This window comes from Paracoccus haeundaensis (assembly GCF_006239215.1).
Lineage (GTDB): Bacteria > Pseudomonadota > Alphaproteobacteria > Rhodobacterales > Rhodobacteraceae > Paracoccus > Paracoccus marcusii.
Genome location: NZ_VDDC01000012.1, coordinates 1 through 56295, shown reverse-complemented (window position 1 = coordinate 56295; position 56295 = coordinate 1). Strand labels below are relative to the sequence as shown.

54 protein-coding genes and 1 tRNA gene (1 of these 55 only partly in view) are annotated in these 56295 nt (G+C 68.8%); 43 read left to right on the top strand and 12 right to left on the bottom strand.

Annotated features, from left to right (window positions below; all coding sequences use genetic code 11):
• The 8 genes from gorA to FHD67_RS07540 form a co-directional block, all read left to right on the top strand.
• Positions 1 to 534, top strand: partial view of a glutathione-disulfide reductase gene (gene gorA, locus FHD67_RS07575; RefSeq protein WP_139598348.1) — the final stretch only. It extends 846 nt beyond the left edge of the window; the window shows 534 of its 1380 coding nt (coding positions 847–1380); its start codon lies beyond the left edge, outside the window; its stop codon occupies positions 532 to 534.
• A 115-nt stretch (positions 535 to 649) separates the two neighbouring features.
• A complete protein-coding gene (hflK, locus tag FHD67_RS07570; RefSeq protein WP_084693625.1) occupies positions 650 to 1948 on the top strand; it encodes an FtsH protease activity modulator HflK in 1299 nt (432 codons plus the stop codon).
• Positions 1948 to 3159 (top strand): protease modulator HflC, encoded by a 1212-nt coding sequence (gene hflC, locus FHD67_RS07565; RefSeq protein ID WP_084693626.1) that lies wholly within the window; start codon positions 1948 to 1950, stop codon positions 3157 to 3159. The genes hflK and hflC overlap by 1 nt, the downstream gene beginning before the upstream one ends.
• A gap of 374 nt (positions 3160 to 3533) precedes the next feature.
• The gene (locus tag FHD67_RS07560) at positions 3534 to 4931 is read left to right on the top strand and encodes a DegQ family serine endoprotease (protein WP_232303267.1); all 1398 of its coding nucleotides are present in this window, start codon (positions 3534 to 3536) and stop codon (positions 4929 to 4931) included.
• Positions 4932 to 5031: 100 nt separating this feature from the next.
• A complete protein-coding gene (locus FHD67_RS07555) occupies positions 5032 to 5355 on the top strand; it encodes a 2Fe-2S iron-sulfur cluster-binding protein (protein WP_045998869.1) in 324 nt (107 codons plus the stop codon).
• 138 nt (positions 5356 to 5493) lie between these two features.
• Positions 5494 to 5925, top strand: a complete 432-nt coding sequence (locus tag FHD67_RS07550; protein ID WP_045998870.1) for a DUF2141 domain-containing protein — start codon at positions 5494 to 5496, stop codon at positions 5923 to 5925.
• A gap of 33 nt (positions 5926 to 5958) precedes the next feature.
• Positions 5959 to 7071 (top strand): metallophosphoesterase family protein, encoded by a 1113-nt coding sequence (locus FHD67_RS07545; RefSeq protein WP_045998871.1) that lies wholly within the window; start codon positions 5959 to 5961, stop codon positions 7069 to 7071.
• Positions 7068 to 9698, top strand: a complete 2631-nt coding sequence (locus FHD67_RS07540) for an AAA family ATPase (RefSeq protein ID WP_139598347.1) — start codon at positions 7068 to 7070, stop codon at positions 9696 to 9698. Before FHD67_RS07545 ends, FHD67_RS07540 begins: the two co-directional genes overlap by 4 nt.
• 2 nt (positions 9699 to 9700) lie before the next feature.
• On the opposite strand, the gene FHD67_RS07535 is transcribed toward FHD67_RS07540, so the two are convergent.
• Complete coding sequence (locus tag FHD67_RS07535) at positions 9701 to 10315, bottom strand: aspartate/glutamate racemase family protein (RefSeq protein WP_139598346.1); 615 nt, start codon at positions 10313 to 10315, stop codon at positions 9701 to 9703.
• A gap of 235 nt (positions 10316 to 10550) precedes the next feature.
• Here FHD67_RS07535 and FHD67_RS07530 point away from each other — a divergent pair, with 235 nt between their 5' ends.
• The 7 genes from FHD67_RS07530 to FHD67_RS07500 are packed head-to-tail and all read left to right on the top strand — an operon-like array spanning position 10551 to position 17661.
• Positions 10551 to 12155: an ABC transporter substrate-binding protein gene (locus FHD67_RS07530; RefSeq protein WP_342775275.1), complete on the top strand. Its 1605-nt coding sequence runs from the start codon at positions 10551 to 10553 to the stop codon at positions 12153 to 12155.
• Between the two features lie 52 nt (positions 12156 to 12207).
• Positions 12208 to 13161 (top strand): ABC transporter permease, encoded by a 954-nt coding sequence (locus FHD67_RS07525; RefSeq protein ID WP_139598345.1) that lies wholly within the window; start codon positions 12208 to 12210, stop codon positions 13159 to 13161.
• Between the two features lie 4 nt (positions 13162 to 13165).
• Positions 13166 to 14047: an ABC transporter permease gene (locus FHD67_RS07520; protein WP_127898824.1), complete on the top strand. Its 882-nt coding sequence runs from the start codon at positions 13166 to 13168 to the stop codon at positions 14045 to 14047.
• Complete coding sequence (locus FHD67_RS07515) at positions 14034 to 15047, top strand: ABC transporter ATP-binding protein (RefSeq protein ID WP_045998877.1); 1014 nt, start codon at positions 14034 to 14036, stop codon at positions 15045 to 15047. Before FHD67_RS07520 ends, FHD67_RS07515 begins: the two co-directional genes overlap by 14 nt.
• Positions 15044 to 16021, top strand: a complete 978-nt coding sequence (locus tag FHD67_RS07510) for an ABC transporter ATP-binding protein (protein WP_139598344.1) — start codon at positions 15044 to 15046, stop codon at positions 16019 to 16021. Before FHD67_RS07515 ends, FHD67_RS07510 begins: the two co-directional genes overlap by 4 nt.
• 3 nt (positions 16022 to 16024) lie before the next feature.
• Positions 16025 to 17194 carry an amidase gene (locus FHD67_RS07505; protein WP_139598343.1) on the top strand — a complete coding sequence of 390 codons (1170 nt, stop codon included), beginning with the start codon at positions 16025 to 16027 and terminating at the stop codon, positions 17192 to 17194.
• On the top strand, positions 17191 to 17661 hold the full coding sequence (locus FHD67_RS07500) for a RidA family protein (protein ID WP_139598342.1): 471 nt from the start codon (positions 17191 to 17193) through the stop codon (positions 17659 to 17661). The genes FHD67_RS07505 and FHD67_RS07500 overlap by 4 nt, the downstream gene beginning before the upstream one ends.
• On the opposite strand, the gene FHD67_RS07495 is transcribed toward FHD67_RS07500, so the two are convergent.
• Complete coding sequence (locus FHD67_RS07495; RefSeq protein WP_139598389.1) at positions 17648 to 18538, bottom strand: LysR substrate-binding domain-containing protein; 891 nt, start codon at positions 18536 to 18538, stop codon at positions 17648 to 17650. The two genes, FHD67_RS07500 and FHD67_RS07495, sit on opposite strands and share 14 nt — an antisense overlap.
• A gap of 106 nt (positions 18539 to 18644) precedes the next feature.
• Between FHD67_RS07495 and FHD67_RS07490 the strand changes: the two genes are divergently transcribed.
• On the top strand, positions 18645 to 19853 hold the full coding sequence (locus FHD67_RS07490; protein WP_139598341.1) for an acyl-CoA dehydrogenase: 1209 nt from the start codon (positions 18645 to 18647) through the stop codon (positions 19851 to 19853).
• On the top strand, positions 19846 to 20991 hold the full coding sequence (locus FHD67_RS07485; RefSeq protein ID WP_045998883.1) for a CaiB/BaiF CoA transferase family protein: 1146 nt from the start codon (positions 19846 to 19848) through the stop codon (positions 20989 to 20991). The genes FHD67_RS07490 and FHD67_RS07485 overlap by 8 nt, the downstream gene beginning before the upstream one ends.
• Here the strand turns inward: FHD67_RS07485 and FHD67_RS07480 are convergent.
• The 5 genes from FHD67_RS07480 to ribA are packed head-to-tail and all read right to left on the bottom strand — an operon-like array spanning position 20975 to position 25088.
• Positions 20975 to 21805: a RibD family protein gene (locus FHD67_RS07480; RefSeq protein WP_139598340.1), complete on the bottom strand. Its 831-nt coding sequence runs from the start codon at positions 21803 to 21805 to the stop codon at positions 20975 to 20977. The genes FHD67_RS07485 and FHD67_RS07480 overlap by 17 nt on opposite strands.
• Before the next feature lie 20 nt (positions 21806 to 21825).
• Positions 21826 to 22599, bottom strand: coding sequence for a class I SAM-dependent methyltransferase (locus FHD67_RS07475; protein WP_139598339.1), 774 nt, complete (start codon positions 22597 to 22599; stop codon positions 21826 to 21828).
• 2 nt (positions 22600 to 22601) lie between these two features.
• Positions 22602 to 22997: a 6-pyruvoyl trahydropterin synthase family protein gene (locus FHD67_RS07470; protein WP_045998886.1), complete on the bottom strand. Its 396-nt coding sequence runs from the start codon at positions 22995 to 22997 to the stop codon at positions 22602 to 22604.
• Positions 22998 to 23010: 13 nt separating this feature from the next.
• Positions 23011 to 23955, bottom strand: coding sequence for a zinc-dependent alcohol dehydrogenase (locus FHD67_RS07465; protein WP_139598338.1), 945 nt, complete (start codon positions 23953 to 23955; stop codon positions 23011 to 23013).
• Entirely contained in the window at positions 23952 to 25088 is a 1137-nt protein-coding gene (gene ribA / locus FHD67_RS07460; RefSeq protein ID WP_139598337.1) for a GTP cyclohydrolase II, read from the bottom strand. The genes FHD67_RS07465 and ribA overlap by 4 nt, the downstream gene beginning before the upstream one ends.
• A gap of 195 nt (positions 25089 to 25283) precedes the next feature.
• Here ribA and FHD67_RS07455 point away from each other — a divergent pair, with 195 nt between their 5' ends.
• Positions 25284 to 26015 (top strand): FkbM family methyltransferase, encoded by a 732-nt coding sequence (locus FHD67_RS07455; protein WP_176695077.1) that lies wholly within the window; start codon positions 25284 to 25286, stop codon positions 26013 to 26015.
• Here the strand turns inward: FHD67_RS07455 and FHD67_RS07450 are convergent.
• Positions 26012 to 26794, bottom strand: coding sequence for an inositol monophosphatase family protein (locus FHD67_RS07450; protein ID WP_139598336.1), 783 nt, complete (start codon positions 26792 to 26794; stop codon positions 26012 to 26014). The genes FHD67_RS07455 and FHD67_RS07450 overlap by 4 nt on opposite strands.
• Before the next feature lie 185 nt (positions 26795 to 26979).
• On the opposite strand from FHD67_RS07450, the gene FHD67_RS07445 reads away from it, so the two are divergent.
• Together FHD67_RS07445 and FHD67_RS07440 are read left to right on the top strand one after the other, a co-directional pair.
• Positions 26980 to 28089: an efflux RND transporter periplasmic adaptor subunit gene (locus tag FHD67_RS07445; protein WP_139598335.1), complete on the top strand. Its 1110-nt coding sequence runs from the start codon at positions 26980 to 26982 to the stop codon at positions 28087 to 28089.
• Positions 28086 to 31154, top strand: coding sequence for an efflux RND transporter permease subunit (locus FHD67_RS07440; protein ID WP_139598334.1), 3069 nt, complete (start codon positions 28086 to 28088; stop codon positions 31152 to 31154). The genes FHD67_RS07445 and FHD67_RS07440 overlap by 4 nt, the downstream gene beginning before the upstream one ends.
• A gap of 3 nt (positions 31155 to 31157) precedes the next feature.
• On the opposite strand, the gene FHD67_RS07435 is transcribed toward FHD67_RS07440, so the two are convergent.
• Positions 31158 to 31793: a GntR family transcriptional regulator gene (locus FHD67_RS07435; protein WP_045999571.1), complete on the bottom strand. Its 636-nt coding sequence runs from the start codon at positions 31791 to 31793 to the stop codon at positions 31158 to 31160.
• 92 nt (positions 31794 to 31885) lie between these two features.
• Between FHD67_RS07435 and FHD67_RS07430 the strand changes: the two genes are divergently transcribed.
• The 6 genes from FHD67_RS07430 (at position 31886) to FHD67_RS07405 (ending at position 40554) form a co-directional block, all read left to right on the top strand.
• On the top strand, positions 31886 to 33463 hold the full coding sequence (locus tag FHD67_RS07430; protein WP_045998891.1) for a gamma-glutamyltransferase family protein: 1578 nt from the start codon (positions 31886 to 31888) through the stop codon (positions 33461 to 33463).
• Positions 33464 to 33473: 10 nt separating this feature from the next.
• The gene (locus FHD67_RS07425; protein ID WP_139598333.1) at positions 33474 to 34454 is read left to right on the top strand and encodes a bile acid:sodium symporter family protein; all 981 of its coding nucleotides are present in this window, start codon (positions 33474 to 33476) and stop codon (positions 34452 to 34454) included.
• Positions 34455 to 34530: 76 nt separating this feature from the next.
• Positions 34531 to 35058, top strand: a complete 528-nt coding sequence (locus tag FHD67_RS07420) for a 2Fe-2S iron-sulfur cluster-binding protein (RefSeq protein WP_127898806.1) — start codon at positions 34531 to 34533, stop codon at positions 35056 to 35058.
• A complete protein-coding gene (locus FHD67_RS07415; RefSeq protein ID WP_139598332.1) occupies positions 35055 to 36017 on the top strand; it encodes an FAD binding domain-containing protein in 963 nt (320 codons plus the stop codon). Before FHD67_RS07420 ends, FHD67_RS07415 begins: the two co-directional genes overlap by 4 nt.
• A complete protein-coding gene (locus tag FHD67_RS07410) occupies positions 36014 to 38230 on the top strand; it encodes a xanthine dehydrogenase family protein molybdopterin-binding subunit (RefSeq protein ID WP_139598331.1) in 2217 nt (738 codons plus the stop codon). Before FHD67_RS07415 ends, FHD67_RS07410 begins: the two co-directional genes overlap by 4 nt.
• Positions 38231 to 38280: 50 nt before the next feature.
• Complete coding sequence (locus FHD67_RS07405) at positions 38281 to 40554, top strand: FdhF/YdeP family oxidoreductase (protein WP_139598330.1); 2274 nt, start codon at positions 38281 to 38283, stop codon at positions 40552 to 40554.
• On the opposite strand, the gene FHD67_RS07400 is transcribed toward FHD67_RS07405, so the two are convergent.
• A complete protein-coding gene (locus tag FHD67_RS07400; RefSeq protein WP_139598329.1) occupies positions 40458 to 41039 on the bottom strand; it encodes a MarR family winged helix-turn-helix transcriptional regulator in 582 nt (193 codons plus the stop codon). The genes FHD67_RS07405 and FHD67_RS07400 overlap by 97 nt on opposite strands.
• Positions 41040 to 41197: 158 nt before the next feature.
• Here FHD67_RS07400 and FHD67_RS07395 point away from each other — a divergent pair, with 158 nt between their 5' ends.
• Entirely contained in the window at positions 41198 to 42385 is a 1188-nt protein-coding gene (locus FHD67_RS07395; protein WP_139598328.1) for a hypothetical protein, read from the top strand.
• A complete protein-coding gene (locus tag FHD67_RS07390) occupies positions 42382 to 43629 on the top strand; it encodes a Zn-dependent hydrolase (protein WP_139598327.1) in 1248 nt (415 codons plus the stop codon). Before FHD67_RS07395 ends, FHD67_RS07390 begins: the two co-directional genes overlap by 4 nt.
• Here FHD67_RS07390 and FHD67_RS07385 read toward each other — a convergent pair.
• Positions 43626 to 44198 carry a retropepsin-like aspartic protease family protein gene (locus FHD67_RS07385; protein WP_240542430.1) on the bottom strand — a complete coding sequence of 191 codons (573 nt, stop codon included), beginning with the start codon at positions 44196 to 44198 and terminating at the stop codon, positions 43626 to 43628. The two genes, FHD67_RS07390 and FHD67_RS07385, sit on opposite strands and share 4 nt — an antisense overlap.
• Positions 44195 to 44815, bottom strand: a complete 621-nt coding sequence (locus FHD67_RS07380; protein WP_045998899.1) for a MarC family protein — start codon at positions 44813 to 44815, stop codon at positions 44195 to 44197. The genes FHD67_RS07385 and FHD67_RS07380 overlap by 4 nt, the downstream gene beginning before the upstream one ends.
• A gap of 195 nt (positions 44816 to 45010) precedes the next feature.
• Between FHD67_RS07380 and FHD67_RS20890 the strand changes: the two genes are divergently transcribed.
• The 15 genes from FHD67_RS20890 to FHD67_RS07305 all read left to right on the top strand — a co-directional run bounded on the left by FHD67_RS20890 (position 45011) and on the right by FHD67_RS07305 (position 56224).
• A complete protein-coding gene (locus FHD67_RS20890; protein ID WP_045998900.1) occupies positions 45011 to 45277 on the top strand; it encodes a twin-arginine translocase TatA/TatE family subunit in 267 nt (88 codons plus the stop codon).
• 28 nt (positions 45278 to 45305) lie between these two features.
• Complete coding sequence (tatB, locus tag FHD67_RS07370; RefSeq protein ID WP_045998901.1) at positions 45306 to 45797, top strand: Sec-independent protein translocase protein TatB; 492 nt, start codon at positions 45306 to 45308, stop codon at positions 45795 to 45797.
• Positions 45798 to 46658 (top strand): twin-arginine translocase subunit TatC, encoded by an 861-nt coding sequence (tatC, locus tag FHD67_RS07365; protein WP_045998902.1) that lies wholly within the window; start codon positions 45798 to 45800, stop codon positions 46656 to 46658.
• Positions 46655 to 47494, top strand: coding sequence for an ATP-binding protein (locus FHD67_RS07360; RefSeq protein ID WP_045998903.1), 840 nt, complete (start codon positions 46655 to 46657; stop codon positions 47492 to 47494). Before tatC ends, FHD67_RS07360 begins: the two co-directional genes overlap by 4 nt.
• Before the next feature lie 3 nt (positions 47495 to 47497).
• Positions 47498 to 48787 carry a short-chain fatty acyl-CoA regulator family protein gene (locus FHD67_RS07355; protein ID WP_342775274.1) on the top strand — a complete coding sequence of 430 codons (1290 nt, stop codon included), beginning with the start codon at positions 47498 to 47500 and terminating at the stop codon, positions 48785 to 48787.
• 63 nt (positions 48788 to 48850) lie between these two features.
• On the top strand, positions 48851 to 49210 hold the full coding sequence (locus FHD67_RS07350) for a response regulator transcription factor (RefSeq protein ID WP_045998904.1): 360 nt from the start codon (positions 48851 to 48853) through the stop codon (positions 49208 to 49210).
• Positions 49210 to 49485 (top strand): hypothetical protein, encoded by a 276-nt coding sequence (locus FHD67_RS07345; RefSeq protein WP_045998905.1) that lies wholly within the window; start codon positions 49210 to 49212, stop codon positions 49483 to 49485. Before FHD67_RS07350 ends, FHD67_RS07345 begins: the two co-directional genes overlap by 1 nt.
• The gene (locus FHD67_RS07340; RefSeq protein ID WP_045998906.1) at positions 49475 to 52120 is read left to right on the top strand and encodes a sensor histidine kinase; all 2646 of its coding nucleotides are present in this window, start codon (positions 49475 to 49477) and stop codon (positions 52118 to 52120) included. The genes FHD67_RS07345 and FHD67_RS07340 overlap by 11 nt, the downstream gene beginning before the upstream one ends.
• Before the next feature lie 61 nt (positions 52121 to 52181).
• Entirely contained in the window at positions 52182 to 53291 is a 1110-nt protein-coding gene (locus tag FHD67_RS07335; RefSeq protein ID WP_139598326.1) for a FliM/FliN family flagellar motor switch protein, read from the top strand.
• Between the two features lie 87 nt (positions 53292 to 53378).
• Entirely contained in the window at positions 53379 to 53597 is a 219-nt protein-coding gene (gene infA / locus FHD67_RS07330; protein ID WP_010397442.1) for a translation initiation factor IF-1, read from the top strand.
• 37 nt (positions 53598 to 53634) lie between these two features.
• A complete protein-coding gene (locus tag FHD67_RS07325) occupies positions 53635 to 54237 on the top strand; it encodes a Maf family protein (RefSeq protein WP_139598325.1) in 603 nt (200 codons plus the stop codon).
• Entirely contained in the window at positions 54234 to 55289 is a 1056-nt protein-coding gene (locus FHD67_RS07320) for a ribonuclease E/G (RefSeq protein ID WP_139598324.1), read from the top strand. The genes FHD67_RS07325 and FHD67_RS07320 overlap by 4 nt, the downstream gene beginning before the upstream one ends.
• Positions 55289 to 55450, top strand: coding sequence for a DNA gyrase inhibitor YacG (locus FHD67_RS07315; protein ID WP_139598323.1), 162 nt, complete (start codon positions 55289 to 55291; stop codon positions 55448 to 55450). Before FHD67_RS07320 ends, FHD67_RS07315 begins: the two co-directional genes overlap by 1 nt.
• 112 nt (positions 55451 to 55562) lie before the next feature.
• A tRNA-Phe gene (locus FHD67_RS07310) sits at positions 55563 to 55638 on the top strand.
• Positions 55639 to 55699: 61 nt separating this feature from the next.
• The gene (locus FHD67_RS07305) at positions 55700 to 56224 is read left to right on the top strand and encodes a DUF6538 domain-containing protein (protein ID WP_139598322.1); all 525 of its coding nucleotides are present in this window, start codon (positions 55700 to 55702) and stop codon (positions 56222 to 56224) included.
• Positions 56225 to 56295 lie beyond the last annotated feature (71 nt).

Below are 56295 nucleotides of genomic sequence, written 5' to 3'. Positions count from 1 at the left end.
AACGGCGCGATCGAGGTCGACGAATGGTCGCAGACCTGCGTGCCGTCGATCTTTGCGGTGGGCGACGTGACCGACCGCGTCAACCTGACCCCGGTCGCGATCCGCGAAGGGCATGCGTTTGCCGACACGGTGTTCGGCGCGCGGCCCCGGACGGTCGATCACGGGTTGGTCGCCAGCGCCGTCTATCTGCGCCCGCACGAGCTGGCCAGCATCGGCCTGACCGAGGAGGAGGCCAAGGCCCGCGGTCCGGTCGACGTCTTCGCGACGACCTTCCGACCGATGCGGTCGATGTTCGCGGGCAGCGACGCCAAGGTGATGATGAAGCTGCTGGTCGATCCGGCGGACGACCGCGTGCTGGGCTGTCACATCTTCGGCCCCGAGGCTGGGGAGATGATCCAGCTGGCCGCCATCGCCATCACCATGGGCGCGACCAAGGCGCAGTTCGACGCGACCGTGGCCGTCCACCCCACCGCGGCCGAGGAGTTGGTGACGATGCGCCAGCCCGCGCGCCGGCATCAGGGCGTGGCGGGCTGACAATCCCGTGGGCGCGGCCTTGGGTCGCGGCCAGGGGCGGGTGTCAGGGTTGACATTTCGGCCCCGCGCCCCAGTTTTCAACTAACGGAAATTTCTACGAAAGAAGGTCTATCGGATGGCAAATCAGGGCCCCTGGGGCGGAGGCGGCGGCGGCAACGGCGGCCGGGATGACGGGGATCGTGACAAGAAGCCTGCCGGCCGTCCCTGGGGCGAACAGCCGCCCCCCGGCGGGCCGCGCCGTCCGAACAACGATCCGCAGCGCCCCGAGATCGAGGACCTGATGAAGAAGGGCCAAGAACGTCTGCGCGTGCTGATGGGCGGTCGCGGCACCGGCGGCGGCACGGGCGGGGGCGGCGGCGGCGGTCGTAGCCCGATGGGTCCGAACTTCGGCCTGAACCGCTCGACCCTGGTCGTGGCGGGCCTGGCAGCGGTCGGCCTGTGGGCCTTTGCCAGCTTCTATCGTGTCCAGACCAACGAACAGTCGGTCGAGTTCCTGTTCGGCCGCGCCATCGCCGTGGGAACCGAGGGTCTGAACTTTGCCCCCTGGCCCGTCGTCACCGCCGAGGTCGTGCCCGTCACGAACGAACGCGTGACCGAGATCGGCACCGGCCAGGCCGGCCCGATGGACAGCGGCCTGATGCTGACCAGCGACCAGAACATCGTGAACATGGAATACCAGGTGGTCTGGAACATCCGCGATCCGCAGATGTACCTGTTCAACCTGGCCGACCCCGCAGACACGATCCGCGCCGTGTCCGAGGCGGCGATGCGCGACATCATCGCGCGCAGCGAACTGGCCCCGATCCTGAACCGCGACCGCGGCGTGATCGCCAGCGACCTGCGCGCCGCCGTGCAAAGCACGCTGGACAGCTATCAGTCGGGGATCAACGTGATCCGCGTCAACCTGGACCGCGCCGACCCGCCCGAGGAGGTCATCGATGCCTTCCGCGAGGTGCAGGCCGCCCAGCAAGAGCGTGACCGTCTGCAGAACGAGGCCGACGCCTATGCCAACCGCGAACTGGCTGCAGCCCGGGGTCAGGCGGCCCAGATCCTGGAACAGGCCGAAGCCTATCGCGCCGAGGCGGTCAACACCGCCGCGGGTGAGGCCGCGCGCTTCAACTCGATCTACGAGGAATATGTGAACGCGCCCGACGTGACCCGTCGCCGGATGTATCTGGAGACGATGGAGCAGGTCCTGGGCGGCGTGAACAAGATTATCATCGGCGAGGGCATCGGCGGTGGCGAGGGTGGCTCGGGCATCGTGCCCTATCTGCCGCTGGACCAGCTGCGCGGCACGGGGCAGGGCGGCGCCACGCCCCCGGCGCCGACCGTCGGCCAAGGTGCGGGCCAGACCACCGGCACGCAGGCGGGCACCCAGCCCAGCACCACCACGACCAGCGGAGGGACGAACTGATGGCTGCGCGCAAGAACCTGCTGACCGCCCTGGCCCTGCCGGCCGTGGTCGTCGTCGCCGTCCTGGCCGGATCGGCCCTGTTCATCGTGGACGAGCGGGAAAAGGCGCTGGTGCTGCGTCTTGGCCGGGTCGTCGACGTGCAAGAGACGCCGGGCCTGAACTTCAAGCTGCCCTTCATCGACAACGTGGTGAAGTACGACGGGCGCATCCTGGGTCTGCCGACCAGCCCGCTGGAGGTCACCCCGCTGGACGACCGCCGCCTGGTGGTCGACGCATTCGCCCGCTGGCGCATCACCGATCCGGTCCGGTTCCGTCAGGCGGTCGGCGTGCAGGGCATCCAGGCCGCCGAAATGCGCCTGGAGCCGATCGTGATCGACGCCATTCGCGGCGTTCTGGGTACGGTGCCCTCGACCTCGGTCCTGTCGGATGACCGGACCAGCCTGATGAACCAGATCCGCGACGAGGCGCGGTCGAATTCGGGCGGTCTGGGGATTGAGATCATCGACGTCCGCCTGACCCGCACCGACCTGCCCGAGCAGAACCTGAACGCGACCTATGCCCGGATGCGGGCCGAGCGTGCCCGCGAGGCCGCCGACGAGGTCGCACGCGGCAACGAGGCTGCGCAGCGTGTCCGCGCCGCCGCCGACCGGACAGTGGTCGAGCTGACCTCCGAGGCCGGCCGCCGTTCCGAGATCGTCCGAGGCGAGGCCGACGCGCAGCGCAACGCGATCTATGCCGACGCCTATGGCCGCGACCCCGAGTTCTTTGCCTTCACCCGCTCGCTGACCTCGTATCAGCGCGCGCTTCAGGGCAGCAACAGCTCGCTGGTGATGCAGCCGGACAGCGAGTTCTTCAGCTATCTGTCCAGCGACGGGGCCGCGAACGCCAACCCCGCATCGACCCCGGTGCCGCCGGGCAATTCGGCCGAACGGCTGGGCCTGAACGGTCCCGCCGAAACGCCCGAAGGCGAGGAGCTGGTCGTTCCCGAGGTGGTCGACCGCGACGGCAACCGCCTGGGCGAATCCGCCGGGATCGAGTTGACCCCGGTGCCCGAGAACCTGGCCACGCCCCCGCAGGAGCCGTCCGAGATCCTGTCGCCGGACGCCCCGGTGGAGGGCGCTGCCCAGAGCGAGGATGCGCCAGCCGAGGAAGCCCCGGCCCCCGAGGCCCCGGCCGAGGATACGGCGGCGGAACCCACGCCCGCCAACTGACGAACCCGAGGCGGGCGGAGGGAAACCTTCGCCCGTTTCTGCAATGAAAATCACGATCTGTTCACAAGTCGAGAGCGTGGTTTATTTGCCACGGCACCCTACATTGGCGTCATATCCAACAGGCAGTCCGGGCACCCGCCCCTGATCGCTGCCGTCGAGAGATGAGGACATCCCGCATGAAACCGCTTTTCCCTCGCCATATCCTGACCGCGTCGGCACTGGCGCTGGCGGTGGGGCTTGGCCAAGCCGGCGCGCAGGCCGTCGACCCGGCCAATGACGACGTGCCCCCCGAGGTCAGCCAGCAGGCCCAGGAGGCCGCCGAGGCCAACCAGCCGCTGGGGGCGGATGCCGCGACCGCCGACACGTCCCAGGTCATGCCCGGCAGCTTTGCCGACCTGGCGCAGCAGGTCTCGCCCGCGGTGGTGAACATCACCACGACCTCGGTCGTGTCGCAGCCGACCGGCGGGCCGGCCTTCCCCGAGGGCAGCCCCTTTGCCGACCTGTTCCGCGAATTCGGCCTGCCCGGCGGCCCCGGTGCACCGGAAGGGATGCCGACGCCCCGCAGCCCGCAGCGGTCCAACGCGCTGGGTTCGGGCTTCGTCATCTCGGCCGACGGGTTCATCGTCACGAACAACCATGTCATCGAGGGCGCCGACCAGATCGAGATCGAGTTCTATTCCGGCGAGACGTTGCCCGCCGAGGTGGTGGGTACCGACCCGAACACCGACGTGGCCCTGCTGAAGGTCACCAGCGAGACGCCGATCCCCTTCGTCACTTTCGGCGACAGCGACAGCGCCCGCGTGGGCGACTGGGTCCTTGCGCTTGGCAACCCGCTGGGTCAGGGCTTTTCGGCCAGTTCCGGGATCGTGTCGGCGCGCAACCGCGAGCTGTCGGGGACCTATGACGACTATCTGCAGACCGACGCGGCGATCAACCGCGGCAACTCCGGCGGGCCGCTGTTCAACCTGAAGGGCGAGGTGATCGGCGTGAACACCGCGATCCTGTCGCCCAACGGCGGATCGATCGGCATCGGTTTCTCGATGGCGTCGAATGTCGTGTCGCAAGTCGTTGAACAGCTGCAGGAATTCGGCGAGACCCGTCGCGGGTGGCTGGGTGTCATGATCCAGGATGTGACCCCGGAAATGTCCGAGGCGATGGGTCTGAACGTGGCTGGCGGCGCGATGATCACCGACGTTCCCGAAGGCCCGGCGCGCGATGCAGGCCTGCAGACGGGCGACGTCATCACCAGCTTTGCCGGCACCGAGGTCGAGGACACCCGCGGCCTGGTCCGCCGCGTGGCCGAGGCCCCGGCCGGAGAGACCGCGCAGGTCGTGGTGATGCGCGACGGCGACGAACTGACGCTGGACGTGACCCTGGGTCGCCGCGAGACGGCGCAGAACGGCGCGTCGGAATCGCCCGCGGCGGCAGAGCCGTCGGAGAGCGATGTCCTGGGCATGACCGTGACGGTGCTGACGCCTGAAATGGCGGCCGAGTTGGGTGCGCCGCGCGACGCGACCGGCCTGGCGATCACCGGCATCGACCCCGAGGGTGCGGCCGCCGAGAAGGGCCTGGCCCCCGGTGACATCATCACCGACGTCAACCAGCAGTCCGTCGCCAGCGTGGCCGACCTGAACGCCCGCATCGACGAGGCCCGCGAGGCCGGTCGCCGGTCGGTCCTGATGCTGATCCGCCGTGGCGGAGAGCCGCTGTTCGTGGCGCTGCCCCTGTCAGAGACCGCCCCCGCGGACGAGGACACGGCTCCGGTCGAATAAGCTGCGGCCCATGGCAAAAGAGGGGCGGCCTTTCGGGGCTGCCCCTTTTCAATGGCCGTCCGATCCCGTAATTCCGGGGGACACAAGGGAACAAGCACTCATGGCGAAGATTACCTATATCGAACACAACGGCACCCGCCACCAGGTCGAGGTCCGCCCCGGCATGACCGTGATGGAGGGTGCGCGCGACAACGGCATCCCCGGCATCGACGCCGATTGCGGCGGCGCCTGCGCCTGTTCGACCTGCCATGTCTATGTGGCGCCGGAATGGACGGACAAGCTGCCGCCGGTGGACCCGATGGAGCAGGACATGCTGGACTTTGCCTACAAGCCCGACCCCGAGCGGTCGCGCCTGACCTGCCAGCTGAAAGTGACCGAGGCGCTGGACGGCTTGGTCGTGCAGATGCCCGAACGCCAGATCTGATCGTCCCTCACGGTGACGTGTCGATGGCCGCGCCCGCAAAGGCGCGGCCATCTGCGTATCAGGCCCTGGCAGCGGTTGTCCGGCACCGCGTTTCGTGGTGACCTGCCACGTCATGTCACGGCCGCCACGGGGGAACGGATGCAGCATCGTCGCAGGATCGGGATCGCGGCCTTGGTCGCCGCAACCACGCTGGCCGCGCCCGCGATCGCGGGCACCATCCAGGTGACGGTGACCGGCATCCCCGATGACCGCGGCGTGCTGGCCTGCAGCCTGCATGCCGATCCCGCGGGGTTTCCCGACGGGGCGGGCGCGGTCCATGACGCGTCCCCGCCGCGCGGTGGCCAGGCTGTCTGCACGTTCGAGGGCGTGACGCCGGGGCGCTATGCGGTGGCGGTGCTGCATGACGCGAATGGCAACGGGCGGCTGGACACAAACGTGCTGGGAATGCCGCAGGAACGCTGGGGCATTTCTGTCGGGCCTGCACCGCGCCTGCGCGCGCCGCGCTTTGACGAGGCCGCGTTCGACATGGGCACCGACCCGCTGCAATTGCGGATCGACCTTGATCCGTGACTGCGACCCGTTGAACGACAAGGATTTTCACGCATGACATTCCGCTTTCTGCACGCATCGGACCTGCATTTGGGCAAGCCCTTCGGCGGCTATCCCGAGGGTATCCGCAACCGCCTGCGCGAGGCGCGTCATGCCGCCATCGGGCGTCTGGCCCAGTCCGCCCGGCAGGGCGGTGCACAGGTCGTGCTGTTGGCGGGCGACAGTTTCGACGCGGAAACCCCGGCCCCCGACACCCTGCGCCAGGCCCTTCGCGCGATGGCGGAGGAGGCAGACATCCGCTGGATCATGCTGCCCGGCAACCATGACAGCCTGGCGGCGACGGAGCTGTGGCGGCGTATCGCGACCGATGGACCGGCGAACCTGCAACCCCTGCTGGATGACAGCCCGGTGACCCTGGCCGACGACGTCTGGCTGCTGCCCGCGCCGTGCACGCAGCGTCGCGCCGGACGCGACCTGACGCAGGCGATGGACGCGGCCACGCCGCAAGGCGCGCGGCGGATCGGCCTGGGCCACGGCCCGGTGACGGATTTCGACGAGAGCGACGGGCGAACGGGCATCATTCCGCCCGACCGTGCGGCGCGGTCGGGGCTGGATTACCTAGCACTTGGCGATTGGCACGGACAGCGTCAGATCGGCCCCGCGACCTGGTATTCGGGCGCGCCCGAGGCCGACAGCTTCAAGCATGACGGCCCGGCGGGTGCGCTGCTGGTCGAACTGGGCGTCCAGGTGACGGCGCGGGCGGTGCCCGTGGGGCAATTCCGCTGGAGCCGCCCGCACCTGGACCTGCTGCCGGGCGCGGATGTGCGGGCGGCGCTGACGCGCGCCCTGCCGACGGAACGCGCGCGCGATCATCTGGTCAGCGTGACGGCAGGCGGCAGGCTGGCCCTGTCGGACCGTGCGGTGCTGGACGCGGCCCTGCAGGCGGCTGCGCCCGATTACGGCTGGTTCGCCGCCGACTTGTCCGCCCTGCAGGTCGAGGCCCGGCCCGACGATCTGGACCTGATCGACCGCGCGGGCGCGCTGCGCCACGCCGCCGACGCGCTGCTGGCGGACACGACCGACCCGCAGCGGTCGCAGGCCGACCGCGACATCTCGGCCGCGGCGCTGTCGCGCCTGTACAGCTTTGCGCAGGAGGTGCAGGCATGAAGCTGCGCGCGATCGAGCTGACCAACCTTCGCCGCTTTGCCGGGCGCCGGGCGGTGCTGTCCGACCTGGGCGACGGCATCACGGTTCTGTCCGAACCGAACGAATTCGGCAAATCCACCTTTTTCGACGCGCTGCACGCGCTGTTCTTTGAACGCCACCGCAGCAGCCGCGCACCGGTCAAGGCGCTGCAGCCCCATGCCGGCGGCGCGCCGGAGGTGGCGGTCGAGATCGAATCCACCCAAGGGCGGTTCCGCATCCACAAGCGTTTCCTGTCGCGGGCGCAGGCGCGGATCACGGACGCGCAAGGCCGGCTGATCGCCCAAGAGGACGAGGCCGAGGCCTGGATCGACCGCCTGCTGGACGGGGGGCTGGCCGGACCGTCGGGTCTGTTGTGGGTCCGCCAGGGCCTGCTGGGGCTGGAGCCGGAAGGCAACAGCACCGCGGACCGGCAAGACCGCGATCGCAACCTTGGAACCCGGCGCGACCTGCTGTCTTCCGTCGCCGGAGAGATCGACATGATGACCGGGGGGCGGCGCATGGATGCGGTCCTGGACCGCGTCGGACAGGAGATGGCGCGGCTGGCCACCGCCACCGGCCGCCCCAGGGCCGGGGGCGAATGGCAGCGCGCCATCGAGGAGGCCGAGCGACTGTCCCGTGCCGAAACCGAGGCCCGCGACAAGGCCGCGCGCCTGTCCGGCGACTTGGCACGCCGCTCCGAGGTGACGCGCATGCTGGCCCGCGTGACAGACCCGGAGGCCGCCCGCGCCCGCCAGGCTGCCCTGACGCAGGCCGAGGAGGCGCATCAGGCCGCCCGCAAGCATGCAGACCGGCTGGCGCAGGCGGAACGCGACCTGACGCTGGCCCGGATGGCCGAGACGACCGCCCGGCAGCAGATCGACCAGACCCGACAGCTGTCCGACCGCGTGACCCAGGCCCGCGAGACGCTGCGCCTGGCCGAGGCGCGCGCGGTGGCCGCCCGCGATCGCGCCGAGGCGCTGGCCCTGCGCGATTCGCAGGCGGCCGAGGCGCACCGCCAGGCTGGCGAGATCGCGCGCGATCTGCGCGGACGCCTGTCGCGGGCACAGCAGGCTCGGCTGGCGCTTGCGGCGCGGTCTCGGGTGGCCGATCTGACCCATCGGCTGGACCGGGCGCAGGCACTGCAGGCGCAGTTGCACGCGGATCGGGCACAGCGGGCGCGGCTGACCATCACGCCGAAGACGATGGCACGGCTGGATCAGGCACAGACGGCGCTGGACCGCCTGGCCGCGCGGGCCGAGGCACAGGCGGTGACCATCGAATTTCACGCAGACGGGCCTCTGGCGACGCTGGCGGACGGAACCTCCGTCGAGGGTGCATGGGCGGTGCCGGGGCGGATGCACGTCACGCTGCCGGGCTTTGGCGCGATCAGCGTCGATCCGGGGGCGGGGCGGGGGGCGCAGCTGGCCGCCGATCTGGCGCAGGCGCAGCGGGACGTGGCAAGCGCGCTGCAGGATTGCGGGGCGGCCGATCTGGCCGATGCGCGTGACCGGCTGAACCGCGCGACGCGGCTGGACGATGCGCTGCGCCAGGGGGCGCAGGCGCTGGACGATCTGGCACCGCAGGGCCTGGATGCTTTGCGCGAGGCGCTGGCTTTGGCCACGGCCGAGGCCGCCGATGCCCCCGCGGATGCGGAGGACGTCGCGGCACTGGAACCCCTGCTGACCGCCGCCGATACCGCCGAGGCGCAGGCGCGGGCCCAGTCACGCAGCGCGCATGAGGCCGCGACCGCCGCCGGGGAAGCGCGTGCCGATTCCGAGGGAGAGCGCCGTTCCGCCGAACGCGCGCTGGCGGATGTGCTGGCCGAGGCCGGATCGCTGGACGATCTGGCGGCGCGTCTGGACGCGCTGGCCGCCACGCTGCCCGACCTGTCGGCCCGCAGCGCCGAGGCCGCCCGGCTGTGCGCCACCCTGTCGGATGCGGCCCCCGACCTGACCACCGCCCAGGCCGCGCTGTCACGTGCCACCAGTGCTGCCGAACAGGCCCGGCGCGACGCGGAGACGATGGAGCGCGACCTTGCCGCGCTGAACACCCGCATCGCGCTGTTGGCCGAGGAGGGGATCGAGGAAACGCTGGAAGAACTGTCCGGCCAGCGCGCCGAGGCCCAGGCCCGCGCCGACCGTTACGCCGCCGAGATGGCCGCCCTGACGCGCCTGCGCGACACGCTGGAGCAGGCGCGCACGCGCCAGCGCGATGCCTATTTCAAGCCGGTGGTGCGCGAGCTGCAGCCGCTGCTGTCGATCCTGCATCCCGGCGCGGCGCTGCAGATCGACGACCAGACCCTGCTGCCGCATGCGCTGACCCGTGATGGCCAGGCCGAACCGCTGGACATCCTGTCGGGCGGCACGCGCGAACAGGTGGCGATCCTGACGCGGCTGGCCTTTGCGCGCCTGTTCGCGCAGGCCGGACGACCGGTCCCGGTGATCCTGGACGATGCGCTGGTCCACACCGATGACGACCGGATCGAGGCGATGTTCACCGCCCTGCACCGCGTCGCCGCCGATCAGCAGGTGCTGGTCCTGACCTGCCGCCAGCGGGCGTTCCAGTCCCTGGGCGGCACCCGCGCCCATGTCCGGATCGAGGACCTGTAACCTCAGCGGGCCAGCAGCCGGGCCATCGCGCGCGCGGCCTCGGGGACGGGCTGGATCAGCGGCACGGGGGACAGGGGCGCCAGCCGGACCGCCGCCTGCGCCAGCGGGCCGCCACCCATGATCACCGCCTCGGCACCGGCTGCCGCGGCCCGCATCACCGCGTCCAGCAGGGCGTGATCCAGCGCGTCGGGATCGCGCATCACGTCGGGACTGTCGGTCATATGACATCCCAGATAGCGGCCGGGCTGCCCCCGCATCAGCGCGTCGATCCGGTCCCGCAGGGCAGGGGTGGTGGTCGCGACCGCAAAGGCGCGCCCCCCTTGCGCCGCCGCCCGCGCGGCTGCGGCCCCGATGCCGATCACCGGCACCGCAAGGCGGGCTGCCAGCCGATCCGCGCCCGGATCGCCGAAGGCGGCGACGATCACGCCGCGACACTCCGCGGGCGGGTGCAGCGCCGCGATGCCGTCGGCCGCACGGTCCAGCTGGTCCGGGGTGACGATCACCTGCGGCCCTGTGGGCGCCGTCCACCCCTGAAGGTCCGCCAGCCACGGCGCCGCGATCGCGCACATCGCCGCGGTCGTGACCGGGTTCGCATTGGGATTGGCCAGCAGGATCATCCCGCGCCTGTGGCCCGCTTATCGATGCGCTGTCCATCCCGAAAGACCGGCCGCGGTGGCGAAAACATTGCGTGCAGGAATTGTCAGCAATCTGACCGCCCGGCGTGCAGCGCGCAGGTTTTTTGCGAACCGACCCCCGCGCGATGGCCGCCCGCCGCTGCGCAGCCCTGCCGGGGCGGGCCAAGGTGATCCCAATTCGGGGCAGCAACGACCCCGGCCAACAGGGAGAACGACCGTGCTTGATCTGAGAAAAGGCATCGCCGCATTGGCGCTTTCGGTGGCGGTGCTGGCCGGACCTGCGGCCATGGCCCAAGGCACGCTGCGCATCGGCATGACCGCCGCCGACATCCCGCTGACCACCGGCCAGCCCGATCAGGGCGGCGAGGGGCTGCGCTTCATCGGCTATACGGTCTATGACGCGTTGATCAACTGGGACCTGACGCAGGGCGACGGGCCCTCGGGCCTAGTGCCGGGTCTGGCCACCGCATGGGAGGCCGACGAGGCCGACCGCACCCGCTGGACCTTCACGCTGCGCGAGGGGGTGACCTTCCACGACGGCAGCCCGTTCAACGCCGAGAACGTGGTCTGGAACCTGGACAAGCTGCTGGACGAGGGGGCCGAACAGTATGATCCGCGCCAATCGGCGCAGGGCAAGTCGCGCATTCCCGCCATCGCCAGCTATCGCGCCGTGGACGATCTGACGGTCGAGATCATCACGCATGAGCCGGACGCGACGCTGCCCTATCAGCTGGCCTGGGTGATGATGTCGTCCAAGGCCAACTGGGAGGCCCTGGGCAAGGACTGGGAGCAGGTCGCGGCCAAGCCGTCGGGGACGGGGCCGTGGATGATGGAATCCTTTGTCCCGCGCGAACGGGCCGAGCTGGTGCCCTTTGCCGATTACTGGGACGAGACGCGCATCCCCAAGCTGGACCGGCTGGTGCTGATCCCGCTGCCGGAATCGAATGCACGTTCGGCCGCGCTGATGTCGGGGCAGGTCGATTGGATCGAGGCGCCGGCCCCCGATACCATTCCCGCGATGCAGGGCAACGGCTTTGCCATCACCCAGAACGCGCTGCCGCATAACTGGACCTGGCACCTGAGCCGGGTCGAGGGGTCGCCCTGGAACGACATCCGCGTGCGCAAGGCCGCGAACCTGGCCATCGACCGCGAGGCGATGGGCGCGCTGCTGGGCGGGCTGATGATCCCGGCCAAGGGGTTTGTACCGCCGGGGTCGCAATGGTTCGGAGAGCCGGATTTCGACGTCACCTATGACCTGGAGGCCGCGCAAGCCCTGATGACCGAAGCCGGGTTCGGCCCCGACAACCGGCTGAAGGTCAAGGCGTTGATCTCTCCCTCCGGGTCGGGCCAGATGCTGCCGCTGCCGATGAACGAATACATCCAGCAGTCGCTGGCCCAGGCCTGGATCGACGTCGAGTTCATGGTCGTCGAGTGGAACCAGATGATCAACCTGTGGCGCGCGGGCGCCGCCGATCCGTCGGTCGAGGGATCGCAGTCGATCAACTTCACCTATTTCATCCAGGACCCGTTCACCGGTTTCATCCGGCATCTGGATTGCGACCTGGTGGCGCCGAACGGCACCAACTGGGGCCATTACTGCGACGAGGACATGCAGGCCCTGTTCGAGGAGATCAAGACGACCTTCGACCCCGCCGAACAGGACGCGGTCCTGCGCCGCACGCATGGGAAGTTCGTCGATGATGCGCTGTTCCTGATGGTCACGCATGACGTGGCGCCCCGCGCCATGTCGCCCAAGGTACAGGGCTTCGTGCAGCCGCAGAACTGGTACCTGAACTTCTCGTCCATCACGATGGCCGAGTGACCCGCAACCGGCCGCGCCCCTTGCGGGTGCGGCCCAGCCAGGGACGCATGACGTGCTCAGCTATTTCCTTCGACGCCTGATCCTGGTGCTGCCGGTGGCCTTCGGGGTGTCGGTCGTCTGTTTCGCGCTGGTGCAGATCGCGCCGGGCGACCCGCTGACGGCCATCATGCCGGTCGATGCCACCGCCGAACAGCAGGCCGCGATGCGCGCGGCATACGGCTTGGACAAGCCTCTGCCGGTGCAATACCTGATCTGGGTCGGCAACCTGCTGCAGGGAGAGATGGGCCGCTCTATCGCGTCGGGCCGCCCCGTCGCGGCCGAGGTCTTCGGCGCGGTCGGCAATTCGCTGCTGCTGGCGGCGGCGGCGGCGGTGATCGCCTTTCCGATCGGCATCTTCCTGGGGTTCCTGGCGGGCTATTTCCGCGACACGGCGCTTGACCGGGCGGTGACGGCGCTGTCGATCACCGGGGTGTCGGTGCCGAACTATTGGTTGGGCATCGTGCTGGTCATCATTTTCTCGGTCAATCTGGGCTGGCTGCCGTCGATGGGCGCGGGGCCGGGCGGGTCGCAGGACTGGCAGTGGGACTGGGCGCATATGCGCCACCTGGTCCTGCCTGCGGTGACGCTGGCGGTGGTGCCCATCGGCATCGTCGCACGCACCGTCCGGGCGCTGGCGGGCGACATCCTGTCGATGGATTTCGTCACCGCGCTTTACGCCAAGGGCCTCAGCCGCGGTGACGTGCTGCGCCATGTGGCCCGCAACGCCGCCGCGACCGCGCTGTCGGTGATGGGGTTGCAGCTGGGATACCTGCTGGGCGGGTCGATCCTGATCGAGACGGTGTTCAACTGGCCCGGATCGGGGTTCCTGCTGTCCAACGCGATCTTTCAGCGCGACCTGCCGCTCTTGCAGGGGACGATCCTGGTGCTGGCCATGTTCTTCGTCGGCATGAACCTGATCGTCGATGTGGCCCAGGCCGCCATCGACCCCCGCGTGAAAAGGAACTGAGCGCATGGTTCAGGTGACCACGAACATCCCCGCCGTTCCGCCCGCGCAGCGCGGCTACTGGTCGGGCGTGCTGTCGCGGCTGCGGCGTGATCCGGTGTCGATGATCTGCGCAGGCGTGCTGGCGCTGTTGATCCTGTCGGCGGTCTTCGCGCCCTGGCTGGGCCTGGCCGACCCCTATCAGGGCAGCATGATCAAGCGCCTGGCCGCCCCCGGCACGCCCGGCCACCTGCTGGGCACGGACGAGCAGGGCCGCGACATGCTGTCCCGGCTGATCCATGGCGGGCGGCTGACGCTGTTCATCGGGCTGATGCCGGTGGTGCTTGCCTTCTTCATCGGCGGCACCCTGGGGATCATCGCGGGCTATGTCGGCGGCATCACCAACACGATCATCATGCGGGTCGTGGACGTGTTCTTTGCCTTTCCGTCGGTCCTGCTGGCCATCGCCATCTCGGGCGCCCTGGGCGCGGGGGTGCTGAACAGCCTGGTGTCGCTGACCATCGTCTTCGTGCCCCCCGTGACCCGCGTGGCCGAGGCGGTGACCTCGGGCGTGCGGTCCTTGGACTATATCGACGCGGCGCGGGCCTCGGGGGCGAATGCGCTGACGGTGATCCGGGTGCATGTGATCGGCAACGTGTTGTCGCCGATCTTCGTCTATGCGACCTCGCTGACGTCCGTCTGCATGATCCTGGCGGCGGGGCTGTCGTTTCTGGGCATCGGCGTGCGCCCGCCCGAACCGGAATGGGGGCTGATGCTGAACACGCTGCGGTCGGCCATCTATGTGAACCCGTGGCTGGCGGCGCTGCCGGGGGTGATGATCTTTGCCACCTCGCTGTGCCTCAATCTGCTCAGCGACGGTCTGAGGAGTGCGATGAATGTCCGCGACTGACAAACCCCTGCTGAGCGTCCGCGACCTGAAGAAGCATTTTCCCATCAAGGGCGGCATCCTGGGCCGCACCCAGGCTATGGTCCAGGCCGTGGACGGCGTCAGCTTCGACGTCCGCGCGGGGGAAACCCTGGGCATCGTCGGCGAATCCGGCTGCGGGAAATCCACGACCGCCAAGCTGCTGATCGGCCTGGTGGACCGGGACGAGGGCGATATCGACCTGGACGGCAAGTCGCTTGGCCGCGACATCAGCCTGCGCGCGCTGCGCCGCGACATCCAGATGGTGTTCCAGGACAGCTATGCCTCGCTGAACCCGCGCATGACCATCCTGGACAGCATCGCCTTTGGCGCGCGCGTCCAGGGCCTGGACGATCCCGAGGGCCGGGCGCGCCGCCTGATGGCGCGGGTGGGGCTGGACCCGGACCGCTTTGCGGGCCGCTATCCGCACGAACTGTCGGGCGGGCAGCGCCAGCGCATCAACATCGCCCGCGCCCTGGTCATGTCGCCCAAGGTCGTGGTCCTGGACGAGGCCGTCAGCGCGCTGGATAAATCGGTCGAGGCGCAGGTCCTGAACCTGCTGTCGGACCTGCGCGCGGAATTCGGGCTGACCTATATCTTCATCAGCCACGATCTGAACGTGGTGCGCTACATCTCGGACCGCATCCTGGTGATGTATCTGGGCGAGGTCGTGGAACTGGCCCCGGTCGACATGATCTGGGCCGAACAGGCGCATCCCTATACCCGGTCGCTGTTTTCCGCGATGCCGTCGATGGACCCGGACAACCGCACGCAGAAGCCGCCGCTGACCGGCGATCCGCCCAACCCCATCGACCCGCCGCCGGGCTGCCGGTTCCACACCCGCTGCGCCTTTGCAGCCGACATCTGCAAGACCCGTCACCCCGCCCTGGGGCCGATGGTCGCCGGGTCGCCGCATTGGGTCGCCTGCCACCTGCACGACCCGGCATCCGGCCATCCTCGCGCCGGACAGGGGGTGCCCGCATGACGCCGTTGCTGCAGATCGACAATCTGGACGTCCGTTTCAAGGGCGGGCGCACGGTCCATGCCATCAACGACCTGTCCCTGACCCTGATGCCGGGCGAAACCCTGGCCCTGCTGGGCGAGAGCGGGTCGGGCAAGAGCGTCACGCTGAAGACCCTGCTGCGCCTGCTGCCCGAGAAACGCACGGACCTGTCGGGCGACATCCGCTTTGACGGGACCGACATCATGACCCTGTCGGGGCGGGCGTTGCGGTCCTATCGCGGGGGCGACGTGTCGATGGTGTTCCAGGACCCCGGCCTGGCGCTGGACCCGGTCTATACCGTGGGCCAGCAGATCGCCGAGACGGTGATGCGCCACAAGGGCCTGTCCAGGGAGAACGCAATGGACGTGGCACTGGACATGCTGCACCGCGTGCGCATCCCATCGCCGAAACGGCGGCTGGCCAATTATCCGCACGAGCTGTCGGGCGGCATGCGGCAGCGGGTGATGATCGCGCTGGCGCTGGCCTGCCGTCCGCGTTTGCTGCTGGCGGACGAGCCGACGACCGCGCTGGACGCGACCGTGCAGATCCAGATCCTGCTGCTGCTGCGCGAATTGCAGCGCGAATTCGGCATGGGGGTGATCTTCGTCACCCACGACATCGGCGTGGCGGTCGAAGTCTCGGAACGTATCGCTGTCATGTATGCCGGCCAGATCGTCGAGGAAGGCACCACGCGCGACGTCATCCGCAACCCGCGCCACCCCTATACCCAGGGGCTGCTGGCCGCGAACCTGCATGACGTGGCACGCGGCGCGCGGCTGGACGCGATCCCCGGTGCCCCTCCGTCGCTGGAGGTGCGGCCGGACAGCTGTTCCTTTGCGCCCCGCTGTCCGATGGCGCTGCCGGCCTGCCGGCAGGCGTTGCCGCCCGTCCTGACGCCCGGCCCCCGCCGCCGCGTGGCCTGCCTGCGCGCAGGCGAAACCCTTGCCGCAGAGTAGATCATGACCGACCCCTGGCACGCCTTTCTGCCCTATCCGCCCGTCCCGGTTCCCCATGCGGACCACGGCCCGCTGTCGGGCCTGACCCTTGCGGTCAAGGACATCTATCACGTCGCCGGATACCGCACCGGGGCGGGGTGTCCGCTGTATCTGGCGGAAAGCCCGGTTCACGCGGACACCGCCCCCTGCGTCCAGCGCCTGCTGGATGCCGGCGCGCGCTTTGTGGGCAAGGTCCATACGGACGAACTGGCGTGGTCCATGTACGGCATGAATGCCCATTTCGGCACGCCCGTGAACCCGGCCGCCCCAGACCGCATTCCCGGCGGGTCGTCGTCGGGGTCGGCGGTCGCGGTGGCGGGCGGGCTGGCCGACATCGCCATCGGGTCGGATACCGGCGGCTCGGTCCGCGCACCGGCCAGCTTTTGCGCGACATGGGGGTGGCGGCCGACCCACGGCCTGATCCCGATGGCGGGCGCGATGGCGCTGGCGCCCAGCTTCGACGCCTGCGGGCTGTTCGCGCGCGACGGGACGGTGCTGGCCCGCGCCGCCGCCGTGCTGGTCGCGGATGCAGCCCCCGTGACCGCGCCGGACCTGATGGCGCCCACCGACATGCTGGCCCTGCTGGGGCCTGAGGCGCGCGCGGTCTGGCAGGACGGGTTCGGACATCTGCCTGCGCGCGGGGTAAGTGTCTATCCCGACGGGGTGGATGCGGCCTATGCGACGTTCCTGACCGCGGTCATGGCGGATGCCAAGGAAACGATCCTGCCCTTCATCCGCGCGTCGCGCATGCCGCTGGTGCGCGGCATCGACGGGCGCGCCGACGCGGCCGACGCGCTGACCCCCGACCAGATCGCCCAGGGCCGTGCCGCGCGCGAGGCGTTCGCGCGGCACATGGACGCCCTGCTGGGCGCGAATGGCGTCCTGCTGGCCCCGGTCGTGCATGACGCGCCGTTCCGCCTGGACGCGCCCCAGGCGGTGTTCGACGGCTTTCGCCACGATGCGCAGCGGTTGCTGTGCGTGGCTGGCATGGCACGGCTGCCGCAGGTCGTGTTTCCCGCCGGAACCGTCGACGGTGCGCCGTTCGGCCTGTCGCTGATCGGGCCGCGCGGGTCCGACCTGTCGCTGATCGCGCTGGCCTGCCAACTGTCCCGCCAACCGCAGGAGTCTGCATGACCTGTCCCATAGAGACGCGCCTGGCCGACCTGGGCCACGCGCTGCCGCCATCCGCCCCGTCGCGGGCGCTGTTCCTGCCCGGCAAGGTCAGCGGCAACCTGCTGTTCCTGTCGGGCCAGATCTGCGAATGGGAAGGGGTACCGCAGTATTTCGGCCCCATTGGTCCCGGCTTTGACATGGCGGACGGGCAGGCGGCGGCGCGGATGTGCGCGCTGAACCTGCTGTTCTCGATCCGCGCGGTGGCTGGCTCGTTGTCACGGGTGTGGCAGGTGATCCGGCTGGGCGGGTTCGTCGCCGCGCCGCCGGGCTATGGTGATGGACCGGCGGTCGTGAACGGCGCGTCGCAGCTGTTCATCGACCTGTGGGGCGATGCGGGACGCCATGCCCGCACCGCGGTCAACGTGGCGTCCTTGCCCGCCAACGCGCTGGTCGAGATCGAGGCGATCGTCGAGCTTACCCCGCCGTGACCTGATCCGCGATCCAGGTGCGAAACCGGGCAAAGGCCGGGTCACCCTGACGGCGGTCGGGCCATGCCAGCCAATAGGCGCCCTCGCCGGGAACGCCCGCGCGCAGGATCGGCTGCAGGCGGCCCTCGTCGATCTCGGGCTGGGCCAGATAGCTGGGCAGCAGCGCCACGCCAAGCCCCGCGATCGCCGCCTGGATCATCATCGAGAACTGGTCCATCACCATGCCCGACACCGCCGGCGGCGTGCCGCCCTGGGCCGCGAACCACGCGGACCAGCCCGAAGGCCGCGTCTCCAGCTGCAGCAGGGGCAGGCCCGCCATGTCCGAGGGATGCGCCACCGGATGATGCGCCAGCATCTGCGGCGAGGCGCAGGCCGTCAGGCGTTCGTCGAACAGCCGCAGGTGATGCGCGTCGGGCCAGTCGGGCTGGCCGAAGAAGATCACCGCATCAAAAGCTTCGCTGGCAAAGCTGAAACGCTGGATCTTGGTCGACAGGTTGATCGAGATGCCGGGATTGTCCGACAGGAACTGTCCGATCCGCGGCGCCAGCCAGCGCGTGGCGAAGGTCGGCAGCACCGACAGTGACAGCACCCCCCCGCCCGGATTGGCGATCAGCCCCATGCTGGCCCGCTGGATCACGTCCAGCCCCTGGGTGACGGATGCGGCATAGGTCACGGCCTCGGGGGTGGGGGTCAAGCGCTTGCGGTCGCGGGTGAACAGGGGCTTGCCCAGCTGCCGTTCCAGTGACGCGACCAGCCGGCTGACGGTGCTTTGCGTCAGGTGCAGCTCGTCCGCGGCGGCTGTGACGGACCCGTGGCGCATCACCGCCTCGAAGGCGATCAGTTGGGACAGGCTGGGCAGGAACCGGCGTTGGCGCATAAGATCATTCATAGAATGCATGAACGTATGAGGAAATAGCGTTTTTCATGCCACGCGTGCCGGGTTACCCTGTGCGCAACAGTCATCACATGCAGGACCCATCGCCATGCTGGACAAGACAACCGTCGATCACAAGGGCACGGCCTTTGCCTGGGAGGACCCCTTCCTGCTGGACGACCAGCTGGAGGAGGATGAGCGGATGATCCGCGACACCGCCGCCTCCTTTGCCGCCGACAAACTGGCGCCGCGCGTCACCGACGCCTATCTGAACGAACAGACCGACCCCGAGATCTTTCGCGAAATGGGCGCCAGCGGCCTTCTGGGCGTGACCATCCCCGAGGAATATGGCGGGGTCGGCGCGGGCTACGTCGCCTACGGCCTGGTCGCGCGCGAGGTCGAGCGGATCGACAGCGGATACCGGTCGATGATGTCGGTGCAGTCGAGCCTGGTGATGTTCCCGATCCATGCCTATGGGTCCGAGGAGCAGCGGATGAAATACCTGCCCAAGCTGGCATCGGGCGAATGGATCGGCTGCTTCGGCCTGACCGAACCGGATGCAGGCTCCGACCCCGCCGGCATGAAGACCCGCGCGACCAAGACCGAAGGCGGCTATGTGCTGAACGGGGCCAAGATGTGGATCTCGAACAGCCCGATCGCGGATGTCTTCGTGGTCTGGGCCAAGTCCGAGGCGCATGGCGGCAAGATCCGCGGCTTTGTCCTGGAGAAGGGCATGAAAGGCCTCAGCGCCCCCAAGATCGGTGGCAAGTTGTCCCTGCGCGCCTCCATCACCGGTGAGATCGTCATGGAGAACGTGGAGGTGTCCGAGGACGCGCTGCTGCCCAATGTCAGCGGCATGTCCGGCCCCTTCGGCTGTCTGAACCGCGCGCGTTACGGCATCAGCTGGGGCGTGATGGGGGCGGCCGAGGATTGCTGGTTCCGCGCGCATCGCTATGGCATGGACCGCAAGCAGTTCAACCGCCCCCTGGCCGCGACGCAGCTGTTCCAGAAGAAGCTGGCCGACATGCAGACCGAGATCGCCCTGGGCCTGCAGGCGTCCTTGCGCGTCGGTCGCCTGATGGATCAGGGCCGCTTCGCGCCCGAGATGATCTCGATCATCAAGCGCAACAATTGCGGCAAGGCGCTGGATATCGCCCGGCTGTCGCGGGACATGCATGGCGGCAACGGCATCCAGGCCGAATATCACGTCATGCGCCACGCCCAGAACCTGGAGACGGTGAACACCTATGAGGGCACGCATGACGTGCATGCCCTGATCCTGGGCCGCGCGCAGACGGGGCTGCAGGCCTTTGCCTGAAGGCCCGCTGTCCGGCCTGCGCGTCGTCGAACTGGCGCGCATCCTGGCCGGTCCCTGGATCGGCCAGACCCTGGCCGATCTGGGCGCCGAGGTCATCAAGGTCGAGGCCCCCGAAGGCGACGACACCCGCCGTTGGGGCCCGCCGTTCATCGACCGCCCCCGCGCCGACGGCACGGTCGAGACGGTCGCGGCCTATTTCCACGCCACCAACCGTGGCAAGACCAGCGTCACCTGCGATTTCAACGATGCGGACGACCTAGAGCGTCTGCGTGCGCTGATCGACGGCGCCGATGTGGTGATCGAGAATTTCAAGGCAGGTGGCCTGGCGCGGTTCGGGCTGGATTATGCGACGCTGTCTGCGCGCAATCCGGGGCTGGTTTATGCGTCGGTCACGGGGTTCGGGCAGACCGGGCCCCGAGCCAGCCAGCCGGGATACGACTTCATGATCCAAGGCATGGGCGGCATCATGGAGCTGACCGGCGATCCTGCAGGCGATCCGCAGAAGGTCGGCGTGGCTTGGATCGACATCTTCACCGGCCTCTATGGCGTGATCGGCATCCAGGCGGCGTTGGCGGAACGGGCCCGGTCGGGGCGGGGGCAGCAGGTCGATCTGGCGCTGTTCGACTGTGCGCTGGGGGTGCTGGCCAATCAGGCGGCGAACCATCTGCTGGGCGGGGTCGAACCCGCGCGGCTGGGAAATGCCCATCCGAACATCGTGCCCTATCAGGTCTTTCCGGCGCGGGACGGCCATCTGATCGTTGCCTGCGGGAACGACCGTCAGTTCCGGTCGCTGTGCCTGGCGCTGGACCTGCCTGCGCTGGCGGATGATCCGACGCTGGCCAGCAATGCGCAGCGGGTGGCGGGGCGCGAGGTGCTGTGCGCTACCCTGGCGCGGGCGATGACATCGCGCGACCGCGCCGACCTGATCGCGGCGCTGACCGCGGCCGGAGTGCCTGCAGGTCCGATCAACCGTGTGTCCGAGGCGCTGTCCGACCCGCAGGCGCAGGCGCGGGGCATGGTCGTGTCGCCCGAGGGCATCGCAGGGTTGCGCACGCCCATCACCCTGTCCCGCAGCCCGACGGTGGCAGACGGTGCCGCCCCGGCCCTGGGCGAGGGTTCGTTCAGCTGGCGGCGGTGACCAGCGGCTGCGGCGCATGCAGCGGCAGGATCGCCCGCGCCGCCTGATCGCCAAATGCGCAATCGAAGACGATGTCGCTGCCCATGCCGAAAACGCGCGTGTCAGGGCGAAGCGCGTCCTTCAGCTTGTCCACCGGGGACAGGCTGGTCAGCCCCTGCGGCCCCGATCCGATGATCAGCGGTGCAATCGACACCTGCAATCGGTCCAGCAGGCCAGCTTCCAGGAAACCGGTGATGGTGATGCCGCCACCCTCGATCAGCAGCGATCCAAGGCCCATGTTCCGCAGGCCCTCAAGCACCTGCACCGGGTCCAGACGTCCGTCCGGGGCGGGCAGGCGCAACACCTCGATCCCCGGGGCGCGGGGTCGGTTTACGCCGGTGACGATGATCCGCCGCGCACCATCCGCCATCAGCACAAGCGCATCGTCGGGCAGCCGCCCGCGCGGGTCGATGACGATGCGCGCGGGGTTGTGGCCGCTGCACAGGCGTACGGTCAGGCGCGGCTGATCATGCAGCGCGGTCTTGACCCCGATCACCACCCCGTCGACCAGCGCGCGCAGGCGGTGCAGATGGGCAAGACCTTCGGGGCCGGACACGTCACGCGCATCGCCGGTGGCCGTCGCGACCCGCCCGTCCAGCGATTGTCCGATCTGCGCGATCGTGACCGGACCAAGATCGCGTCGTGCGACCGGCGCATAGAGGTCAAGCGCCGCGCGTTCGCCGGCGCTGAACCGACCGCAGCAGGCGCAGGCCTGACCGGTGCGGACCGACAGAAGCCGGTCCCAGACCCGAGGGGTGACATCGACGGCATGCATGGGCGGTCCTCCTCTGGGTGTCAGGCCGTGCCGGGGGGCAGGGCCAGCATGTCATGATGCCCGATCAGGCAACGGCTGTCGCCTGCCATGGCGATCCGGCTGCGGCCCCAATCGGTGGCGACGGACAGGCCGGTCTCGGATGCGGCCTCGGCGATGCCTTGGACCAGCGCGCGGTGCAGCGGGGCCTGATCGGGGCCGATCCGCCACGGGCTTTGGCCGGTGTGGACGTCGAAGCCCGCGTCACGGAAGATCTGCGTGGCGGTCACGGCCGCATCGGGCCCAAGCGCGGGGCCAAGCCCCTTGTCGCCGCGCTGATGGTCGTTGAACGCCCGCGTGATGTCCGCATCGCGCGGCAGCGCCGGGTCCCACGTCATGATGCCGTCATAGGACAGTGCCGCATAGAACGGCACGCCGGCATCGGCCAGTCGCGTGGCCAGCGCGGCGATCCAGTTAGCGGGCATCAGGTCCAGCAGGGCCGATGCCGTGACCAGCGTCACGCCATTCAGCGGCAGCCCCTCCAGATCGCGCAGGTCCAACTGGTGGACGGTGGCGCGGCCCGGCGCCTCGGTCGCGGCGCGCTCCAGCAGGGCTGGATCATTGTCGACAAGGTGCCAGCGGGCATTGTCGGGCAGATGCGGGCCAAGCGTGCGCAGGGTCGATCCTGTACCGCAGCCCAGGTCCAGCACGACCGGGTCCGGCCCGGCCAGGACCGCCGCCTGCGCCATCAGGGTCGCGTCGCGGGCGGCCATGTCGGCGGGTTCGCGCAAGCCCAGCCATTCCGCCGAGAACCCCATGCTCAGATATCCCCTTCGTACCAGGCGCGGGCCATGTGGCTTTCGTGCAGCAGGACGCGCAGCTTCTTGACGCGGCCGCCATCCTTCAGCCCGCCGGCCCGCACGGTGCCGGCCATCTGATCGAAGATATGCTTGCACAGGAATTCTGTGGTGGTCATTTTCCCTTTGAATTCAGGAATGTCGTCCAGGTTCTTGTAGCGCAACGGAGCCAGCGTTTCGGCCAGGGCTTCGGTTGCAAGGCCGATGTCGACGACCAGGCTTTCGTCATCCATCTCGGCGGCGAAGAAGGCGCAGTCTACGGTGAATGTCGCGCCATGCACCCCTTGTGCCGGACCGAAGGTCGGCGAGGGGAAGGAATGGGCGATCATGATGTGGTCTCGGACTTCAACGGCGAACATGGTCTCTCCAGGGTCAGTAGATGATGCGGTGGCACAGCGTGGCGGGGTCCGCCAGGATGCCGGGATAGGCAACGGGCAGGTCGGCAAACGCCGTCTGCCCCGAGATCAGGGCGTCCAGCCGCGCATCGCGAAGCAGGTCCAGCGCCTTGGTCAGGCGGCGGCGATAGGTCCAGCGCGGCGCACGGTCGGGCGGAATACCGCCCACCTGCGTGCTGACGATGCGCAGGCGACGGCTGTGGAACGAACCACCCAAGGGCAGGGACACCTGTTCGGCGCCGTGCCAGCTGGCTTCGGCGATGGTGGCCTGCGGCCCCGCCAAGGACAGCGCCAGCACCAGCCCGGCTTGGGATGCGCTGGTGTGGATCACCACGTCCTGATCCCCGGGGGCATCATCGGGGGTTGCAAAGGCGCAACCCAGGTCGCGCGCGATGGCGGCGCGTTCGGGCAGGGGGTCTATCACCGTGACCTCTGCCCCCGGCAGCCGCGCGGCCAGGAAGGCCGTCAGCAGCCCCACCAGCCCGCCACCAACCACGGCGATGCGGTCACCCGCGCCCGCGCCGCTGTCCCACAGGATGTTCAGCGCGGTCTCCATGTTCGCGGCCATGATCGCGCGTTCCGGCGGCAGTGCGTCAGGCAGCGGGATCAGCGCATCCTCCGGCAGGCGAAATTCGGTCTGGTGGGGGAACAGCGAAAAGACCATGCGACCGGCAAGCGCGCCGTCTGTTGCCTGACCGACATTGGCATAGCCGTACTTGACCGGAAACGGAAAGTCGCCTTCCTGGAACGGCGCACGCATGCGGTCATGTTCGCTGGACGGCACCTTTCCCGACAGGACCAGCCGTTCTGTGCCCCGGCTAATGCCGGAAAACAGGCTGCGGACATGGATGCCGTCGCCGACCTGCGCGGGACGCAACTGCGCCTCGCCCGGTGCGGTGCACCAGAGTGCGCGGGCCGTCATGCCAGCAGATGTCCCGACTTGCGTGCCTTGGTGTCCAGATAGCGGGTGTTCTCGGGGCCACGGCCGACCTTGAGCGCGACGCGGTCCACGACCTCGATGCCCTCGCTGTCCAGGCGGGCGATCTTGGCGGGGTTGTTGGTCATCAGGCGCACGCGGCCGATCCCCATCTGGCGCAGCAACGCGGCGCCGGTGCGGAAATCGCGTTCGTCATCCTCGAACCCAAGGCGGTGATTGGCCTCGACTGTGTCCAGGCCCTGATCCTGCAGGCTGTAGGCGCGCATCTTGTTGGCAAGGCCGATGCCACGGCCTTCCTGGTTCAGATACAGGAGGACGCCGGTCCCGTTCGCCTCCATCGCGCGCAGGGCGGCCTGCAGTTGCGGGCCGCAATCGCATTTCAGGCTGCCCAGAACGTCGCCGGTGAAGCAGGCGGAATGAAGGCGCACCAGCACCGGCTGGTTGCGATCGGGCGTGCCGACCTCGACCGCGTAATGCTCGGGGCCGCCGTCGGGCGCGCGGAACACGTGCAGCCGTCCGTTTCGCGCCGCCAGCATCGGTACGCGGGCGTCCGACACGGGGCGGGGATCGCGGGGCAGCAGGATCTGGTTCAGGACGTCATCGGCGGCCAGGATGCCCAGATCGTTGCGCAGGGCAGTCTCGACGACATCGGGGCCGGTCACGACCAGAACGGCGGGCAGCAGTTCGGCTGCCTTGACCAGACGGATGGCTGCGCGGTGCAGTGGGGCGGGGGCGTGCTGCGGTGCCTGGGGCACGGCGGCCGATGCGGGCATCTGGCGCGACGGATCGGCCAGCGCCTGGATCCAGTCCAGACGTGCGCCGGCGGGAACCGGGATCAGGGCGACCTCACCCTCGTGGGGACGATGGCGCAGGGCGTCCGCGCGACGGGCCGTCAGCACCAGTTCGCCCCCGGAACCAAGGGCCGCGAACCGTTCCGGCGACAGCGTCTCGACCGGCAGGATCAGCGCCGCAGCGGGCTCGCCCAGCAGCACGACTGGCAGGCCAAGCCTGAGATCGGAGACCATGCGCGCAACCCGTTCGGCCGTGCGCAGCGCCAGCGGATCACCGGTCGCGGTGACCGAAAGCGCAGCGGGGGTGGTCGGGGGAAATACGTGCATTGGTCAACCTTCGTCCCTGCAAATTGAGGTGTCACGCAAGTCGCAACGTCTTGAAACACGTAGCAGTTCCGCAAAGGTTGCGGCGTTGTGGCAGAATGTCGCAAAGTTTCGCGCGGCGTTTCGGCACGCCCCGGTTTTCTGGACGCGGGCCGCCGATGGCCCTAGGCTGCGACCGTTCAAACCTGAGGATACCCGATGCAACTGCGTGCCTATCTGGGGCTGATCCGGTCGCTTGCCATCTATTACAACCCGCTGCGGCGCAGGCAGCTGCGGGCGTTCTATGGCGGGCTGCTGCAACCGGGCGACCTGGCCTTCGACATCGGTGCGCATGTGGGCAGCCGGGCGCGCGCCATGCGGGCCGCCGGGGCGAGGGTCGTGGCCTGCGAACCGCAGGAGCCGTTCGCGGGCTTTCTGCGCCGCAGCCTGCCGCGCGATATCGTGCTGGTGCAGCAGGCCATCGGCCCGACGGAGACGGTGGCCCGCATGGCGGTGTCGTCGCTGCATCCGACGGTGTCGTCGCTGAGCACCAGCTTTGCGGCCGAGGCGGCCGCTGCCCCCGGCTTCGAGCATGTCCGGTGGGACCGCAGCCAGGAGGTGCGGATGACCACCATGGACGCGCTGATCGCGGCGCATGGCCTGCCCGATTTCGTCAAGATCGACGTCGAGGGGTTCGAGCTGGACGTGCTGTCCGGGCTGGGCCAGCCGCTGCCGATGCTGTCGGTCGAATACCTGCCGGCGTTCCGCGACCGGACGCTGGCGGTGATCGACAGGCTGCAGGATCTGGGCCTCTACCGCTTCAATCCGGTGACAGGCGAGGCGGGCGGGTTCCTGTGGGACGATTGGCGCGACGCGGATGCCGTGCGCGCCTGGCTGAAGGGCCTCGATCCGCAGGGCGGGTCCGGCGATCTTTACGCGCGGCTGGCCTAGCGGTCCGCACGCAGCGTCGCGGCCAGCCGGTCAAAGATCGGCGCCGGGGCGGTGATGACGGTCCCCGTCTCCTCGGGGCGTTCGTCGGGGGTCCAGCCTTCGACCTGCATCCCGGCCTCGCGGACCAGGACCAGACCGGCACTGATGTCCCAGGGACGCAGGCGGCGTTCCCAGAACCCGTCCAGCCGCCCGGCCGCCACATAGGCCAGATCCAGCGCCGCGGTACCCATCCGGCGCACCCCCGCCGTGCCCGGCAGCACCCGCGCCAGGTCGGCCGCGTGATCGTCGATGTAAGGCATGTTGCCGAACGGCAGGCCCGTCCCGAACAGCGCCGCGTCAAAGCCCGGCGGCGCGGCAGGGTCCAGGCGGCGCCCGTTCAGCTGCAGCCCCGACCCTGTCATGGCGCTGAACGTTTCTGCCTTCAGCGGGTCGTGGACCACGCCCAGCACCAGCTGCCCGTCCTGTTCCAGCGCGATGGACACCGCCCAATGCGCGATCCCGCGCAGAAAGTTCGTCGTGCCGTCCAGGGGGTCCACGATCCAACGGCGCCGGCCAGGACGGGCGTCGGTCTCCTCGCCCAGCCAGCCGTCGTCGGGGTTGGCGCCCAGCAGGCGGTCGCGCAGCAGCGCCTCGGACTGGTGGTCAGCCTGCGACACGAAGTCGCCCTGACGCTTGGCGTCGATGGTCAGCAGGTCGCGGTCGTTCCAATGCGCCTGCAGCAGCGCTCCGGCTGCATGGGCGGCGTCGATCGCCAGGGTCAGGTCGTCGGTGGTACCCATCGGGGATCCTTTCAGGGGGCGGGCCGCATGCCCCCTGCGGAGGCAATGGGAGCGTATCGGGCCCCCTACACGGGATTATCAGTTGCACGATGCGCACCAAGGGGCAATCTGCGCGCAGCACCGCCCGGCGACAAGGGCGGCAGGAGGCCGACCGACCCCAGGCCCGTCACGGGAGAATACAGACCATGCGCTTCGTCAAGGCAACCATCGGCGCCATCGTGATCATCGCCGCGGCCGCCGGGGGCATGACGCTGTCGGACCGTCTGCTGAGCGAACCCGAACAGGCCCGCCGCCCGTCCGACGGCGCCGGAGAGGCGGTGCCGGTCGAGACCGTGGCCGTCCAGACCGCCCGGTTCGTCGACAGCGTCCGCGCCGTCGGCACCGCGCGTGCCCGCAGCGCGGTCGAGCTGATGCCCGAGGCGAGCGGCCGCATCACCCGCATCGCCTTTCGCCCCGGCGCACGGGTCGAACGCGGCGATGTCCTGCTGGAACTGGACGACCGCGCCGAACAGGCCGATCTGGCCGCCGCCGAGGCGACCCTGGCCGAGGCCGATGCCGCCTTTGCCCGCCAGGAACAGCTGAATGCCAGCGGATCGTCGTCTGACGCCGCCTTTCAGACCGCCCGCGCGGCCCAGCTGCGCGCCCAGGCCGAACGCGACCGCGCCCAGGTCCTGCTGGAGGATCGCCTGCTGCGCGCGCCGTTTTCCGGCGTCATCGGCCTGACCGACCTGGTCGAGGGGCAGATGCTGGACAGCGGCACCCCCATCGCCACGCTGGACGACCTGGAGGTGATCGAGGTGGATTTCGGCGTGCCCGAGACGCTGTTGCCGCGCCTGGCGGTCGGGCAGGGGGTCCAGCTGCGGTCCTCGGCCTGGCCCGACCGGGTCTTCGACGCGACGATCAGCCTGATCGACACGCGGGTCGATGCCGCCACGCGGTCGATCGCGCTGCGGGCGCAGATGCCGAACCCCGACCGCGCCCTGACCGGCGGGATGTTCTTGCAGGTCGAGCTGGTCCTGGATCAGCGCGAACGCCCCGCGGTCCCCGAATCCGCGCTGAGCGTCGAGGGCGACGTCCAGCGCGTCCTGATCGTGCAGGGGAACGAGGCGGCCTGGGCCGACATCCAGGTGGGCCAGCAGTCCGACGGCCTGGTCGAGGTCCTGGCGGGTCTGGACCTGGGCACCCAGATCATCGTGTCGAACCTGCACCGCGTCGACGCCGGCACCGTCGTCACCGCCACGCCGCGCCCCGACCGGACCGCCGCCGCCGAACCCCTGGTCGGAGCCGACGGATGAGCGTCCCCGATTTCGCCCTGCGCCGCCCGGTCTTCGCAACCGTCATCAACCTGCTGATCGTGCTGATCGGGGCGGTGGCCATCACCCGCCTGCCGGTCCGCGAGCTGCCCTCGGTCGAGGCGGCCGAGGTCAGCGTCCGCGTGAACTATACCGGCGCCGCACCCGATGTGGTCGACAACCAGCTGGCCACGGTGATCGAGGGCGCGCTGGCCGGGGTCAGCGGCGTGACCGCCATGCGCACCAGCTCTGACCGGGGACGGATGCGCAACGTGCTGACATTCGATCCGGGACGCGACATCGACAGCGCCGCCAACGACGTGCGCGCCGCCGTCGAACGGGTGCTGAACGACCTGCCCGACGGGGCGGACACGCCCCGCGTGGAAAAGAACGACGATGAGGGCGACCCGGTGATCCGGCTGGCCCTGTCCAGCCCGTCGATGACGCCCCTGGAACTGTCCGACTACGCCAGCCGCTTCATCACCGACCGCCTGGCGCGCCTGCCGGGCGTGGCCAATGCGCAGATCTTTGGCGAGCGCGCGCCGTCGATGCGCATCTGGCTGGATCAGTCGCGCATGGCCGCCTATGGCATCACCACCAGCGACATCATCGGCGCGCTGCAGGCCAACAACGTCGAACTGCCCGCGGGCCAGATCGAGACGAGCGCCCGCCAGCTGCAGGTGCTGGCGCAGACGCGCTTTACCTCGGCCGACGTGTTCCGCCAGGTCGTGCTGCGCGACGAGGGCGGGCGCCCCCTGCGCCTTGGCGACGTCGCGCGGATCGAGGAGGGGGCCGAGGACACCACGACCATCTATCGCGCCAACGGCACCGTGGCCTTGGGCCTGGGCGTCCAGCCGCAGGCGCAGTCGAACACCGTCGCCATCTCGACCGCCGTCCGGGCGGAACTGGACCGCATTCGCGACACCCTGCCCGACGGCATGGCGCTGACCATCACCACGGACGAGGCCGTGTTCATCGAAAGCTCGATCGAACAGGTCCTCAAGGTGTTCCTGGAGGCGGTGGCCCTGGTCACGGCGGTGATCTTCCTGTTTCTGGGGTCGCTGCGGCTGTCGCTGGTGCCCATCGTGACCATCCCGGTATCGGCCCTGGGCGCCGCATTGGGGATGCTGGCCCTGGGTTTCACGATCAACATCCTGACGCTGTTTGCGTTGATCCTGGCGATCGGCCTGGTCGTCGACGACGCCATCGTCGTGCTTGAGAACATTCAGCGCCACCGCGCCATGGGCAAGTCGCGGGCCGAGGCCGCGCGGCAGGGCGCGGGGCAGGTCAGCTTTGCCGTCATCGCCACCACCGCCGTGCTGATTGCTGTCTTTGTCCCGGTCAGTTTCATGGACGGGGAACTGGGCCAGCTGTTCGCGGAATTCGGCATCGTGCTGGCCATTGCGGTGGCCGTGTCGGGCCTTGTCGCGCTGACCCTGTCACCGGTGCTGGCCGCGCGGGTGATGCCGCGCGAGGATCGTCCGAACCTGCTGACCCGCACGATGAACCGGGCCATCGTCTGGCTGGAACGCGGCTATGACCGCATCCTGCGGGTGCTGATCGCACGGCCCGTGGTCATCCTGGCGGGCACGGCCTTCCTGGTCGCGGGGGCGGTGTCCGTCTATCAGGCGCTGCCGCGCCAGCTGACCCCGGACGAGGATCGCGGCAGCTTCCGCATCATCCTGAACGCGCCGCAGGGGTCGAACCTGGAATATACCGACGCGGCGACCCGGAAGGTCGAGGCGATGATCCAGCCGCTGCGCGATCAGGGCATCGTGGAAAACGTCACCGCCATCGTCGGGCTTGGCGCGAATGCGCGCCGGGCGCTGCTGTTCGTCAACCTGTCGCCGTGGGACGGCCGCGATGTCAGCGTGGAGGAGGTCATGGCCGACCTGCGCCCGCAACTGTCCGCGATGACCGAGGTGTCGACCTCGATCCGCCCGTCTGGTGGCCTGGGCCTTGGCGGCGGCAGCGGAAGCATCAGCTGGTCCATCGGCGGGCCGGACCTGGACCGCGCCGCCGCGTGGGCCGAGGACGTGGCCGCCCGACTGGCCGATGCGCCGGGCCTGTCCGGGATCGAGGTCGATTACGCGGCAAACCAGCCGGGCGCGTCGCTGGACATCGACCGCACCCGCGCCCAGGACCTTGGCTTGGACAGCGAAACCGTGGCCCAGACCCTGCAGGTGCTGTTCGCGTCCCGCACCGTCGGTGAATACACCAGCGACGGCCGCCAGTACCCGGTCATCCTGCAGGCGGCCCCCGAAGACCGCGACAGCGTTCAGGACATGCTGTCCGTGCTGATCCGCAACACGCGCGGTGACCTGATCCCGCTGTCGGCCTTTGCCGACGTCACAACCGGGGCCACGGTCCCGTCGATCGCGCGGAACGACCGCCTGATCTCGGTCAACACCGAGGCCGATTTGGTCGAGGGGACCGACCTGGCCCGCGCCATCACCCTTGTCGAACAGGCCGCGGCCGAGCTGCCGGCGGGCGCTCTGCTGGTCTGGCGCGGTCAGGCGGCGGATTACCAGGAGAACCAGGGCGGCGTCGCGACGGTCTTCGGAATGGCGCTGCTGATCGTGTTCCTGGTGCTGGCGGCGCAGTTCGAGAGCTTTCGCACACCGCTGACGATCATGCTGACGGTGCCGCTGGGCCTTGCTGGGGCGGTGGCGACGCTTCTGCTGACGGGGGCGTCGGTGAACATCTTTTCACAGGTGGGGATGATCCTGCTGATCGGGATCATGGCCAAGAACGGCATCCTGATCGTCGAGTTCGCCAACCAGCTGCGCGAGGAGGGCCGCGATCTGGTCACTGCGGCGCGCGAGGGGGCGGTGACGCGCCTGCGGCCCGTGCTGATGACGACCATCGCCACGATCCTGGGGGCCGTGCCCTTGGCGACCGCGACGGGGGCGGGGGCGGAAAGCCGCCGCGCCATCGGTGCGGTCATCGTGGGCGGGCTGTCGCTGGCCTTCGTGCTGACGCTGCTGCTGACGCCGGTGATCTATGTGCTGATCGAACGGATCGGGCGCCGGGACGTGCCCGCAACCGATCCTCAGCCCGCGGAATAGCGGTCATTCCCGCCCCGCGATCATCTCCAGGATGACGCCAAGCGAGGTGCCCATATGCGCCCGCATAAGGTCTGCCGCGCGATCCGCGTCGCGCGCCGTGATCGCCCCCAGGATCGCGCGATGTTCCGCCCGCGAGGTTTCGATGCGCGCCGCGCGGACCTGAAACTGCGCGTTGCGCCACGGCAGGCTGCGCCGGTTCAGGTCGGCCAGCAGGTCGGCCAGCACGGCGTTTCCCGCGCCTTGGCGCAACGCCTCGTGAAAGCGCATGTTGGCCTGGGCGTAGTCTGCGCCGGGCAGGTCGTCGCGGTCCAGAATGCCCGCCAGCAGCGCATGGTCGGTCGGGGTCATCCGCAGCGCGGACAGGCTGGCGCACAGCGCCTCCAGTTCCGCCAGGGCCTCGAACAGGTGGCGCAGGGCGTCGCTGCCCATGCGGCGCACCAGGAACGCCCGGCGGGGGCCGCGTTCCACCAGCCCTTCGGCGGCCAGCCGCTGCAACGCCTCGCGTACCGGGGTCCGGGACAGGCCGAACCGCGCGGCAAGGGTCGTCTCTCCCAACGGGTCGCCGGGACGCAGCGTGCCCGCGATGATCTGCGCGGAAAGCGCATCGTGGATCTGATCGGCCGAACGGATGGGAGGCATCGGGAATTCCGTCAATTGTATTCCTGTGCCTGCAACATGTATACATACCACAGCCGCTTGACCATGTGATTCCTCGCCGGAGAGCCTGTTCCATGACTGCATTCGATTTCCTGTCGGGCCGCAGGCCGTCCACCCTTGCCGGTCGTGCAATGGTCGCCACCTCGCACCCGCTGGCCAGCGCGGCGGGCCTGGCCATCCTGGCCGAGGGCGGGAACGCGGTCGACGCCGCCATCGCCGCCAGCGCGGTGCAGGCGGTGGTCGACCCGTTGATGACCGGGATCGGCGGCGACTGCTTTGCACTTTATGCGCCGGCAAACGGGCCGGTGCGCGCGCTGAACGGGTCGGGCCGCGCCCCCGCCGCGGCAACGGTCGAGGCGCTGCAGGCCGCGGGTCTGACCGACACCATTCCCCAGACCAGCGCGCATGCGGTGACCGTGCCCGGCGCAATCTCCGCGTGGTGCCGCCTGCATGCCGATCTGGGCCGCCTGCCGCTGTCGCGCCTGTTCCGCGACGCGATCGGCTATGGCCGCGACGGGTTTCCCGTCACCCCCCGCGTCGCCCAGGACTGGGCCGAAGGGCAGGCCACCGTCGCAGGCGATCCGCATGCGGCGGCGCATTTCCTGCCGGTCCCGCCTGCCGGCGCCCGCTTTGCCCAACCCCTGCTGGCCGACCGCCTTGAGGAGATCGCGGCCCACGGTCCGGCCGCCTTCTATCAGGGCGACACCGCGGCACGCATGGTCGCGCATCTGCGATCCCTGGGCGGGCTGCACACCCAGCAGGATTTCGCGGATGCCACCGACGGCGCCGAATGGGTCGAACCGATCTGCGCCCGCTATCGCAGGTTCGACGTCCATGAATGCCCGCCGAACGGACAGGGGCTGGCCGCGCTGTTGATCCTGAAGATCATCGAGGGGTTCGACATGGCCGCGCTGTCCGTGGCCGACCGCATCCATGTCCAGGCCGAGGCGACGAAGCTTGCCTATCATCACCGCGACGAACTGCTGGGCGATCCCGATCATTGCGCCGGGCTGACCGAGGCACTGATGTCGCAGGCCGCCATCGCGGCCCTGCGCGCCCGCATCGACATGGCCCGCGCCCAGGCCCCGGCGCTGTGGGACGAGCCCGAGCACAAGGACACCATCTATCTGTGCGTCGTGGATGCCGAGGGGAATGCGGTGTCCTTCATCAATTCGATCTTCCACGGCTTCGGGTCCGGGCGGCTGGACCCCGCGACCGGCGTGCTGTTCCAGAGCCGCGGTGCGTCGTTCCGTCTGATCCCCGGCCATCCGAACGCGATCGGCCCGCGCAAGCGCCCGATGCACACGATCATTCCCGGCATGCTGACCCAGGGCGGCCGCACGGTCATGCCCTTCGGCGTGATGGGCGGACAGTACCAGGCGGCGGGCCACGCGGCCTTCCTGTCGGCGGTGATCGACCGCGGCCTGTCGCTGCAGGCGGCCATGGACGAGCCGCGGACCTTTGCCACCGACGGCGTGCTGCAGGTGGAACCGACCCTGCCGCAGGACATCTGCGACGACCTGGCCGCGCGCGGCCATGTCATCAAGCGCCTGACCGGCCCGATGGGCGGGGCGCAGGCAATCCGCATCGGCGACGGCCTGCTGGAAGGCGGGTCGGACAGCCGCAAGGACGGCATGGCCATCGGCCTGTAAGGAGACGGACATGGGCTTTCTGAAACGCATCGGAATCGACAGCTATATGCTGATGCTGCTGGGCACCGTCATGGTGGGCCTGGTGCTGCCGGCGCAGGGCGTGGCGTCCGACGCCCTGGGTCAGGTGACCTATTGGGCGGTGGCGCTGCTGTTCTTTCTGTACGGGGCCAAGCTGGACCCGGCTTCGGTCAAGGCGGGGATGCTGAACTGGCGCCTGCAGGGACTGACATTCGCCGCGACCTATCTGATGATCCCGGTGCTGGGCATGGCATTCGCGCTGATCTTCGGCGATCTGCTGGGACCGCAGGTCACGCTGGGGCTGGTGTTCCTGGCGGTGCTTCCCTCGACGATCCAAAGCTCGATCGCCTTCGTGTCGATGGCGGGGGGCAACGTCCCCGCGGCGATCTGCGCGGCGTCGCTGTCGAACCTGGTCGGCGTGGCGCTGACCCCGGCGCTGGTCGCGGTGCTGTTGAAGACCGGAGAGGGCGGCGTCAGCCTGGACGCTGTGCTGCGCATCGGCACGCAGATCCTGCTGCCCTTCGTCGTGGGACAGATCCTGCGCCCGTGGGTGGGCGCGTTCGTGCGCAACCGCAAGACGCTGACCCTGGTCGTGGACCGGGGCGCGATCCTGCTGATCGTCTATTCGGCCTTCAGTGCGGGCACGGTGTCGGGCCTGTGGGCGTCGATCCCGCCGACCGCCCTGATCGCGCTGATCGCGGTCATGCTGGTGCTGCTGGCCTGCGTCTTCGGAATGATGGCCGGGGCGGGCCGCGCCTTCGGCCTGCCGCTGGAGGACCGGATCGTGCTGTTTTTCTGCGGGTCCACCAAGAGCCTTGCGACAGGCCTGCCCATCGCCACCGCGCTGTTCCCGGCCGAGACGGTCGGGGCCACCGTCCTGCCCGTCCTGGTCTATCACATGGCACAGCTGCTGATCTGCGCGATGATCGCGCAGAACCGGGCGCGGCGGAACGCCACGGCCCTGGTGGCGTAAGGGCGAAAAGACATGGGAACCGGGTTGCCCGGCCCACGTTGCCTTGGACCCAGCACCGCGGTCCAAGGAGCCCCCAATGGCACAACGCCCCGCCGCCAGGTTGTCCGTCAACGGCCAATCCCATGAATATCACGGCGACCCCCGCCGCAGCCTGCTTGACGTCCTGCGTCTGGACCTTGGCCTGACCGGCACCAAGAAGGGCTGCGACCACGGTCAATGCGGCGCCTGCACCGTCATCGTCAACGGTCGCCGCATCAACTCCTGCCTGACGCTGGCCGTCATGCATGACGAGGATGAGATCACCACGATCGAGGGCATCGGCACACCCGATGCGCTGTCGACCCTGCAGGCGGCCTTCGTGGCCCATGACGGGTTCCAGTGTGGTTATTGCACGCCCGGCCAGATCTGTTCGGCCACCGCGATGATCGAGGAGATCCGGCAGGGCTGGCCCAGTGCCGTTACCGCCGATCCGGCCGACAAGCCCGCCGTCGCCGATGCCGAGATCCGCGAACGGATGAGTGGCAACCTGTGCCGCTGCGGCGCCTATGACAACATCCTGGCCGCCATCCGCGACGCCATGGCCCAGACGGAGGCTGCGCAATGAAGGCATTCGAATACGACCGCGCGGGCGATCTGGCCCAAGCCGTCGGCAGCCCCGCGATGCTGATCGCCGGCGGCACCAACATGCTGGACCTGATGAAGCTGGAGGTCGCGACCCCCGATGCCCTGCTGGACATCACCCGCGTCGGCCTCAAGGAGATCACCCCCGAGGGTGCCGGTCTTCGCATCGGCGCGCTGGTCAGCAACTCGGACTGCGCGGCGCATCCGCGCATCCGTGCCGACTGGCCGCTGCTGTCGCGCGCCATTCTGGCCGGTGCCAGCCCGCAGTTGCGCAACAAGGCGACGATGGGCGGCAACCTGTGCCAGCGCACGCGCTGTGGTTATTTCATGGACGGGCGGTCGCCTTGCAACAAGCGCGAACCGGGTACCGGCTGCGCGGCGCAAGGTGGCGTGAACCGCAACCATGCGATCCTGGGCGCGTCCGATGCCTGTATCGCGACCTATCCGGGCGACATGGCCGTGGCCCTGTCAGCCCTGCGCGCCACGGTCGAGACCGAAGGTCCTGACGGCACCCGTGAAGTTCCGATGCGCGATTTCCACCGCCTGCCGGGGGATGATCCGTCGCACGACAACGTGCTGAAGGCGGGTGAGGTCATCACCGCGATCCGCCTGCCGGCACCGTTCGGGGGACGTCAGCTGTATCGCAAGGTGCGCGACCGGGCATCCTATGCCTTTGCGCTGGTGTCCGTGGCTGCGGCGGTCCGCATGGACAACGGCCGCATCGAAGCCGCTCAACTGGCGTTCGGAAGCATTGCCCACAAGCCGTGGACCGACGACCGAGTCGAGGCGGTGCTGGTCGGGGAACGCCCGACGCCCGCGCTGTTCGACAAGGCCGCCGACCTTCTGCTGGAGGATGCGCGTGGCCAGGGACACAACGATTTCAAGATCACGCTGGTCCGCCGCGCCCTTGCGGCGGTGCTGGCAGAAGCCACGGGGGAATGACGATGAGCGATACCTATGACACCCCCGACACCCGCGACATGCTGGATCGCACCCGCCAGGGGGTGATCGGCAAGCCGCTGGACCGGCCGGAAGGCCCGCTGAAGGTGGCGGGCACCGCGACCTATGCCGCCGAATATGCACGCGAGAACTGCGCCGAGGGCGTTCTGGTCGGCGCGACGATCAGCACCGGTCGGGTCAGGAAGATCAACCGCGACGTCGTGATGGCGATGCCCGGCGTTCTGGGCGTCTATTCCTCGGAACGGATGCTGCGCCGTGCCGCGCAGGGCACCGCGGGCGAGGCCCCCGAGCAGGACGTCTCGAAGGTCGACTTTCCGATGCAGCCGGTGGCCCTGGTCGTCGCCGAGACGTTCGAGCAGGCGACCAATGCCGCGAAGGCGCTGGACATCGAATACGAGGACCAGTCCGGCGACGCGCAGTTCCTGCCGGATGCCGCAGATGCGGAACCGGCCGCAGATCCGATCAAGGCGGGCGATCTGGACAAGGCCATGCGCGACGCCGCGCATTCCGTCGATCTGACCTTCACAACCCCCGGCCATGCCAGTGCCGCGATGGAGCCGCATGCGGCGGTTGCGGAATGGAATGGCAAGGATCTGACACTGTGGGGCAGCCTGCAGATGCTGACCTATAACGTCGCGGAGCTGGCCGACAGCCTGGGGATCGACCCCAAGCACGTGCATCTTCTGTCGCCCTATGTCGGCGGCGGGTTCGGGTCCAAGCTGGGCATCTCGCACGAGGCGGTCGCCGCGGCGATTGCCGCCAAGGAACTGGGGCGCCCAGTCCGTGTGGTCATGAGCCGCCAGCAGGTGTTCCAATCGATCATGCGCCGGTCGGAAACCGAACAGCGCATCCGTCTGGGCTGCGGCCACGACGGTCGCCTGACCGCCTTTGCTCATGAGGCGCTGGTGTCGAACCTGCCCGGAGAAAGCTTCTCCGAACCGGTGACGCAAGCCTCCGAGTTCCTGTATGCCGGCGAGAACCGCCTGCTGGCAGTGCGCAAGTCCGATATCACCCGTCTGACCGCCGGTTCTGTCCGTGCGCCGGGCGAGGCCGTTGGCATGCAGGCCCTTGAGGTCGCGATGGACGAACTGGCCGAAGCCACCGGCATCGACCCGGTCGAATTGCGCAAGCGCAACCTGCCCGACGAGGTGCCGGGCGAGGGTACGCCCTATTCCTCGCGCAGGCTGGTCGAGGCTTTGGACGCCGGCGCTGCAGCCTTTGGCTGGGACAAGCGCAGCGCCACTCCCTGCGCGCGGCGCGAGGGTGAATGGTGGATCGGCATGGGTGTGGCATCCGCCGCGCGCGTGAACATCCTGGCTAAGGCCGAGGCCCGGGTGACCCTGACCGCCAATGGCCATGTGGTGGTCGAGACCGATCATACCGACATCGGCACCGGCAGCTATGCCATCCTAGGTCAGGTCGCCGCAGAGATGCTGGGCCAGCCAATCGAGCGCACCACCGTCCGTCTGGGTGACAGCCGCCTGCCGTCCGGCGCTGGTTCGGGGGGCAGCTGGGGCGCGTCATCGACGGGTTCGGCGGTGTTCCTGGCGTGCGAGGCGATCCGCGCGACCTTGGCGCAGGCGCTTGGCTGTGCGTCCGACGACCTGCTGCTGCAGGATGGCAAGGCCTGGGCCGAGGGCGTCGAGCCGCGTCCCGTGACCGACCTTCTGTCCGAGGATCTGACGCGGACCGGCAAGATCGAACCGGGCAAGCTGATGGAGAAGGTCAACCAGTCGACCTACGGCGCCTTCTTCTGCGAGGTCGCGGTCAATGCCTTCACCGGAGAGACGCGTCTGCGCCGCATGACCGGGGCTTTCGGGTTTGGCCGGGTGCTGAACGCCAAGACGGCGCGGTCGCAATGTCTGGGCGGCATGGTCTGGGGCATCGGCAGTGCACTGACCGAGGAGCTGTCCTTTGACAGCCGCGACGGTCATCTGGTGAACCACGACTTGGCCGAATACCATGTGCCGGTCCATGCGGACATTCCCGACATGGAGGTCATCCTGCTGGAGGAGCGTGATCCGCACGCATCGCCCATCCAAGCCAAGGGTGTCGGCGAACTGGGCATCTGCGGGGCGGCGGGGGCGGTGGCGAATGCCATCTACAATGCCTGCGGCGTGCGTCTGCACGATTTCCCGATGACGCCGGACAAGCTGCTGGCCCATCTGCCCGATCCTTTCGCCCCGGCGGCGTGATCGCATGCGGGGGCGGTGCGCCGCCCCCGAACCCCTGACAGGAGCCCGACATGTCCGACGACCAGCCCAAGACCGACGACCGCGTTTTTTCCTATGACGGCCCCGTCGGGGGGTGGGGATCGGCGAAGGGGATGGCCCAGGTGGCCCGTGCCGCAAAGCCGGGGCCGGGCGCGTTGGAAACCTTGCGGGGTCAGAACAAGGCGGGCGGCATGATGTGCGCGTCCTGCGCTTGGGGCAAGCCGCCCAACCCGCATGTCGTCGAATTCTGCGAGAACGGCGCCAAGGCGACGTTGTGGGACCTGACCTCGGAGCGCTGCGGGCCCGACTTCTTTCTGGACCACACGGTGGCCGAACTGGCCACCTGGTCCGAATACGATCTGGAGATGGCGGGACGGCTGACGCACCCCCTGCGCTATGATGCGTCCAGCGACCGCTATCTGGAAACCACGTGGGATGAGGCCTTTGCCGAGATCGGCCAAGGTCTGCGTGCGCTGGACCCCAAGACCGTGACATTCTATGCCTCGGGCAAGGCGGGGCTGGAAGCGTCGTTCCTGTACGGGCTGTATGCGCGTGCTTATGGGCATGTGAACCTGCCCGACAGCTCGAACATGTGCCATGAGACGACATCCGTGGGGCTCAAGACCGTTGTCGGATCGCCTGTCGGCACCTGCGTGCTGGAGGATTTCGACCATTGCGACATGATCCTGCAGATCGGCCAGAACCCCGGCACGAACAGCCCCCGCCTGCTGCACCCGCTGCAGCAGGCGGCCAAGCGCGGCTGTTGCATCGTGGCCATCAACCCGCTGCGCGAGAAGGGTCTGCTGGAGTTCGCGAACCCGCAAAGCCCGTGGCAGATGACCGTGGGCGCACCCACCGAGATCGCCGACCGCTATCTGCAGGTGCGCGCGGGCGGCGACATCGCCGCGTTGACCGGTATCGCCAAGCATGTGCTGGCGTTGGAACGCAGCCGGGGAGGCGTGCTGGATCATGACTTCCTGAACAGGCATGCGCATGGGTTGCAGGACTGGATGGATTGGGTCGATGCGACCGACTGGACCGAACTGGAGCAGGTCAGCGGCCTGACCCGCGCGGCGATGGAGGGGATCGGTGCGATCTATGCCCGGTCGCGTGCCGTGATCGGCGTCTATGGCATGGGCCTGACGCAACATGTCCATGGGTCGGACGCCATCGGCGCGCTGGTCAACCTGCTGCTGTTGCGCGGAAATATCGGGCGCAAGGGTGCAGGCTGCAGCCCGGTCCGTGGCCATTCCAACGTGCAGGGGCAGCGCACCGTCGGCATCACCGAAAAGCCCGACCTTGTCCCGAACGACCGCCTGCGCGCGCTGTTCGACATGCAGCCGCCGATGGAGGAGGGGTGGAACACCACCACCTTCGTCGAGGCGCTGCTGGAAGGGCGGGCCACAGGGTTCGTGGGCTTGGGCGGCAACCTTGCGCGCGCGGTGCCCGACACCGATCGCGTGGCCGACGCCTGGCGGTCGATGCCGTTGACCGTCCACGTGGCGACGCGCCTGAACCGCACCCACCTGATGCCGGGACAGGCGTCTTGGATCCTGCCCTGCCTGGTCCGGGCCGAACAGGACATGCAGGGTGGCGTGAACCAGCAGGTCTCGGTCGAGGACAGCTTCAGCCATATTCATGGATCGATCGGCAATCGCACGCCCGCTAGCCCGCACCTGCTGTCCGAGACCGAGATCATCGCCCGGATGGCCGACGCGACCCTGGACCCCAACCCCAAGATGCCGTGGAGGCACTGGGCAGGCGATCATGCCCGCATCCGCGCGTTGATCGAGGCGGTCTATCCTGATGATTTCCGCGATTTCGAGACCCGAATGAACCAGCCGGGCGGATTTTATCGCGACAACGCCGCCCGAAACCGTGTCTGGAAGACCGAGAGCGGCCGCGCGCAGTTCACGCGACCCGCCGATCTGGACGCGACAGGACTTGGCGCGCAGAAAGGCGTGTACCGCCTGATGACGCTGCGGTCGAATGATCAGTTCAACACTACCGTCTATGGCATGTCCGACCGCCTGCGCGGGATCGAGGGCGACCGCATGCTGGTGATGATGTCGCCCGACGACATGGCGGCGGCGGGGCTGGCCGCGGAGCAGCGCATCACCCTCACCTCGGCCGCCGAGGACGGGATCGCGCGGCGGGTCCAGGGGCTGCGCGTCATCCCCTATGACATCCCGCGCGGCTGTCTGGCCGGCTACTTCCCGGAGCTGAACCCGCTGTCGCCCCTGTCGCGCGGGGATCTGGCATCGGACACCCCGGCGTCCAAGGGCATCCCGGTCCGCCTGGCCTGATCGGGCATCACCTGCGATCTCACCAGCCGTGGTCCGGCGGCGATCTTTCGGCATAATGCCAGAAAGGTCGCCCGTTCCCCGGCATCCAGCACGCCGAATATCTCGTCCTGACGCAGCCTTGCGGTCTGGCGGATCGTGGCTAGCACGTCGGACCCGTCCGGGGTCGGATACAGCCGCTTGGCCCGCGCATCCTGAGGGCAGGGACGCTGTTCGATCAGACCGCGCGCTTCCAGCAGGGCCAAGGCGCGGCTGACGGTGTTCTGCGGGCGCGGGAACAGGTGAAGCAGATCGCGTGCCCGGAGTCCCGGAAAGCTGACCGTCGCCAACAGCGCGGACCAGCATTGCACGGGCATGTCGTGGACACGCTCGATATGGCGGTTCGTTACCTGGTTGTTGGCAAGCACGACATAGCTGATCGACAGCAGCTCTGACAGGTCGCTGTCCAGCAGCTGCGCCAGCATCGCATTGGGGTCGTCGGTCTGCATCGGCTTCTCCTGTCGTGGCCGTCGCGTGGACGCGACGATTGACCGTTGCACAATACATCCAGATGGATCAATTGTAACGCGCCTCACGGCCGGCGCGCGGGGTTTGTTGCGTCATGCGGCCGCTCTTTGACAGATCCTGATCCGAAAGGCTTGGACCCATGCCGCAATTGCTGGCCTTCTCCATCTTGGCGCTGATCCTGTGGATCGGCGATGTCGTCTCCACCCGGACGCGGTCCTGGCTGCCGTCGGTCTTCGTCTGCGCGATCCTGTTCCTGGTGGGCTACTGGACCTTCTTCCCCGAGGACATCGTCCAGGTGGCCGGGTTCCAGACGCCGATCGTCTTTCTGGCCATGTACCTGCTGATCACCAACATGGGGACGCTTCTGTCCTTTGCCGAACTGGCACGGCAGTGGCGCACCGTCGTCGTGGCGCTGGCCGGGATCGGCGGCATCGTGGCACTGCTGTTCACCCTGGGCGTGATGCTGCTGGACTGGCAGACGGTGGTCGTGGCGACGCCGCCGCTGGTCGGTGGGGTGGTGGCGTCGCTGATCATGTCGCAGGCGGCAGCGGACGCGGGCCTGCAGGCGCTGTCGGTTCTGGCGATCCTGATCTATGTGATGCAGGGCTTTGCGGGCTATCCGCTGACCGCCATCATGCTGAAGCGCGAAGGGCGGCGCGTTCTGGACCTGCACCGCGCGGGCCGCTGGCAGGGGGCGGCACCGGTGGCCGACAGCGCCGATGCGCCGATGCCGCCGCGCCTGTTCGCGCGTTTGCCCGCTGCCTATGACACCGTCTACTTCAAGATGCTGCGGCTTGGGGTCGTGGCCTTTGCGGCCTGGGGCCTGTCCGAACTGGCCGCGCCGGTCGTCACCATCAGCCCCTTCGTGCTGTGCCTGGTCTTCGGCGTCATCGCGACGTCGGTCGGGTTCCTGGAGCGTGAGCCGTTGCGCAAGGCCAATGCCTTCGGCTTTACCGTGCTGGTTCTGATGGTCTTCATCTTCGACGGGCTGAAGCGCGCAACGCCCGAGATGCTGGGCCAACTGGCCGTGCCGCTGGTCACCATCATCGCGATCGGGCTGGTGGGCATGTACATCGCGTCCTGGATCGTGGGGCGTCTGCTGGGCATCACGCCCGCGATGGCCTTTGCCTGCTCGCTGACCGCGCTGTACGGGTTTCCCGCCGATTACATCATCACCAAGGACGTCATCGACACGCTGACCGACGATGCCGCCGAACGCGAGGCATTGACCGCGCATCTGCTGCCGCCGATGCTGGTCGCGGGCTTTGTCACGGTGACGATGGTGTCGGTCGTGCTGGCAGGTTTGTTCGTGGGGCTGATCGGATGACAGGATTTGCGGATGCACGCCGGATCGAGGCGCTGATCGAGGGCATCGACCGTTTCAACGCAACCCCCGGCAGGGGTACGACCCGGCTGACCTACAGCCCCGAATACCGCGCCGCGCGCGATTTCGTGGCGGGCCAGATGGTCGAGGCCGGGCTGGAGGTCCGAGAGGACGCCGTTGGCAACATCTTTGGCCGGCTTGAGGGCAGGCGCCCGGATCTGGCGCCGATCCTGGTCGGATCGCATCTGGATTCGGTTCCCAATGGCGGGCGGTTCGACGGCCCGGCGGGCGTCGTGGCGGGGATCGAGACCGCGTTCCTGTTTCGCGACCTCGGCCTGCAGCCGGATCGCCCCATCGAGGTGGTGGCCCTGATCGAGGAGGAGGGCACCCGCTTCGGCGGCGGCCTGTTCGGATCGCGGTTGCTGACCGGGCAGGTGGACCCGGCCGGTCTGGACGACCTGCGCGACGATGCGGGCGTGTCGGCCGCGCAGGCGATGACCGATTACGGACTGGACCCGGCACGGGCGGGGCAGGCGGCCCTGGCGCCCGGATCGGTGCATGCGTTTCTGGAACTGCATATCGAACAGGGCCCGGTGCTGGAAACCGAGGGTCAGGACATCGCCATCGTCGACCGCATCGTGGGGCTGGCGCAGCTGCGCGTGACCGTGCGCGGTCAGGCGGGCCATGCCGGCACCACGCCGATGGATCAACGCCGCGACGCGCTGACGGGTGCGGTCGGCATCCTGTCGCTGCTGCCCGATCTGGCGCGGCAGGTGGGGCGGCAATCGGTGCTGACCGTGGGCAAGATGGAGGTGCTGCCCGGTGGTGCGAACGTGATCCCCGATCTGGTGACCTTCACCGTCGATCTGCGCGCCCCCGCCGAGGAGGACGTGCTGCGCCTGATCGAGATGGTGCAGGGCGCCGTGGCGCATGCGCAGGGCAACGGCCTGACCGCCCAGGTGGAACGACAGCTTTATGCCGCGCCCACGCCGCTGTCGGGTCAGATCCACGCGGCCCTGTCCGCGCAGGCCGAGGCGCTTGGCGTGTCGCATCGGGTCATGGTCAGCGGCGCGGGCCATGACGCCATGATCATGGCGGGTTTCGCGCCCACGGGGCTGATCTTCGTGCCAAGCCGGGGCGGCATATCGCATGCTCCCGAGGAATGGACCGACTATGCCCAGCTGGCGCGCGGCATCGACGTGATCTTTGCGACCATCCGCCAGATGGCCGGCGCGATGCCGCGCTAGCGTTCCAGGATCAGTAGGTCGCCTTCGAAGCTGACACGGGCAAAGCGGCGCAGATAGGACATGCCCAGCAGGCTGTCCTGCAGCGCGCTGTCGATCACCACGGCGCGCACGTCGCGGTCCACCGCATCGCCGATGGCAAATTCTGCGATGGTCACGGGGGCCGTCGCCACGCGGCCGTTGGCCGTCACTGCCTGGCCGCCAAAGCGCAGCGTGTCGGGGTCCAGCCCGATCGCACGCGCATCGTCGCGGCTGAGCGCGACGCTGGTGGCGCCGGTGTCCACGATGAAGTCGATGGGCGTGCCGTTCAGCACGGCTTCCAGGTGGAAATGGCCGCCGGGGCCTGCGGGAACCTCGATCCGGGCGCCGTTTTCCAGCACCTGCTGGCGGGGGCCATAGGTCTGCTGCCACCAGTCGTATCCGGCGGCCAGCCCGGCGATGATCACCGCCCACATCAGCAGCGCGCGCAGGGCGCGGCCGCCCCGGCCCGCGAATTCGAACACCATCGCGCCGCCGATCACGACCAGCAGCATCGCATAGAAGGCCAGGCGGGCGATGTCGTCGCCGCTCACCCGAACAGGCCCGATCCGCGCAGCCCGTCGATCACGAACTGCACCGACAGCGCCGCCAGCAGCATGCCCAGCAGCCGGGTGACGACCATCACCCCCGTGCGCCCGAGCGCGCGCGCCAACGGCGTCGCCAGCGCGAACAGCACCATGCAGATGCCCAGCACGATCAGCATCATCAGGTGGACCATGACGACATGACCCACACCCTGGTTCTCTCCGACCAGCAGGATCATGGTGGCCAGCGCGCCGGGCCCGGCCAGCAGCGGCATGGCCAGCGGAAAGACCGAGGGGTCGTGGCTGGGCTGGTCTCCGTCGGCCTGGCCTTCGCGGCGTTCGGTGCGGCGTTCGAACAGCATGTCCAGCGCGGTCAGGAACAGCAGCAGCCCCCCCGCGATGCGGAAGGCCGAGATCGAGATGCCGATCGCCGACAGGATCGCATCGCCCGTCAGGCCGAACAGCGTCAGCAGGACGGCGGCGATGACCAGCGACCGCGCGCCGATGCGGCGGCGTTCCGCCCCCGACTGGCCGGGGGTCAGCGCGATGAAGATCGGGGCCAGGCCGATCGGGTCGATGACCACGAACAGGGTGACGAAGGCGGTCAGGTACAGCTGCAGGTCCATGCGGCCCTTATCGCGTGCCGCGCCGCCCCTGCCAAGCCGGGACGCGCCGTCAAAATCGCGTCATCGCAGGCCGCGCCGGAGGGGGGCGGGGCTTTATCGCGCCGGGTGGGCTTTCAACGGCTGCGGACTGGGCCTATAGTTGATTGCAGTCCTTGAAATCAGGTCAACGGCCTGACACCGGTACGGAGAACTGAAATGCACGCACCGTCCCCCATGGCCCTTCTGGTCATCGCCATCGTCGTCCTCGTCCTGTTCGGACGCGGCAAGGTTTCGTCCCTGATGGGCGAATTCGGCAAGGGAATCACCGCCTTCAAGAAGGGCCTGAACGATCCTTCCGCCGAACAGACCGCCGACAAGCCTGCGGCAAGCCTGGACACCCCAACCCAGCCCGTCGCACCGGTCCACACCGTCCCGGGCACCGATGCACGCGACGTGACGCCGCATACCGACACCCGCACCTGAACCGTGCGCCCCAAGGTCGAGTTCCCGAATGCTTGATATCGGCTGGAGCGAGTTGCTGCTGATCGGGGTTGTCGCGCTTGTCGTCATCGGCCCCGAGGATCTGCCCAAGCTGTTCCATACGCTTGGGCGGCTGACCTCGCGCGCCCGGTCGATGGCCCGCGAGTTCACCAGCGCGATGGAGGATGCGGCCAAGGCCAGCGGCCTGGACGACGCGGCCAAGGGGATGAAGAACCTGTCCTCGATGACCTCGAAGAACAGCCGTGGCTTGGACGCGCTGGACCGCGCGGTCACCAAGTTCGAGAAGTGGGACCCCAAGACCAACATGGGCCAGCGCATCCAGCCAGACCCCGCGGCCCCGGTCACGGACAAGGGCGCAGATGCGGCCATCCCCGCGGCGCCCGCCGTGCCGACGGTCCAGCCTGCGAACACGGCCACCCAGCCTGCCGCCGACGTGGCGCCCAATCCCGATTCGCGCCGCCGCATCTCAGGCGTGCGGCGGACGGACACGAAGGACCTGTAAGTGTCAGCGCATACCCCGATCGACGACGATCTCGACGGCAGCTCGGCCCCCCTGATCGAACATCTCAAGGAACTGCGCACGCGGATCATCTGGTCCGTGCTGGCCCTGGTTGTGGCGATGATCCTGGCCTACCTGGTCTGGAACCCGATCTACAACTTCCTGACCCGGCCCATCTGCGCCGCGCTTGAGGAGCGGGGCCAGGAATGCGGCCTGATCCTGCTGAAGCTGCAGGAGGGCTTCTCGGTCGCGATCCGCATCGCCTTCTTCGGCGGGTTCATCCTGTCGTTTCCGGTGATCGGGTACCAGCTGTGGCGCTTTGTTGCGCCGGGCCTGTACAAAAGTGAACGCCGCGCCTTTCTGCCCTTCCTTCTGGCATCGCCCATCATGTTCGTGCTGGGCGCCGCCTTCGCCTATTACATCATCCTGCCGATGGTCTTCGCGTTCTTCCTGGGCTTTCAGCAGGGTCCGCTGGCCCTGCCGGACGATCCGGCGGCCGTGGCGGGCGAGGGAAGCCGGCTGGCCGGCATCGTGTTCCAGGGTTCTGTCAGCGAGTATCTGACCCTGACCACGCGGTTCATCCTAGCCTTTGGCCTGTCGTTCCAGCTGCCCGTCGCGCTGGCGCTGCTGGGCCGGGCGGGGCTGGTGTCGTCGCAATCGCTGGCCAACACGCGCCGCTATGCCGTGGTGATCATCCTGACGCTGGCCGCCTGCCTGACGCCGCCCGATGTCGGCAGCCAGCTGGTGCTGTTCTCGGTTGTCTATGGCCTTTACGAGATCTCGATCCAGATCGTCCGCCGCATCGAGGTGGTGCGCGAGCGTGACCTGCGGGCCCAGGGCCTGTGGATCGAGGATGACGAATGACGGCTGCGCTGACGCGCATCGCCGATGCGCTTGAACGGCTGGCCCCGCCGGCCGTTCCGGTGCCCCGGTTCGACGAGGCCACGGCATTCGTGTGGCAGGCCGACCCCGACCGGCTGGTGCCCGTGGCGCATGTCGCCGGGGTGCCGCTGGACCAGCTGATCGGCATCGACCGGTCGCGGCGCACGCTTCTGGACAACACGCTGCAGTTCGCGCGTGGCCTTGGGGCTAACAACGCCCTGCTGTGGGGCGCGCGCGGCATGGGCAAGTCGTCGCTGGTCAAGGCGGTCCATGCCGAGGCCGTGGCCCAAGGCCTGCCGCTGGTCCTGGTCGAGATCGCCCGCGACGACCTGCATTCGGTCGGACGGCTGCTAGCGATCCTGGGCGCGGCACCCGAGCGGCGCTTCGTGCTGTTCGCGGACGATCTGTCCTTCAGCCACGACGACACCCAGTACAAGTCGCTGAAGGCGGTGCTGGATGGCGGGATCAGCGGGCGGCCCGCGAACGTGATCCTCTATGCGACCTCGAACCGCCGCCACCTGATGCCGCGCGAGATGATCGACAACGAACGCGCCAGCGCCATCCACCCCGGAGAGGCGGTCGAGGAAAAGGTGTCCCTGTCTGACCGCTTTGGCTTGTGGCTTGGCTTTCATCCCTGCGACCAGGATCAGTTCCTGGCGATGATCGACGGCTATTGCGCGGCCTACGGGCTTTCGGTCGATCCCGGTGATCTGCGGGCGCAGGCGATCGAATGGCAGGCCACGCGCGGTGCGCGATCGGGACGCGTCGCGTGGCAGTTCTTCACCGATCTTGCCGGGCGCCACGGTCTGGCGGTCTAGGCCGTGCCCGCACGCGCAGCCACCGTCCTGACGGGGACGCGGATCCGGGAACGCCGCCTGGCGATGGCCCGGCGCCAGGCCGACATCGCGCGCGCCGTGGGCATTTCTCCCGCCTATCTGAACCTGATCGAACACAATCGCCGCCCCGTCGGCGCCGACCTGATCGCCCGCCTGGCCGAGGTTCTGGAGGTTCCCCCCGACGAGCTGGCCGAAGGCCGCGAGGAGGTCCGCATCGCGGCCCTGCGCGAGGCCGCGGCCCATCCCGTCGCCGTGGGCACCGTGCCAGAACTGGACCAGATCACCGAATTCTTGGCCCGCTTTCCGGGCTGGTCGGGCCTTTTGATCGCCCATGCGCGGCGGGGTGCCGGACTGGAACGGCAACTGGTCGACCTGTCCGACCGCATGACCCGCGATCCCTATCTGCTGACCACACTGCACGAGGTGCTGTCGGCCGTGACCTCGGTCCGCTCCACCGCGGCGATCCTGGTCGAGGAGGGCGAGATTTCCGCCGAATGGCGCCAGCGGTTCCATGCGAACCTGCACCAGGACAGCCAGCGTCTGTCGCTGACCGCACAGGCCCTGGTCGCCTATCTGGACAGCTTCGAAGCCGAAGGTCAGGCCACCACCCCCCAGGAGGAGGTCGAGGCCTGGCTGGCCGAACCCGGCGATGCGGACCCCGATCCGGGCGATCTGACCTCGGATGCGGCGCGGGCGATGGCCGCGGATCTGTTGGCCGGGCTGCTGGACGACCGGGACGCGCTGTCGGACCGCACGCTGACCGAGGCGATCCCCGCGGCGGGAACGCCGCCCGACCCGGTGCGGCTGGCCGCGCGGCTTGGCCAGCCCCTGGACCTGGTGATCCGGCGGCTGGCCGATCTTCGCCCCGAGGGGTTCCAGGGCGCCGGCCTGCTGGTCTGCGACGGATCGGGCGTGTTGACCCTGCGTCGCGCCGCGCAGGGATTTGCGCTGCCACGTCCTGGTGACAGCTGTGCGCTGTGGCCGCTGTATCACGCCCTGGCGGTGCCGCAGGTGGCGCTGGCACGGATCGTCGTCACCCCGGACGGGCGCGCGTTCCGCACCCTGTCCTTTGCGCAGCGCCGTCAGCCCCTTGGCCTGGACGGCCCGCTGCTGACCGAGGCGCTGATGCTGATCCTGCCGTTCGACGGACCGTCCCCCGAAGATGCGCTGCCCATCGGGCCCGCCTGCCGGATCTGCCCGCGTGCCGACTGTCCTGCGCGCCGCGAACCCTCGATCCTGGTGCCGCAGGGCGGGCAGGCGCAAAGGTCCCTTTGACACGGGGCCGTGATCCGGCCCATGATCCGCCCCGGCCCGCCGGGCCGCACGCGGGGAGGGCGGATGCAGCCGGACATCCTGATGATCGAGGACGAGCCCAACATCGCCGAGGCGGTGCGCTTCATCCTGTCGCGCGAGGGGTGGTCGGTCGATCTGCATCCCGACGGCGCCGGCGGCATCGAGGCGATCCTGGCCGCGCGCCCGCGCCTGGTGATCCTGGACCTGATGCTGCCCAACCGGTCGGGGACGGAGATCCTGCAGGATCTGCGCGCTGCCGATGACGCCGACCTGGCTGCGACCCCGGTGCTGATGCTGACTGCGCGGGGGCAGACCGGCGATGACGGCGCGCGCGCGGATGCGGTGCTGGCCAAGCCTTTCGACAACCAGGAACTGCGCGCGACGGTGCGCCGGATGCTGGCCTGATGCCCGACCGGCCGCTGTTTCTGGAACGCGCCTCGTTCCATCGCCGCCGCCTTGGCGATGCGGCGCGGGTGCTGCCGGTGATGACGATGATGCTGCTGCTGGTGCCGGTCTGGTGGATGCCGGGCAGCCTGTCCTATGCCGGGGGCGCGGTCTGGCTGTTCGGCCTATGGGCGGTGCTGATCGTGGTCATCCGCGCGCTGCACCGCGCCCTGCTGCGGGCCGAGGCCGCGACCATGCGCGCCGAGGCGCCGACGGGGGACCCCGATGCCCTTTGAGGCGCTGGTCGGCGCCTGCCTCGCCTATGTCGCGCTGATGTTCGGGGTCGCCTATGCCGCCGACCGGGCGGCGGCGCGCGGGCATGTACGCTGGCTGGACCATCCGCTGGTCTATACGCTGTCGCTGTCGGTCTATTGTTCGGCATGGACGTTCTATGGCGCGGTGGGCTATGCGTCCCGGTCCGGGCTGGAATTCGCGACGATCTATCTGGGACCGACGCTGGTCTTCACCGGGGCGTGGTGGGGGCTGAGGCGGCTGGTGCGGGTTGCGCGGATGCATCACGTCACCTCGGTCGCGGACCTGATCTCGGCCCGGTTCGGGAAATCGAACCGGCTGGCGGCCATCGTCACGCTGATCGCGGTCATCGCATCGACCCCCTATATCGCGCTGCAGCTGCAATCGGTGCGCCTGTCCTTCGACATCTTCGCCACCGACGTTCCCAACGGCGCCGATGCGGGCGCGATGGGGGGAACGGCCCTGTGGGTCGCGGCGGGGCTTGCGCTGTTCACCATCCTGTTCGGCACCCGCAACTTGGCGGCGGATGAACGCCACCACGGCGTCGTCACGGCGATCGCGCTGGAGGCGGTCGTTAAGCTGGCGGCCTTCGTGGCGCTTGGACTATTCGTGGTCTGGGGGCTGGCCGACGGGCCTGCGGACATGCTGGCGCGCATCGCCCGTGCCGCGGCCGATCCCGACGTGGCGCAGGGCTGGCTGCTCAAGCCCGACCGCTGGACCGCGCTGATCCTGGTGTCCGCCGCCGCCATCCTGACCCTGCCGCGCATGTTCCAGGTCATGGTGGTCGAGGCCGCGGACGAGGAGCGCCTGCATGTCGCGGGCTGGGCCTTTCCGGCCTATCTGTTCGTGATGTCGCTGTTCGTGCTGCCCATTGCGGTGATGGGGCGCGAACTGCTGCCTGCGGGGTCGGACCCGGACCTCTACGTGCTGACCCTTCCCGCGGCGGCGGGCCAGGACATGCTGGCGCTGCTGGTGTTCCTGGGCGGGTTTTCGGCGGCGACGTCGATGGTCGTCATGTGTGCGATCGCGGTCGCCACGATGGTGTCGAACCACTGGTTGGTCCCCGCCTGGCTGGCGCTGCGCCGCATCCCCGCCCCGGACGAGACCGACGATCTGCGCGGCTTCGTGCTGAACGCGCGGCGGGTCGCGATCCTGGCGGTGGTCGCGGCGGGCTGGGTCTATCACCAGGCGTCGGGGGGCACGGCGGCACTGGCCGCGATGGGGCTTGTGGCCTTCACCGGCATGGCGCAGGTGCTGCCCGCGATGCTGGGTGGGCTGTTGTGGCGCGGCGCGAACCGCAAGGGCGCCTATGCTGGCATCGGCACGGGGTCGGTCCTGTGGATGGCGCTGATCTTCCTGCCGTCGGTGGGGGTGGGGGGCGATCTGCCGGTGCCGCCGGGGGTCGATCCCTGGACGGCCGCCGTGGCGCTGTCCCTGACGCTGAACACGCTGGCCTTCATCGGAGTGTCGATCTTCGGGTTCCCGGACCCGGTGGAACGCCTGCAGGGCCTGTCCTTCGTGTCCGCGGTCGAGCCGATCCGCCACAGCCGCATGCTGCGCGCCGACGACCGGGCCGAGCCGCTGTTGGCCATGGCGCGGCGGGTCTGGGGACCGGACGCCGCGCTGCGCTATTTCCAGGCCGAGGCGCGGGCGCAGGGCAAGACCGGCTATCTGCCCGACCTAACGCCCCGGTTCCTGACCCGGCTGGAGCGGCGGCTGGCGGGGTCCATCGGATCGGCCACGGCGCACGCGATGATCGACCGCGTGGCGGGGGGCGTCGCGCTGACGGTGGCCGACCTCCTGCAGGTCGCAGACGAGGCGCAGCGCGCCAAGGAGGAGACGCAGCGCCTTGAGGCCGCGCAGGCCGAACTGACCCGCACCGCCCGCCAGCTGCGCGAGGCCAACGACAAGCTGACCGCCCTGTCGGTCCAGAAGGACGCCTTCCTGGGCCAGATCAGCCACGAGCTGCGCACGCCCATGACCTCGGTCCGGGCGTTCTCGGAGATCCTCAAGGAGCCCGACCTGACCCCAGAGGAGCGCGGCAAGTTCGCAGGCATTATCCATGACGAGGCCGGCCGCCTGACGCGGCTCTTGGACGACCTTCTGGATCTGTCCGTGCTGGAAAGCGGGCGGGCGCAGCTGACGATCTCGGTCGCAAACCTGCACGACCTGATCACGCGCGCGCTGGCCGCGGCGTCGGCCACGCGGCCGGAACGCGGCTTTCTGATCGACCGAGACCTGCCGTCGGAGCACTTGGGCCTGATCACCGATGCGGACCGCCTGCTGCAGGTGCTGATCAACGTCATCAGCAATGCGCGCAAGTATTGCGACGCGGCGCATCCGGTGCTGATCATCCGCGTCCGTCATCCCGAAGGGGGCGGCGCGGTCATCGACATCGTCGACAACGGCAGCGGCATCGACAGCGGCCGCCAGACGCTGATCTTCGAGAAGTTCGCGCGTCTGAACGACCCCGCCCGTGCGGGTGGCGCAGGCCTGGGGTTGGCCATCTGCCGCGAGATCATGCTGACCCTGGGCGGCGACATCAGCTATCTGCCGGGGCAGGGGGGTGCAGCGTTCCGCATCCAGCTGCCGGCGCGGCCGCCGGTGCCCTCCGGTTAACCCTTTCTCAATCCTGACGGTCCATTTTGAACGGGCAGCGACAGCCTGATTCGGACGTGACATGACCCATGCAGACCCCGCCACCCAAGCCCCTGGCGTCTTGCGCCGCATGCTGCAGGCGCGTGCGCAGGTCAGGCTGGGCCAAGGCGGGGCCCCGCAGCTGCCCGCATCTCCCGCGCCGACCCCGGCCCGCGCCGCCGCCACCGCGATCGGACGCGCCGCCGACCGGCTGTACCAGCTGCCCGTCCGGGCACTGTCCGTCCAGCCCGGCGCGCTGACGCTGGCAGAGCTGCCGGAGCTGCTGCCGGAACTGCCGCTGGTCGTCGTGCTGCAGGGTCCGGGCGATCTGCTGGGGGCGATCGCGCTGTGCCCGCAGGCGGTGGCGGCGCTGGTCGAATGGCAGGCCCTTGGACGCGTGACGTCGCGCGGGCTGGAGCGGCGCCGACCCACCCGCAGCGACGCGCTGCTGTGTTCCGACTTCATCAACGCCCTGCTGACAGAGCTGACTGCCGAGATGGAGGGGGTCGAGGGGTTCGAGACCGTCGGCGGCTATCAGTTCCTGACCCATCTGGATGATCCCCGGCCCCTGTCCCTGATGCTGGAGGATCGGCCGCTGCGCAGCCTGTCGTTCCACCTTGCGATGGGGGCGCCCGACATGCGCGAGGGACGCGTGCTGCTGGCCTTGCCGCAGCCCGCGAACCAGGCGCGTCCGCGCCCCGATGCCGCCCCTGTCGCGGCCCCGGCGCCGCCGGTCGCCGCCCCCGTTCGTGTCAGCCTGGCCGTGGCGATGCATGACGCCCCCGTCTCGGTGACCGGCGTGCTGTGCCGCAAGCGCGTGTCGCTGGCCGAGCTGCGGGGTTTTCTGGACGGGCGGCTGCTGAGCCTGCCGCGCACCTGTCTGACACAGGCCACGCTGGAGACGCAGGACGGCCAGGTCCTGGCCACCGGAAAGTTCGGCGAGGCCGAGGGATGCCACGCGATCCGTCTGCGCGACCCCGCGTCGGCCGCGACCGATGACGGCATGGTCCCGGTGATGGGCCAGGCAGCCGCGATGATGGCCGCGCATGCCCCGGGCGACCTGTCCCAGCCCGACCCGTTTCGCGCCCAGGGCCTGTCGATTGACGACCTGGGGCTTGCCACGGGCACCGACCTGACGGCGCTGCGCGGCTGACCGGGCGCTTTTTCCTTGAATTCCCCGCATTCTGGTCGCATGTAACGTCGGTCCCGAATCTGACGGGATGACAAGAACGGAGTGACCATGGCCAAGGAAGAAATGCTCGAATTCCCCGGCGTCGTGAAGGAACTCCTGCCTAATGCGACATTCCGGGTCGAGCTTGAAAACGGCCATGAGATCATCGCGCATATGGCAGGCAAGATGCGCAAGAACCGCATCCGTGTTCTGGCCGGCGACAAGGTTCAGGTGGAAATGAACACCTATGACCTGACCAAGGGGCGGATCAATTACCGCTTCAAGTAAGCCGTCCCCCGGGACGGCCGACACCACCGGAGGCCGCATGATGGCCGATACGCGCCCCAGGCTGATCCTGGGATCAGCCAGCCCGCGGCGGCTGGAACTACTGGCCCAGATCGGGATCGTTCCCGACGCGCTGCGCCCCGCCGATATCGACGAGACTCCCCGCAAGGCCGAACCGCCCCGTGATTATGTCCGCCGCATGGCCGCCGAAAAGGCCGCCGCGTTGGATCTGGCCGAGGGTGAGGCACTGCTGACCGCCGACACCACGGTTGCCGTGGGCCGCCGCATCCTGGGCAAGCCCGCCGATCGGGACGAGGCTGCGGCCTTCATGCGGCTGATGTCGGGGCGCCGGCACGTCGTGCTGACCGCCATCGCGCTGCGCCACGGATCCCGCACCGCCCTGCGCCTGGTCGAGACCAAGGTCCGCATGCGATCGATCGATCCGGCCGCGCTGGAGCGGTACCTGGATGCGGGCGACTGGCAGGGCAAGGCGGGCGGCTATGCCATCCAAGGGGCGGCGGCCGCCTTCATCCCGTGGCTGGAGGGGTCGTTTTCGGCCGTCGTCGGCCTGCCTCTGTCGGAAACCGCCGCCATGCTGGCCGCGATCGGCATCCATCCCAAGATCAAGGAAGACGCCCGATGAAGGGTCGCCAAGTCGTTCTGGGGCATCTGTTCGGCCTCGAAGCCGCAGCCCTGATGCAGGACGGTCAGCTGATCGACCTGCTGGTCGCCAGCGATCCGCTGACCGCGCTGGCGCCCGGCGCGATCTGTCGTGCCTCGACCAACCGCTTCATGAAGGGGCAGGGCGGCGTGTTCCTGCGCCTGCCGGATGGCCAGACGGGGTATCTGCGCGATCGCAAGGGCGTGTCAGAGGGTAAGCCGCTGCTGGTCCAGGTCGCGGGCGTGGCCGAGGACGGCAAGGCCGTGCCCCTGTCCACGCGCCTGCTGTTTCGCGGCCGTCACGCGCTGGTCACGCCGGGCGCGCCGGGGGTCAACGTGTCGCGCAGCATCCGCGACGAGGATCGCCGGGATGAGCTGGAGGCGATCGGCCGGGCGTCCCTGGGCGATCGCGATCATGGCCTGATCCTCCGCAGCGTCTGCCTGGACGCGGAGGACGACGACATCCGCGCCGAGTTGGACGACCTGATCGAACTGGCGGATCGCGTCTGCGCCGAAACCGTGGGCGCGCCCGAACTCCTGCTGGACGCGCCCACGCCGTGGGAGCTGGCATGGATGGACTGGGCCGAGCCCGCCCCCGACGCCGTCGAGGAAGGCGAAGACAGCTTTGATCGCTGCGGCGTGCTGGACGCCGTCGATGCGCTGTTGTCTTCCCGCGTGCCCCTGCCGGGCGGCAGCGACGCGCATGTCGAGGCGACCCGTGCGCTGGTTGCGGTCGACGTGAACACCGGCAACGACACCTCGCTGGCCGCGGGACTGAAAGCGAATATCGCGCTGGCCCGCGAACTGCCCCGGCAGCTTGCGCTGCGCGGTCTGGGTGGACAGATCGTGGTCGATTTTGCGCCTATGCCAAAGCGAGACCGCGCGACGCTGGATCAGGTCCTGCAGGGGGCCTTCCGGGGGGCTGGGTCGGAAACGACCTTGGTCGGTTGGACCGCGATGGGCCTCTACGAATTGACGCGCAAGCGTGACCGCGTGCCGCTGGCACGACTGGCCGCCGCAAGCGGGGATTCGTGATGGCCTGCCCGATCTGCAAGAAGGACAGCCAGCCGCAGTATCGCCCGTTCTGTTCCAAGCGGTGTGCGGATGTTGACTTGGCCAAGTGGCTGCGGGGTGCCTATATCATCCCCGGCCCGCCGCTGGAGGACCTGCCGCACGATGATGCCGGTGACGACTAAGCAGCGCGCCGAAAAGCGCCGCAGGTCGTCGAAAAACCGCAGATTCGGTCTGGACAGTTCTGCCGTCGCTTCGTAAACACCGCCTACCCAAGACCCGCCAGGGTCCACCGGGGCCCGGATAGCTCAGTTGGTAGAGCAGCGGATTGAAAATCCGCGTGTCGGCGGTTCAAATCCGTCTCCGGGCACCACTTTCTTATTCAAGCTATTGAAAAGCCTCAGCTAAGTCCGATCTTGGCAAAGGCGTAGAACATGGCGGTATACAAATTAGCACCTCATACTTTTATCAAGGAGGGGGTGTTCTACTTCGTGCGGCGCATTCCTGTGGAACTGCAGAAGCACTACACCTCAAACAAGATTGCGTACTCGCTGCGAACTAGATCGGTTGCTGTTGCGGCGGCACGAGCGGTTCGTGCAGCCAGCCAACTCGATGAATACTGGTTTCATCTTAGAGCACAGGATAGCGAGCTACCGGGCAAGCATATGTTACGATTGAACATGAGCAAGCAGGCAGCTTCTCCACAACCAGATGAGCCTTCCCTCACCAATAATCAGCTTAAGCTCTCTGAATGTGTGGCAACGTACATTCGCCTCAAGGGGTGCGGGAAACCAGAAACTTTCCGGCGGGCAGCTGAACGTTCCTGCGGCTATGTCATTGATGTCTGCGGCGACAAAGGCTTGAGCGACTATACGCGAAAAGATGCAAACGCGTTTCGGGATGCATTGGTCGCACGAGGAATGGCCGGGAGCAGTATCACCCGCATATTCGGTAGGTAATCCTCCCCATCGTTAAGGGGGTTTATTCGTAGAATTTTCTCGTAGCGTGAGCTGAGGAGATTCGAATGAGA

Excerpts from the sequence above, each read along its gene's own strand:
- FHD67_RS07440 (WP_139598334.1), top strand. The coding sequence starts at position 28,086 with ATGAGCGTCCCCGATTTCGCCCTGCGCCGCCCGGTCTTCGCAACCGTC.
- FHD67_RS07540 (WP_139598347.1), top strand. The coding sequence starts at position 7,068 with ATGAAGCTGCGCGCGATCGAGCTGACCAACCTTCGCCGCTTTGCCGGG.
- FHD67_RS07420 (WP_127898806.1), top strand. The coding sequence starts at position 34,531 with ATGGCACAACGCCCCGCCGCCAGGTTGTCCGTCAACGGCCAATCCCAT.
- FHD67_RS07475 (WP_139598339.1), bottom strand. The coding sequence starts at position 22,599 with ATGGGGTTCTCGGCGGAATGGCTGGGCTTGCGCGAACCCGCCGACATG.
- FHD67_RS07450 (WP_139598336.1), bottom strand. The coding sequence starts at position 26,794 with ATGGGTACCACCGACGACCTGACCCTGGCGATCGACGCCGCCCATGCA.
- FHD67_RS07340 (WP_045998906.1), top strand. The coding sequence starts at position 49,475 with ATGCCCTTTGAGGCGCTGGTCGGCGCCTGCCTCGCCTATGTCGCGCTG.
- FHD67_RS07535 (WP_139598346.1), bottom strand. The coding sequence starts at position 10,315 with ATGATCCTGCTGGCCAATCCCAATGCGAACCCGGTCACGACCGCGGCG.
- ribA (WP_139598337.1), bottom strand. The coding sequence starts at position 25,088 with ATGCACGTATTTCCCCCGACCACCCCCGCTGCGCTTTCGGTCACCGCG.
- FHD67_RS07425 (WP_139598333.1), top strand. The coding sequence starts at position 33,474 with ATGGGCTTTCTGAAACGCATCGGAATCGACAGCTATATGCTGATGCTG.
- tatB (WP_045998901.1), top strand. The coding sequence starts at position 45,306 with ATGCTTGATATCGGCTGGAGCGAGTTGCTGCTGATCGGGGTTGTCGCG.
- FHD67_RS07315 (WP_139598323.1), top strand. The coding sequence starts at position 55,289 with ATGGCCTGCCCGATCTGCAAGAAGGACAGCCAGCCGCAGTATCGCCCG.
- hflC (WP_084693626.1), top strand. The coding sequence starts at position 1,948 with ATGGCTGCGCGCAAGAACCTGCTGACCGCCCTGGCCCTGCCGGCCGTG.
- FHD67_RS07415 (WP_139598332.1), top strand. The coding sequence starts at position 35,055 with ATGAAGGCATTCGAATACGACCGCGCGGGCGATCTGGCCCAAGCCGTC.
- FHD67_RS07505 (WP_139598343.1), top strand. The coding sequence starts at position 16,025 with ATGACCGACCCCTGGCACGCCTTTCTGCCCTATCCGCCCGTCCCGGTT.
- FHD67_RS07515 (WP_045998877.1), top strand. The coding sequence starts at position 14,034 with ATGTCCGCGACTGACAAACCCCTGCTGAGCGTCCGCGACCTGAAGAAG.
- FHD67_RS07395 (WP_139598328.1), top strand. The coding sequence starts at position 41,198 with ATGCCGCAATTGCTGGCCTTCTCCATCTTGGCGCTGATCCTGTGGATC.
- hflK (WP_084693625.1), top strand. The coding sequence starts at position 650 with ATGGCAAATCAGGGCCCCTGGGGCGGAGGCGGCGGCGGCAACGGCGGC.
- FHD67_RS07490 (WP_139598341.1), top strand. The coding sequence starts at position 18,645 with ATGCTGGACAAGACAACCGTCGATCACAAGGGCACGGCCTTTGCCTGG.
- FHD67_RS07360 (WP_045998903.1), top strand. The coding sequence starts at position 46,655 with ATGACGGCTGCGCTGACGCGCATCGCCGATGCGCTTGAACGGCTGGCC.
- FHD67_RS07555 (WP_045998869.1), top strand. The coding sequence starts at position 5,032 with ATGGCGAAGATTACCTATATCGAACACAACGGCACCCGCCACCAGGTC.
- FHD67_RS07500 (WP_139598342.1), top strand. The coding sequence starts at position 17,191 with ATGACCTGTCCCATAGAGACGCGCCTGGCCGACCTGGGCCACGCGCTG.
- FHD67_RS07495 (WP_139598389.1), bottom strand. The coding sequence starts at position 18,538 with ATGCGCCAACGCCGGTTCCTGCCCAGCCTGTCCCAACTGATCGCCTTC.
- FHD67_RS07335 (WP_139598326.1), top strand. The coding sequence starts at position 52,182 with ATGACCCATGCAGACCCCGCCACCCAAGCCCCTGGCGTCTTGCGCCGC.
- FHD67_RS07380 (WP_045998899.1), bottom strand. The coding sequence starts at position 44,815 with ATGGACCTGCAGCTGTACCTGACCGCCTTCGTCACCCTGTTCGTGGTC.
- FHD67_RS07390 (WP_139598327.1), top strand. The coding sequence starts at position 42,382 with ATGACAGGATTTGCGGATGCACGCCGGATCGAGGCGCTGATCGAGGGC.
- FHD67_RS07305 (WP_139598322.1), top strand. The coding sequence starts at position 55,700 with ATGGCGGTATACAAATTAGCACCTCATACTTTTATCAAGGAGGGGGTG.
- FHD67_RS07345 (WP_045998905.1), top strand. The coding sequence starts at position 49,210 with ATGCCCGACCGGCCGCTGTTTCTGGAACGCGCCTCGTTCCATCGCCGC.
- FHD67_RS07455 (WP_176695077.1), top strand. The coding sequence starts at position 25,284 with ATGCAACTGCGTGCCTATCTGGGGCTGATCCGGTCGCTTGCCATCTAT.
- FHD67_RS20890 (WP_045998900.1), top strand. The coding sequence starts at position 45,011 with ATGCACGCACCGTCCCCCATGGCCCTTCTGGTCATCGCCATCGTCGTC.
- infA (WP_010397442.1), top strand. The coding sequence starts at position 53,379 with ATGGCCAAGGAAGAAATGCTCGAATTCCCCGGCGTCGTGAAGGAACTC.
- FHD67_RS07320 (WP_139598324.1), top strand. The coding sequence starts at position 54,234 with ATGAAGGGTCGCCAAGTCGTTCTGGGGCATCTGTTCGGCCTCGAAGCC.
- FHD67_RS07480 (WP_139598340.1), bottom strand. The coding sequence starts at position 21,805 with ATGCATGCCGTCGATGTCACCCCTCGGGTCTGGGACCGGCTTCTGTCG.
- FHD67_RS07520 (WP_127898824.1), top strand. The coding sequence starts at position 13,166 with ATGGTTCAGGTGACCACGAACATCCCCGCCGTTCCGCCCGCGCAGCGC.
- FHD67_RS07550 (WP_045998870.1), top strand. The coding sequence starts at position 5,494 with ATGCAGCATCGTCGCAGGATCGGGATCGCGGCCTTGGTCGCCGCAACC.
- FHD67_RS07470 (WP_045998886.1), bottom strand. The coding sequence starts at position 22,997 with ATGTTCGCCGTTGAAGTCCGAGACCACATCATGATCGCCCATTCCTTC.
- FHD67_RS07510 (WP_139598344.1), top strand. The coding sequence starts at position 15,044 with ATGACGCCGTTGCTGCAGATCGACAATCTGGACGTCCGTTTCAAGGGC.
- FHD67_RS07430 (WP_045998891.1), top strand. The coding sequence starts at position 31,886 with ATGACTGCATTCGATTTCCTGTCGGGCCGCAGGCCGTCCACCCTTGCC.
- FHD67_RS07445 (WP_139598335.1), top strand. The coding sequence starts at position 26,980 with ATGCGCTTCGTCAAGGCAACCATCGGCGCCATCGTGATCATCGCCGCG.
- FHD67_RS07560 (WP_232303267.1), top strand. The coding sequence starts at position 3,534 with ATGCCCGGCAGCTTTGCCGACCTGGCGCAGCAGGTCTCGCCCGCGGTG.
- FHD67_RS07405 (WP_139598330.1), top strand. The coding sequence starts at position 38,281 with ATGTCCGACGACCAGCCCAAGACCGACGACCGCGTTTTTTCCTATGAC.
- FHD67_RS07465 (WP_139598338.1), bottom strand. The coding sequence starts at position 23,955 with ATGACGGCCCGCGCACTCTGGTGCACCGCACCGGGCGAGGCGCAGTTG.
- FHD67_RS07545 (WP_045998871.1), top strand. The coding sequence starts at position 5,959 with ATGACATTCCGCTTTCTGCACGCATCGGACCTGCATTTGGGCAAGCCC.
- FHD67_RS07325 (WP_139598325.1), top strand. The coding sequence starts at position 53,635 with ATGATGGCCGATACGCGCCCCAGGCTGATCCTGGGATCAGCCAGCCCG.
- FHD67_RS07400 (WP_139598329.1), bottom strand. The coding sequence starts at position 41,039 with ATGCAGACCGACGACCCCAATGCGATGCTGGCGCAGCTGCTGGACAGC.
- FHD67_RS07350 (WP_045998904.1), top strand. The coding sequence starts at position 48,851 with ATGCAGCCGGACATCCTGATGATCGAGGACGAGCCCAACATCGCCGAG.
- FHD67_RS07410 (WP_139598331.1), top strand. The coding sequence starts at position 36,014 with ATGACGATGAGCGATACCTATGACACCCCCGACACCCGCGACATGCTG.
- FHD67_RS07435 (WP_045999571.1), bottom strand. The coding sequence starts at position 31,793 with ATGCCTCCCATCCGTTCGGCCGATCAGATCCACGATGCGCTTTCCGCG.